Raw genomic sequence first — 57671 nt, 5'->3', positions numbered from 1 at the left:
CCTTGGGGCCGACATTCACTGGGGCGGTTTCATCACCGGCGACGAAGTCACCATCGAGTGGGATGAGCCCTGCACCTGCGGGCGCCCCAGCCGCTATGCGGTTGGTGCAATCCAGCGCTACAGCGAAAAAAACGGCGGCGACGACAAGATTACCTGTGCGGCCTCCGAACAATCCCATCGCGAAGCGATGGACTTCCTCAACACCCTGGAGGGCTGAGCCATGTCCCACCCCATTGCACCCATGATCATTCGTGGCCAATTAATCACCGATAACCTGATTGAGGTCGGTGGTCGCGGCGGCGATCTGAGCTTTCTTACGCCGGACGCGAACCAGTACATCGACCGGTTGCCGCTGGGCAATCCGGCCAAACTCGCCGACCTCTACACCCTGAACTTCGACGACATTCTCGATTATGCCGTCGAGCTCGGCGAGCGCCTGGCCCTGCACAAAACCAGTACTTGCAGGAAGCCTGCGAGCTGTCGTACCTGACCGCACCCACCACGCCGAGCATCGTCAAGGGCTCCTACATGGGCCTGCAGAACATGCTCTCGCGCGAATTCATCCGCGAGATGGCAGAAACCACGGTGGGGATCAAATACCTGGAAGGTTGGGTGTCGCAAAAACTGCTCGATGGCACCGAACTGGAAGTGCGTTGCTTCGGCGCGCGGACCCTGCACATTGTCGCCGGCAATGCGGTGTCCCTGTCGTTGTGGACCATCATCCGCAACATGGTGCTGCGTAGCGATGCGATCATCAAGGCACCATCCAACGACCCGTTCACCGCGCTGGCGATCGCTCGCACCATGGTCGATATGGCACCGGACCACCCGCTGACCAAGCACCTGAGTGTGGCCTACTGGAAGGGCGGCGATCAGGCGTTCGAGCAACGCCTGTATCAACCGCAGAACCTGGAAAAAATCGTCGCCTGGGGCGGTTTTGCCGCAATGAAGCATGTAACCAAGTACATCCAGCCTGGTCTTGAGCTGATTTCCCTGGACCCCAAACGCAGCGCCAGCATCATCGGTAAAGAGACGTTCGACAGCGAAGCGAACATGCGCGAAGCGGCGGTGCGGCTGGCGGCCGACATCGGTGCGATCAACCAGAAGGGCTGTGTCTGCGCGCGGGTGGTGTATGTGCAGAGCGGCACGGACGAACAAGGCCTGGAACGGCTCAATACCTTTGGCCAGTATGTCTATCAGGCGATGATCGGCCTGCCCAACACCCTCAGCACCACGCCCAAGCGTTATGACCAGGGCCTGAAAGCCCACGTCGACGCGCTGCGTCTGGATGACGAGTGGTACAGGGTCATCGGTGGCAAGGAGGGTGAAGGCGCAATCATCTGTTCGCAACTGCCTGAACCGGTGTCCTTTGCCGCCAGCCTCGACGACCGGACCGCCAACCTGGTGCCAGTCGATGACTTGAGCGAAATGATGGCGGCGGTCGATGCCTACACCCAGACCGTCGGTGTCTATCCCGAAAGCATCAAGGATCAGCTCAAGGATGTGCTGCCGCTGTATGGCGCCCAACGCATCGTATCGCTGGGGTATGCCGCGGCCATGAAGTTTGCGGCGCCCCAGGACTCCATCGAACCGATGCGGCGCATGGGCAAGTGGATTTCCAACCAGATCGCCGCGCCAGAAACCAGCGCCGCGCCTTGGCTGCGCCCGTCGATCTCGTAATACACCTGACCTTGTAGGAGCGAGGCTTGCCCGCGAATGCGTCCGATCAGCCAACATCCATGTTGGACATGCCGGCCTCTTCGCGGGCAAGCCTCGCTCCTACAGGTAAACCTAACCCGGAGAAACCCTTATGACCACCTGCATCGGCTACGGCGTCCATGAAGCCAACGCGCCTCTCGAACCCCTGAAATTCGAACGCCGCGAGTTGCGCGCCGACGACGTTGCCATCGACATCGACTACTGCGGCGTCTGCCACTCCGACATGCACTACGTTCACAATGACTGGAAGAGCACGCGCTTTCCCTGTGTACCGGGCCATGAAATTGTCGGTCGAGTGACTTCAGTGGGATCGGCCGTTAGCCGTTACCGCGTGGGCGATCTGGTGGCCGTCGGTTGCCTGGTCGACAGCTGCCAGCAATGCGAAGCCTGCGAGGTTCATCAGGAGCCGCACTGCACCCAAGGCATGACGCCGACTTATAACGGCCTGGACCGCATCAGCGGCGAGGTAACCCGGGGTGGCTACGCCCAACACATCGTGGTGCGTGAGCGCTTCGTACTGCGTGTGCCGCCAGCACTGGACCCGCGTTTCACCGGTCCCTTGCTGTGCGCCGGCATTACCGTCTGGAGCCCGATGCGCGAGCGGGGCGTAAAGGCGGGTACTCGCCTGGCGGTCATCGGTCTGGGCGGGCTTGGCCATATGGCGGTCAAGCTGGGCGTCGCGCTGGGTGCCCAGGTCACCGTGATCACCACTTCGCCAGGCAAGGCCGATGATGCCCTGGCGCTCGGGCGCATCACGTTCTGCTGTCCACCGACCCGCAGGCTATGAAAAGTGCGGCCAGCAGTTTCGACCTGGTACTCGATACCATCCCGCGCACCCACAACGTCAACCCTTACCTGATGCTGCTGGCCCGCAACGGCACGCTGGTGCTGGTCGGGGCTCTGGAACCGCTGGAGCCGATCCACGGCGCCTTGCTGGCGATCAACAATCGCTCGATTGCAGGTTCGTTGATCGGTGGTTTGGAACAGACCCAGGAACTGCTGGACTTCTGCGCCGAGCATCAGGTGCTGCCGAGCTGCGAAATGATCGACATTCAGGACATCAACCAAGCGTTCACGCGCATGCAAAACAACGACGTGAAGTATCGATTCGTGATCGACATGGCGTCCCTCAAGGATGTCCAGCTGTCCTGACCCAAGTCATACACGCCCGGTTCGGCCTACCCGCTTCGAGGGGGCAGGACGAGCCTGGGGCGTCTTAAGGTGGCGTAAAGGCGCCCGCCGTCCGAACAAATCCAACCAGAGGTCATTCAATGATTCCGCGCACTCTCTTTGATCATGAGCATGAAGCGTTCCGTAATACCGTCCGGCGCTTTCTGGCGGAGGAATGCACGCCATTCCACGAACAGTGGGAGGAAGACCATCTGGTTCCCCGTCAGATCTGGGCGCGTGCCGGCGAGCTGGGCATGCTTAACGCGACGACCCCGGAGGCCTATGGCGGCCTGGAACTGGATCGGCGCTTTTCGATGATCGCCGTTGAGGAAGTTGCGCGTGCCGGGCTCTCGGGTCTGAACGGCTTCAACGTGCACGACATCTGTGCCGGCTACCTGATCAACTTCGGCACCGAAGAGCAAAGCAGCAATGGCTGCCGAAAATGGCCAGTGGCGAAGTTATCTCCGCCGTGGCCATGACTGAACCGGATACCGGTTCCGACTTGCAGGCGGTCAAGACCCGCGCCGTGCTCGATGGCGATGACTACGTGATCAATGGTTCCAAGACGTTCATTTCCAATGGCACCAACAGCGACATCATCGTGGTGATTGCCAAGACCGGTAACACCGGCAAAGGCTCGCGGGACATTTCGCTGATCCTGGTGGAGGCCGATCGTGTCGGCGTCACAAAGTCCAAACCACTGCGCAAGGTCGGCCTGCATGCCCAGGACACCACCATGCTGTTCTTCCAGGATGTGCGGGTGCCGAAGGCCAACATTCTGGGTGGCGAACCCGGCCAGGGTTTCTACCAACTGATGAAGGAACTGGCCTGGGAGCGCCTGAGTATCGGCATTCTTGCCATTGCCGCGAGTCAGGCGGTACTGGAACAGACCGTCGCCTACACCCGCGAACGCAAGGCGTTCGGCAAACCGATCATCGAATTTCAGAACTCGCGTTTCAAGCTGGCGGACCTCAAGACCGAAATCGTCCTGGGCAGACCTACACCGATCGCTGCATGGAACTGATTTTGCAGCACGAATTAAGTCCGGAAGCCGCGGCGGCGGCCAAACTATGGTGTACAGAGCTGTATTCGAGGGTGGTCGATCAATGCGTCCAGCTGCATGGCGGCAATGGCTACATGCTGGAGTATCCGGTGGCCCGTCATTATCTGGACAGCCGCGTCAACCGAATCTATGGTGGCGCTAATGACATCATGCGTGAATTGGTGGCGCGTACCCTGTAGGAGCGAGCTCGCTCGCGAAGATCGTCTAGATAACGCGGGCATTCAGACGGCCCGCGTCATCGTTAACGTCCATCGTCGGAACGCCGCCCGGAGCAAGCTCGCTCCTACAAGTTAGCCCCCCCTCGATTGTGGGGGGTGGTTTGTCCCTGTTCCCCGTCACCATCTGCGCCAAGGCGGAATCCCAAAGTTGCGAGAAACCTGCTCGCAACAATGACATGTGCTGACTTTTAGCTGTGTCCGGGTAAAAATCCAACAATCGCCAGAATGTGGCCACACCTTGCCGATCCGGATCGTGCAGCGCCCGACTCGCTGTTTCACTGGATTGGACGGGATCGGAGACCAGGCAGGACATGCATACCGACAAGCTGCTCGTTTCGACGAAATTCGCGCCACCGCGTATCGGCACCCAGACCATCCTGCGCGAACGCCTGCTGGAGGATCTGCGCGGCATGAGCCAATGCCGCGTGGGCCTGATTACCGGCAGCCCCGGTTTCGGCAAGACCACGCTGCTGGCCCAATGGCGGCAAGTGATGATGCGCTCGGGGGCTGAGGTGGCCTGGTTGTCGCTGAGTGCCGATGACAAGCACGTGCCGATTTTTTTCGCCTATCTGCGCGGCGCGTTACAGCGCCTTGGCATTGTCCTGGACAGCGGCATCCCGCTGGAAGGCGCACGACCGGAGTTCATCGACGAGGTGGTGGCGACCATCGTCGAAGGGGCTGCCAGCATCAACAAAGAGCTGTTTCTGGTCATCGACGACTATCAGCACGTCACCGACCCGCGCTCCCATCAGCTCATGCAAAAGTTGCTGGATCACAGTCCCGAGAACCTGCATTTCGTCATCTCTTCGCGTGTAGGCCCACCGCTGAGCTTCAGCCGGCTGCGCCTGAGCGGGCAGTTGCTGGAGCTCGATTGCGCCGCCTTGCCATTCGATCTGGCGGAATCGCGCGCGTTCTCGAACAGGGCCTGGCTGCGTTAAAGCTCAGCCCGGAGGAACTGCATCAGATCCATGAGCTCACCAGTGGTTGGCCGGCCACCTTGCAACTGGTGATCATCCTGCTGCGCAGTGATCCTGATTCGCGCAGCGCCTTGCGCGAAATGGGCTGGCGTTCAGACGATCTGCAGAGCTACCTGGCCGAAGACGTGATGGCCCATCTGCCACCCGAATTGGCACAGTTCATGGAGAGCGTGAGTATTTGCCGGCGCTTCAATGCCTCCCTCGCACAGGCGATTACAGGCGATGAATCGGCGCAAGCCATGCTCAAGCGACTCGATGAAGAAACCTGCTGATCTTTCGCGTCGAAGCCGATGATCGCCAGCCGTGGTATCGCTTCCATGCGCTGTTCGGCGACTTTCTGGCCACGCGGCTCGGTCGTCGTGACAGCGCCGCGCAAACCGAACTGCATATCGGGCCGCACGCTGGTTCGCCGAGCGCAAACTGCTGGCCGAGGCGGTACGTCATGCCACCCTGGCTGGCGACCTGAATTACGCCGCCGAGTTGATCGAACGGGCAGCCCCGGCGACCTGGAGCCTGAGTCAACTGAGCCCGCTGCTTCGCCTGCTCGACCGTTTGCCACAGGAAATTCTGTTCTCCCGGCCTCGATTGTTCTTTCTCGGTTGCCTGGCCTATGCGCTCACGGCCCGCCCGGCCAAGGCCGAGGCGTGGCTGGAACAGTTCCAGCGCAGCGGCGCGGCGCAGCACGCCGACGTTGCCTATCGACTGCCGCTGGTGCAGGCGGCCATCGAGGTCCAGCGTGATCGCACTGAGCCAATCATCGGTTTGCTGAAGGATTTTCAGGCGTTGCCGGATGATTATTCGGTAACGCGTTTCGGCGCGCCGGCGCTGCTGGGCATTGCCTATCTGGCGGCAGGAAGGATCGAGGAGGCACTACAGTGCCTTGATGACAATCCCATCCCCGAAGCCGAGCGCAATGGTGAGATGGCGTTGGTGGCCGAAGGCACCCGGACCCTTTGTTACCTGCAAGCAGGGCAGATGCGCGAGGCTGAGCGGATCGGTTCGGCACAACTGGCCCGCGCCGTGGCGGTGCATGGGCACCGCGCCGCCAGTGCCTATCTGGGGCAGCCACGCTTGCCGAGGTCTACCGCGAACTGGACCGTACCGACGAAGCGAGGGAAATCCTCGCCAATCGCAATGGGCTGCTGCAATGGGCCATGCCCGACACCATGCTGCGCGCCACCATCTGCCGTGCGCGTCTGGACCTGCTGCAGGACAGCGCTGCGGTGGCGATGGCCTTTCTGGAACGACAGGAACGGCACTTTCGCACCATTAGCCAGGATCGGCCCTGGCGCATTGCCTGGCCGAGCAGGCCCACATTGCCTTGCTGGAGAACGACAAGGCATACGCCGCCGACAGGGTCGCCAAATTGCAAACGCTGGCAGAAAAACACCGAGAGTCCCAGGGCTTCCAGGCCGACGTCCCTGCGGTAGCGGCGCTGGCGCAAGCGCGGCTGTTGCTGGCCACCAACTACCCGGACAAAGCCCTCGAAGAACTGGAAATCCTCAGCACCTACGCCAGAAAATTCTGTCGTGGCCAGCTGCTGGTCACCGGCCATTTGCTCATGGCGTGCGCTAGGGCGGACCTGCTACAGCCGGAGCAGGCGCAAGTGCACTTGCTGGAAGCCTTGTCTCTGGGCCATCGACTGGGACTTGTGCGCACCTTTCTCGACGAAGGCGAAGTGCTGCGCAAGATGCTTGCTGCGCTGGCGAGCAAACCGCTGGGCAGCGAAGATGAAGCTTACCTGGGGCGATTGCTGGAACGCTTCGGTCCTGCAAACGCCGGTCGTTCCAGCGAATCGTCGACCAATGGCGCCTCATCGATGCTCACGCCAGGGAGTTGGCGATCCTGCAATTGATCAGCCAGGCGATGGCCAACAAACGCGTGGCCCTGACGCTGAGCATTTCGCTGGAAACGGTGAAGTGGAACCTGAAAAATATCTACGCCAAGCTGGGAGTTTCCAGTCGCTATGACGCAGTGTCCTGGGCTCGCAAGAACGGCTTGATCGAGTAAGCACGACGTAACCCCCCCTGTTGATCGTTCCCACGCTCTGCGTGGGAATGCAGCCCGTGACGCTCCGCGTCACTGGACGCGGAGCGTCCCTTGAGGCGTTCCCACGCAGAGCGTGGGAACGATCAGAGAGAGGCCGCTTCGCGCCCCAGCGGAGCAAGCTCCCTCGCCACAGTTTAATTTCGCCTTTGCTTTGTTTTTCGAATACACAAATCCCCCCTCCCCGAGGGGCGGATCTGCAACACCTCCTCCTATGATCGATTCAGAGCCCCTACAAAGGTGGCAGACCGACGACCGAAGGAGAGAACCACCCCATGATTGCGCGCAGCCTGTTTGATCAAGAGCACGAGGAGTTTCGCCGCAGCGTGCGGCGCTTCCTGGCAGAGGAATGTGCTCCCTGCCTCGAACAGTGGGAAGCCGATCATCGCGTCCCCCGGTCTATCTGGGAGAAGGCGGGCGCGCTGGGCATGCTCAATGCGACCACGCCGCAGACCTATGGCGGGCTGGGGCTGGATCGCCGTTTCTCGATGATTGCCACTGAGGAAATCTACCGTGCAGGCCAGGCATCCGGCCTGATCGGGTTCGGGGTGCATGACATCGTCGCCGGCTACCTGGTGAATTTCGGCAGTGAACTGCAAAAGCAGACCTGGCTGCCCAAGATGGCAGCAGGAGAGGCCATTGGCGCGGTGGCGATGACCGAGCCCGATACCGGCTCCGACCTGCAAGCGGTCAAGACCCGCGCCGTGCTTGAGGGTGATGAATACGTCATCAATGGCTCCAAGACCTTCATCTCCAACGGCACCAATTGCGATGTCGTGGTAGTGGTCGCCAAAACCGGTAACACGGGCAAGGGCGCCCAGGACATTTCGCTGATTCTGGTCGAAGCCGACCGTATTGGTTTCAGCAAGTCCCAACCATTGCGCAAAGTGGGCCTGCACGCGCAAGACACCACCATGCTGTTCTTCGATAACGTCCGGGTGCCGAAGGAAAACCTGATCGGTGGCGTGGCCGGGCAGGGCTTCATCCAGCTGATGAAGGAATTGGCCTGGGAGCGGTTGTCCATTGCGATCAGCAGCGTCGCCGGCGCCAAGGCGGTGCTCGAAAGCACGCTTGAGTACACCAAGGGCCGCACCGTATTCGGCAAGCCGATCTTCGCCTTCCAGAACACCCGCTTCAAATTGGCCGACCTGAAGATGCAATTGGCGGTATCGCAGAACTACGTCGACCGCTGCATGGAACAGTGCCTGGCCCGGACCCTCAGCCCCGAGGCGGCAGCCTCCGCCAAATTGTGGTGCTCGGACCTGTACACCAAGGTGGTGGACGAATGCGTCCAGCTGCACGGTGGCAACGGCTACATGCTCGAGTACCCGGTTGCCCGGCACTACCTCGATCACCGCGTCCTGCGCATCGCCGGCGGCGCCAACGACATCATGAAAGATCTGGTCGGGCGCACGCTCTGATCCCGGTTGCAGAGGACTACCCAATGGAATACCTGATCCCCCGTACATTGTTCAGCACCGAGCACGAAGAATTTCGTCGCGCCTGCAAGCGTTTTCTGGAAGAGGAAGTCGCGCCTTTTCACGCCCAGTGGGAGAAGGACAAATGCGTACCCCGTGAAGTGTGGCGCAAGGCTGGCGAGCTGGGCATGTTGCTGCCCTCCATGCCGGAGGAATATGGCGGACCTGGCGCCGACCGGCTGTTTGATATGGTTTTCTCCGAGGAATTCATGCGCATCGGTGCCACGGGCCTGATGGGCTTCGGCGTGCACGGCCTGGTGGCGTACTACATCCTCAACTACGGCACACAAGCACAAAAGCAGACCTGGCTGCCGAAGATGATCGCAGGCGAGGCGGTGGGCGCCATCGCCATGACCGAACCCAATACCGGTTCGGACCTGCAAGCGGTGCGCACCCGTGCCGCGCTGGATGGCGAGCACTTCGTCCTCAACGGTTCCAAGACGTTCATTTCCAACGGTACCTCCTGCGATTTTGCGATTGTCGTGTGCAAGACCGGCAACAGCGGCAGCGCCAAGGACATCTCGCTGATCATCGTCGAGAAAGAACGCGAGGGATTCGCCCGTTCGCAACCGCTGGAAAAGATCGGTTTGCACGCCCAGGACACCAGCATGCTGTTCTTCGACGATTGCCGCGTGCCCGTCGAGAACGTGCTGGGTGGGGTGCCAGGGCAGGGCTTCTTTCAGCTCATGCACGATCTGGCTTGGGAACGGATCATCGGCGCCGTGGGCTTTCAGACCCAGGCCGAGGCCGCACTGAATCACACCATCGAGTACACCCGTACGCGCATCGTCTTTGGCAAGCCGGTGCTGGACTTCCAGAACTCGCGTTTCACCCTGGCGCAGCTCAAGACCGAAATTCAGATCGGCCGTTCATGGGTCGACAGCTGCATGGAGTTGCTGCTGCGCGGTGAACTGACGGCCGAGGCGGCGGCGGTGGCCAAGTACTGGACCGCCGAACTCAGCAGCCGCGTGGTCGATGCCTGCCTGCAACTGCATGGCGGCAACGGCTACATGACCGAATACCCGATCGCTAGGTTGTACCTGGACACCCGTGGCAACCGGATTTGGGGCGGGACCAACGAAATCATGAAGGAAATCATCGCTCGCACGTTGTGAGCGCGACCATAGGAGAGCAAACGTGTCTCAAGAAATTCGCTTTGACGGCAAAGTCGCCATCGTCACCGGCGCCGGCAACGGCCTGGGACGCGCCCACGCCTTGCTGCTGGGTTCCCGAGGCGCCAAAGTCGTGGTCAACGACCTGGGCGTCAGCACCGAAGGCCTGGGTAGCTCAAGTTCCGCCGCCGATGCCGTGGTAGCGGAAATCATCGCCATGGGAGGCGAGGCAGTCGCTGACTACAACTCGGTAACCGAGGGCGAAAAAATTGTCGCCACCGCGCTGGAGGTCTTCGGCACGGTCGATATCCTCATCAACAATGCCGGCGTTTTGCGCGACAGTTCGTTCCACAAGATGACCGAAGAACAGTGGGACTTGATCCAGGACGTTCACGTCAAGGGCGCTTTCCGCCTGACCCACGCCGTGTGGCCGATCATGCGCGAAAAAGGCTACGGCCGCATCGTGATGACCGCGTCCGGCGCCGGCATCTTCGGCAATTTCGGCCAGTGCAACTATTCCACTGCCAAGTCGGGCCTGATCGGTTTCGCCAACTCGCTGGCCATCGAAGGCGCGAGCAAGAACATCCGCGTCAACACCATCGCACCGGTGGCGGCGTCGCGCATGGTTATTGCCAGCGGTCTGTTCCCCCAGGAGCTGCACGACAAAATCAAAGTCGAAGACTGTGCGCCGCTGGTGGGTTGGCTGTGCAGCGAAGAGTGTGCTGACACCGGTGGCCTGTTCGAAGTCGGTGGCGGGTTCCATGCCAAATACCGTTGGGAACGTTCCCAGGGCCGGATGCTGCACACCAATACTCTGAGCCCGGAGCTGGTACGCGACAACTGGGAGCGCATCACTGCATTTGACGATCACAGCGTGCATTACACCGACGGCGCCGATGGCCTGAAAGAAATCTTCGCCCGCATGGATTCGCCGGCCAAGGGCGGCAACGCGTTTATCGATATGGAAGTGGCGGGCAACGCCGTCTCCCACTTGGAAACCGAATACGACCAGAACGATGCCGCGCTCTATGCGTTGGCCGTCGGTGCCGCAAAAGACCCACTGGACCGCGATGAGCTGAAGTACGTCAACGAGTTCCTCGGCGACGATTTCCGCGTACTGCCAACCATGGCTGTATTGCCTGCGACCGAAGTCTTCCTGCGTGCCGCCAAATCCGGCGAGCCGCAGCTGGAAGGGCTCAATGTGCCATTCGCCAAAGGCCTGCACGGCGAACAATACACTGTGATGTATCGCCCGTTGCCGCCTAAAGCCAAGCTCAAGCACACCATGCGCTTGAAGTCGGCGATCGACAAAGGCAAGAGCACCGTGACCATCCTGGCCATCGAGACCACCGACGAGCACGGCACTCCGCTGTTCTACAACGAAGTGACGGGCTTCTACCCAGGCGTGCCGGGTGCGGGTCTGCAGCGAGTGCCGAGCGAAGAGATCAACGTAGCGCCGGATCGTCAGCCCGATGCGATTCTGGCTGACAAGACCGAAGTCAACCAGGCCCTGCTGTATCGCCTGTGCGGTGACTGGAATCCGATGCACGTCGATCCGGACTACGCCGCCAACGCTGGCTACGAGAAACCGTTCCTGCATGGTCTGTGCACCTTCGGCTACCTCGGCCGCCATGTGATCAAGGCGTTCTGCGGCAACGATTCGCGTTTGTTCAAGAGCGTGCGTGCACGTTTCGCGTCCATCGTGATGCCGGGCGATACCCTGGAAACCCGCATGTGGCGTGAGTCGCCGACCCGCATCATCGTCGAGATGCGTGCGGTCGAGCGTGACGTCGTTGTATTGAAAAATGGCGCGGTCGAATTGTTCGAGTCCGTGCCGGCCTGATTGCCTGGCCACCTGCCGCTTCCATGAACGGGAAGCGGCAGTTTTCAAATTCAGGAGTGCACGATGCAACGTTGCGTCAATGTGATTGGCGTAGGTATGTCGCCCTTGCGTACGACCGGACTGGGACCCGATCCGGTGGTTTCGGTCAGCGGTACGATACGCCAGGCGCTCACCGATGCCGGCTTGTCCGCGAGCAACATCGCAACGGTCTACGCCGTTTCGGCCATGATGGATGGCGCGACTTTGCAGCGTGCTTTGCAACGAGTGGGGTTGGCGCAAGCACCCCTCTACCTCTTCCGGAGGATGGCGTGGATGGCAGCGCTTTATTTGCTCGCGCCTGTCAGGCGATCATCCTGGGGCAAGCGGAAAGCATTCTGGTGCTGGGCGTTCAGGGTGGCGCTGCAATATCGGCGCCAGGCCAGGCGTTAGAGCGTCTCGGTACCTTGGCGCAAGACTACATGGCGCGTTACCAGACCCGACCAGAGACCTTCGCCATGATTGCCGTCAAGGCGCGCCAGCATGCCGCGCTCAATTCCCTGGCCGCGTTCAACCGCGCGTTGACGCTTGAGCAGGTACTGGAAGCCGAGATGATCGCCGAACCGCTCACCCATCCTCAGTTTGCCTGGGCCAGCTCGGGTGTCGCAGCGGTATTGCTGTGTTCCAGTGAATTTGCCTGGCGCCACGCCAGCAGTCAGATGGTGCGCATTGCCGCCCAGGCGTGTGTGTCACCGCAGCAGGTGAGCAATGCGAATCAGGGTTCGACCTTTGCAGGCATAGACTATGACGTCAACGTCGCCGCCGCCCGAGAGCTGTATGAGCAAGCGGGCAGGGGGCCGCAGGAGGTTGCCGTGTGCGAACTGCACGACATCAGCACCATCAGCGAGTTGCTACTCTACGAGGCGCTGGGTTTCTGTCCGGAAGGCAGTGGTGAGAAAATGGTTGAAGATGGCGACAACACCTACGGTGGTAATCTGGTCGTCAATCCATCCGGTGGCCTGCTGACCTTGGGCCAGGCGTCAACGGCGAGCAACTTGGCACAATGTATCGAACTGGTGCATCACCTGCGTGGCAGTGCCGGCCGACGTCAGGTCGTCGATGCGCAACTGGCGCTTCAGCATCAGACAGGCGCCGACGGCACGGTGACGACCACCCTTTATCAGCGCGATTGAGCCGCGAAGCGGGTCGGGAACAGAATAAATTCAATAGGTGGAACACCACCCTACAGCTGCAGGATCTGCCATGAACAACAACAATAAGCACGCCACACTGTTGCATCGCTTCCTTCACTGGGAGCACAGCACCCCCGATTCGATTTACCTGACTCAGCCCTTGCCCGATGGCAGCGTGCAAGACTACAGCTGGCGTGAAGTGGGTGACCAGGCGCGGCGCATGGCCGCTCACCTGTTGTCTCTCGACTTGCCGGCGAGATCGTCCATCGGCATCTTCGGCAAAACACAGCTCACTGGATCATCGCCGATCTCGCGATCTGGATGGCCGGGCATGTCAGCGTCCCGCTGTACACGACCGCCAACAGCGATACGGTGCGCTACGTGCTGCAGCATGCCGAGATACGGCTGCTTTTCGTCGGTCGTCTGGAGGGTGATGCTGCTGGCTGGAACGCCGTTTGTGCCGCGATTCCGCAAGGCCTGGCATTGATTGACTTGCCAATGTCCGGTTGCGGCAAGGGCGAGTCATGGGAACACATCATCGCCCGTACCGCGACGCTGCAAGCAGTGGTCGAACCAGCCCCGGAAGAACTCGCCACCATCATCTACACCTCGGGCAGCACCGGCGATCCAAGGGTGTGATGCACAGCTTCGGTGCCATGTACACAGCACCGGCGGTGACCGGCTGCATGTATAACAATGGCCGGGGCACCAGCAGCAGCGACCGTTTGCTTTCCTACCTGCCACTGGCGCATACCGCCGAGCGGGCGGTGGTGGAGGCGATGTCGCTGTTCAGTGGTTGCCGGGTGTTCTTCAATCTGGGGCTGGAAACTTTCAGCGCCGACCTGCGTCGTGCACGTCCGACCATCTTCCTGTCCATGCCGCGCCTGTGGGGCAAGTTCTATCAGGGCATCAACGAGCGGATCGATCCAGCCAAACAGGCGGCCGTCTTCGCCGATCCGGTGGAAGGCAAGCAGATGAAGGCGCAGATTCTCTCGGCCCTGGGGCTTGACCACGTGCATACCGGCCTGTCCGGTTCCGCGCCTTTGCCGGTCAAAGTGATGGAGTGGTATCGCGAGTTGGGTCTTGAACTGCTTGAAGGCTATGGCATGTCGGAGAACTTCGGCATTTCGAACTTCAGCCTGCCGGGTGCCGTCCGTGTCGGCTACGTTGGCGCGGCGATTCCGGGTGTTGAATGCCGTATCGGCGACAACAACGAAATTCTGGTGAAAAGTCCGGCGCAGATGCTGGGCTATTACAAGCGACCTGAATTGACTGCCGAGAGTTACACCGCCGACGGGATGTTCTGCACCGGTGACCGTGGGGAATTGGACGAGCAAGGGAGACTGCGTATTACCGGGCGGGTCAAGGAGTTGTTCAAGACTGCCAAGGGCAAGTACGTCGCGCCGGTGCCTATCGAGGCCAAGCTGGGCAATCATCCGTGGGTCGAGGCATCCTGTGTGACCGGTGTCGGTCTGGCGCAGCCGTTGGCGTTGATCAATGTGTCGCCTGATACTCGCGCGGCGCTGGCCACCGCCGAGGAGCGTGACAAGGTTGCCACGGAGCTTGAGGTGTTCCTGGCGCAGGTCAATGCGCAGTTTGAGTCCCACGAGCAACTGGGGTGTCTGGTGGTTGTCGCTGAGCCTTGGACTGTCGCTAATGCGCTGTTGACGCCGACGCTGAAGATTCGGCGCAATCTGATTGAGGACCGTTATCAGAACCAGATTGAAGCGTGGGATGAGATGGGCTGCAAGGTGGTTTTCGAGTAGGGTTTCAGGTTGCTGTGACTGAGCCGGTCCTTTGGGATCGGCTTTTTTATGTCCGACCAATATTCTGGATCTGGATTTGGATGGGGTACACATCCGTTTCTGCGGTAACGGCGGCTGGCGGTTTCGCCCTTACGGCGAGTCACTTGGAGAAGCCCCAAGTAACCAAGGGCTCTTGCCCCTTTCGTTCGGTGCCTCGCTGCGGCTCGGCATGCCCTCGCTCCGGTCCTGCTCCGTGGGCCCGCCGCGATCGGCCATCCATGGCCGTGCGCGGCTAACCCGGCATCCATGCCGGGTTGCCCACTGCGCAGAACCTGCGCTCGGCCTCTCGATGGGGCAAGAAATCAAAAGCCAGATCAAAAGCCAGATCAAAAGCGCGCGAGGCGGCCTGACAGCCGACCTGATCGGGAGCTTGGTTGAATTTCCCCTGTAGGAGCGAGCCGGCTCCGGGCGGCGTTCCGACGATGATCGCCAACGATAACGCGCCCTGTCTGATTGACCGCGTCGTTTATGCGTTTTTCGCGAGCAGGCTCGCTCCTACAATTGGATGTTTGTCGCCCCGGGATTGGTGGACGCCATATGACCCTGTAGGAGCGATGCTTGCTCGCGAAGAGGCCGTGTCAGTCAATATCAATGGCGCATGTCAGCCCGTATTCGCGAGCTAGTTTTGCTTCTGCAGGTATGCGTGTATCCACTTTTTTTGATAGGCGCCAATGCAAACGCCCCGCAATGCGGGGCGTTTTTTTAACCACTGTTCCTTGGGTCAGCGAATACCGGCGGCACGCAGTGCGCTCGGGATGAACTCGCTGATGGCAAACTTCTGGCCGTACTGAGTACCCTGTTTCGCTTCGTTGATCAGGCCCAATACCACGTAGCGCCCAGCGACCAGATCGTAGAGGGTCTGCGCGGCATAGTTGGCGATGCCATTCTGGTAATCGTTGACCAGATGGCCTCGGCAACGCGCCACAGTTGACCACGGCTGTCGTAGTGATCGACCTCGGCCAGTGCCCAGCTATCCTCGTCAAAGTACATATGGCGTTTGGCGTACAGGTGACGCTCAGTTGGCTTGAGCGTGCCTTCGACTTCCCACACCCGGTGCAGCTCATAGCGGGTCAGGTCCTGGTTGATGTGCCCGGCCTTGACGATGTCGGCATACTTCACAGAAGGCGACCACAGGCGGTAGTTGTTGTACGGGATGTACATTTCCTTCTTGCCCACCAACTTCCAGGTGTAGCGATCAGGCGAACCGTTGTAGAGGTCGGAGTTGTCGGTGGTACGCATGCCGTCGGCAGCGGTCCCCGGGCCGTCATAAGCGATCTCCGGCGCACGGCGCACGCGACGCTGGCCGGCGTTGTAGGTCCAGGCCTGGCGCGGTTCCTTGAGCTGGTCAATGGTCTCGTAGGCGAGGTTGACCGTACCGGTCAGGCGCGCTGGAGCAATCACTTCCTGCTTGAAGTAGTAAAGGATGTTTTCGGTTTTCGACGGGTCGTTGTCGGTAATGTTCTGCGGCGTGCCGAAGGTCTCATTGAAGCCGATTATTGTGTAGTCGCCGCTGGTCTGCGGGACGGCCTGGGCGGTGGTCCGGTAATAGTTTGTGCCACGGTAGCGGGTTTCGTGGTTCCAGATCAGCTCCACGCCAGTCTTCGGGATTGGAAAGGCGTAGTAGCGCGAACTGAAGTTCGCCAGGCTGGAACCGTCGTTGGTCAGCTGGGTTGTCGTGGCGCTCTTTTTAACGGCGTCATAGATGGTTTGCGGCGCGCTGTAGGTGCGGTGAGTCGCGTAGACCGGGATTTTGTAAGTGTTCGGATAGCGTTTAAACAGCGCCAGTTGCCCGGCCGACAACTTGTCTTTGTACTGCTCGGCATTGCTGGCGGTGATGACGAACAGCGGTTTTTCACTGGCGAACGGGTCACCGAGAAAACCGTTCTGCACAGTGCCGGCATTGGCTTTCAGCCCGCCTGTCCAGGCCGGAATGCTGCCGTCGGCGTTGCCTTCCTTCTGCGCGCCCATCGGGGTGAGGCTGGTGCCGAGCTGGTCGGCTTCCTGTTGCGTGACGGCGGCCATGACGCTGGAGGCCAGGAGGCTCAGCGTCAAAACGGCGGATTTCATCAAGGTAGAAGTATTCATGATTAGGTACCTATATCAAAAGTTCACGCCGAAGCTGAGCGACACGAAGTCACGATCGGTCGCGGTGTTGAAGTGACCGCCAAAGAAGTCGGTGTAGGCCAGGCTGGCGGTGTAGGTGCTCTGGTAGTCGGCATTCAGACCGAGGCTGACGGCCTTGACGCCTTCCTCGAAGGTCGGCCCGAACCCGCTGACGTCATGCGAAAAGGCACGTTAGGCGACAAGTTGACGCCGGCAATCGCGTTCGGGTAATCGAGTTGGCCCGCAAGCGATAGCCCCAAGAGTTGCTGCTGTAGAAGCCGTTGTTGTTGCACTCCTGCTGCGGGTTGCTCGCACCCGGGGTGCCGACGCCGGTGCCGATGCAATTGGCATTGGCCGCGCCCGGCAATTCGCCGCCGCCAAACACCGGGTTACGGCCAAAGCGCAAGTCGGTGCCGTCGGCGCTACCGATGCCGCCGATGTGGTCATAACCCACTTCACCGATCACCGTCAGACGGTCGGCGCCGAGCACCTGGTTGAACAACTTGGTCGCCGTGACCTGGGCCTGGGTGAATGGCATACGTTTGTAGCCGTTGATCACCGAACCTGGGTTGAGGGTGTCTTCGCCGCTGACAAATACCGGCGAAACGCGGCTGCCTGAAGCGGCCGATGTCAGGTCGGGGGTGTTGATCTGCATCGGCATGTTTGGCCGGTAGCTGACCTCACCGTTGAGCGATACGCCCGATACGTTAGTGGCGAAGCTCAAGCCATAGAGGCGGATGTCTTCCGGGTAGTCGAGGAAGTAATTCGCGCCGCGGATGGCCGCAAACTGCGCCTGTGCCGCGTTAACTGCCGCAGGCAGCCCCGCGATAGGTGTATAGCGCCCGGTGGTTTGGGTTTCGCTGATGAACGGGCTGCGGCTGTGATAGTTCATCGCGTAGGCGCCGACCTCGGTGTCATTCAACTCCGGAAGGAACCAGCGCAGTGCCAGGCCAAACTGACCACTGTCACGCGCGTCGCGGCTCTCGGCGCGAGGCAGGTAGACATCGTCGAGACCCGCAGCGACGGCTGCTGCGCCGCCGGTGTTCTTCGCCACGCCAGGCGGCAAGTCCTTGCCGGCAACCACGTTGCGATCATTGCAGCCGGTGGCGGCAGAGTCACTGCCGAAGAAGGTCCCGCAGTTGTCCAGGACGGTATGTTTCCACTGGAACTGGTAGAAGCCCTCGGCCGTCAGGTTCTCGGTGATCCCCTGCGACAGGTAAAGCATCGGCACCGGCACCAGGGCTTCTTTGACTTCAGCCCCCGGACTGCGCAGTGCGCTGACGTCGACCGGGTTGATCACGTTGATACCGTTGGGGATGAATGTACTTTCGCCCCAGCTCACCACCTGCTTACCCACGCGCACGTTACCCGGCAGGTCGGCGATGGCGTAGTTGTGATAGACGAAGGCATCGAGGAACTGAGCGCCACTGGCACTGGCGCCCTGGTCACGGCCTTTGTCAGAGATGTCATAGAAGTGCTGGTGACCGTCTTCCTGCTCGAAGTCGTACCAGTATTTGCCGCGCACAAAGGCGCCGCTGTCGCCGTATTTCAGTTCAAGGTCATGCACGCCCTTGAACACCGTGGAGAAGTTTTCGCCAGCGCGAAAGTTCTGCCGGCCATCATCGATGACGCGTGCCGAGCCTCTGCCGACCACGCCAGTACCGCTGTTGTTGGAAATGAAATCTTTGTCGGCGCCGGTAGTAGACCAGCTGCCGCCAATGGACAGCGACGAATCGAACTTGCCCTGAATTTCGCCAAGGTCGAAATCGACCGCGCCTGCTTGGGTGGCCACGCCGAGTGCGACGGCGGCGGCGAGCAGATGCGGCTGGAATACTCCGGGTTTTCTTATTGTCATTCGGTGCTCCATTTCGTGTTTCCTGGAAGTCCCGGCCGGTGCTATGACCGACCTTGTCGGGATTGGCAGATCAACCCAGGTGGCCGTGACGTGTGGGCAAGCCCCTGGTTTTTTTTTAGTGGGCCGGCAATGCGCCCATCCGGTGCCTGACCGGCAGATATACCTTCTCTCCGGTTGGGTGATTTCCCCCCCCTCGCGTGAGGGGGGGTAAGACGAAGTGCGCACCGGCAATCAGTTGTGCCACCCGCGCCGAGTCAGGATTTGATCCAGGGTTGTGCTGATCGCGGTGCAACTGCGCACCATCTCCATACGCTCCCAGGTGGCTTGCTCGCCTTCATGCACCAGTTGCCGCATCTGCGGCAGCGGTAACGGCGACAGCAGTTTGAGCGGGCTGTGCCAGCGCTTGCTGACAAAGATGTTGATGTCGGCGGTGTAGTCCTGGATCAACATGCTGTAGCCAAGATGTTGCCAGCGGGCCAGTGTCGGGTTGCGGATGCGCAGGTGATTTCTACTCAGGCGCAGCAGACGGGTGGCGACACTTTTGCCCAGGCGAATCGGTTGCTCCACTGCGATCTTGAACAGGCCGGGACGCGCATTGGGGTTGGGCGTGAACAGAAGCGCAGCGGGGTTCGCCATGCTGGAGATGAAGTGGTTGACGCCATATAGCCGCCCCAAGCGCTTGGCGGGCAGGTCATCGATGAACGAACCGTCGATCCAGCGTTGTTCCGGCAGATAAGGCACCTGCTGACCGGCAGCGTTCTTCGCCTGCAGCGTGACGGGCGGGAAGATACCCACCACAGCGCCTGAGGCCTGGATCGCAGAGCGAATCAGCACATTGGGTGCGGTGATGGCGTTCAGCAGACGGGGAGCCTGCTGTGGTTCCAGTCCGGTCACGGTGATGTTCAGGTGACGCCCGCTGACGTCGTAGGCTTCGGCAAAGGTCAGGTCGGGTATCAGGCGTTCTATGTAGCTGGCGATTTCCTCTGCTTGCAATACCGAATGCAGGCGTGAGCGTCGCTTTACGGCGGCGCTGTCGAAGGTCATGGTCAGCAGCTCGGGCTGCAGATGTTCGAGCAACTCATCGGGCCTGTGGGTACAGATGATGGCCGCTACCAATGAGCCGGCACTGGAGCCGGAAATGATCTTCGGCAACAGGTCCTGTTCGTAAAGGGCCTTGAGTACCCCCACGTGGAAGTAGCCGAGCATTGCACCACCGCTGAGCATCAGTGCCGAACGACCGAAGCATTGGCTGGCGCGAATGAAGAAGTCCTGGCGCTGCTCCAGCGAAATGATGTCGTCGTCAAGTGCATCGATCGCCTTCAGCGACAGGCAGACTTCGTCGATGTATTGGTGAATCAAATGTTTGGTGCCCATATGCGCATGACTGTAAAGCGCTGCTTTACCCATGCCGGCGAGGTTGCCGTGGATACCCTCGTTGAGGGTGAACATCAGATTGGAGTAGGCGCCGGCGTTGCGCATGTCGCGCAGGCGTTCCATGCGTTGGCGCACGGTGCGGTAGTCATAGTCGTCGCAGACTTCGTTGCGGCGCCAGTCGTCCATGCCACTTTGCTGATCCAGCGCACAGGCGTGCCTGGCCCATTCCTCGTAGCTGTGGGCGTGTTCCATTTTTGCCTGCAATTGAGCGGTTGGCGTCTTGGGCCTAAGCATCTTGATTCTCTCCATTGCTCCGGGACAGGAGGAGGTGTTGCGCGTGGCGCAGGTCAAGCCGAAGGCTCATCGGTGCTGACGGGCGCGGCTGCCACTCGTTTGCGCGGTGGCAGCGGGCGAGCTTGGGCCTCAGGCGATTGCGCCGGTTGGGTGATCAGGGCCAGGTATTGTTCGGTGGATTGCTGAAGGCACTCGATGTAGATGTCCATGTCTGGCAATACATGGCGATCGCTGACCACACCGAGAAGGAGCTCGCCGTAGAGGCTGGTGATGCCGTGGCACAGCGCCATGCCGTCTAAAACGGGCGGAATCGGATACAGCGCCAGCAGTTCGGCACCGGCAACGTATTTGCGTTGCATGCCACCGGTGGGGCCTGGGACGTTAGTAATCAACGTATTTGCCAGGTGGTACTTGCCGGTGTAACGCAGTTGAGTACTCATCCAGCTGCTGAGCATGCGCATCGGCGCAGGCACCAGATCACCCGCGCAGACGATCAGTTCGTGCACCACCTCCCGGGCCAGACCGGTGCCTGATTGCGTGCGTTCCAGAATGGCCTGCAGCCGTTCGACAGGGTCTGCGATATCAGTGCCTATGCCGATCAACATGCCCGATAGCAGGTTGCCGGTCTGGCGGGCCTGGTCGGGTGGAATCGCCACCGGGCACAGCGCGACGAGTGATTCGCTGTCCGGTAATGCCTCGCGGCGTTGCAGGTAGCGGCGCAGCCCGCCACCAATCACGGCGATGATCACGTCATTGAGCGTGGCGCCCTCGGCGCAGCGGCGTACCTGCTTGAGCTCGCTGATCTTCCACGACAGCCCGCCGAACGTTCGGTGCGCAGAAACCTGAGTGTTGAACAGCGTCGTGGGGATGCATTTCTGCGTGGGCTTGTCCTCGCCGCGCATCCTGTTGATCAACTGCAGGCTCGCTTTGCTCATTCCGACACCGGCGCGCAGGCTGCGCCAGGGTTGGGTCATCAGGCGCGGAACGGTTCTGGTCCACATCTGGGCGCGGCTCGGCAGGCGCCCGCCAGAGGGCTGACGGTAGGTGTTCTCGTCGAATTCGGGGTGATCACTCATCAACAGATTGTTGATCTCGATGCCCGCCTTGCCATCGATGTAGGAGTGATGGAAGCGCAGCAACAGGGCGAAGCTGCCGGGCGGCACGCCGTCGATGTTGTTCAGGCCCTCGATGATGGTCAGCTCCCAAGGGGCACGCTCCATATCCAGGGTCCGTGACATGGCGCGTGCGGTGAAAATGCACAACTGACGCCAGTCACCCGGTTGCGGCAGGCCGACGTGGCGGATGTGGTACTCGAGGTCAAAGTTCTTGTCCTCGACCCAGTACGGATCGTCCAGTCGCAAGGGCGCGTGTTGCAGGCGCCGGCGGAACAGTGAGGTGCTGCTCAGGCGGGCGCTGAAGTAGCGAATGATGTCTTTGTGTCGAACCAGACCATTTGGCGCGCTGCGCTGGTCACAGATCCACAGGCTACCGATCACCATGGGTTGGTGGGGGGCGTCGGAATAGAAAAACTGGGCGTCCAGCGGTGTCAGCTGTTTCATGACTGCTTGCTCCAATGGTGTGATGGCAACTAATTCTGCTGCTCAGAGGTACAGCTAATCCCCCTCGACACGAGGGGGGAATGCCGAGTCGAGTTGCAGGACCATCGATTCCAAGGCGCTACATGATTGACGTCGTTCTGGCGTCATTCCCCAAACCTTGTCCATCACCTTGGAGAAAAAGATGTCGCAGAAAGTCTACGTAGCCGGTGTCGGCATGATCCCGTTTGCCAAGCCTGGCCAGAGCGGTACCTATATCGAAATGGGCGCGCAAGCCATCCGCCAGGCGTTGCAGGATGCCGGCCTGGACTATCGCAAGGTGCAGCAGGCTTACGCCGGATACGTGTACGGCGACTCCACAAGCGGCCAGTCGGCGCTTTACGAAGTGGGTCTGACCGGCATTCCGGTGATCAACGTCAACAACAACTGCGGCAGCGGTTCCTCCGCCCTGTACCTGGCGCGCCAGGCTGTGGAAAGCGGCGCAGTGGATTGCGCCCTGGCTTTCGGCTTCGAACAGATGCAGCCCGGCGCCCTGAAAGCCCATTGGCTTGACCGTCCGATCACCTACGGCAAAGGTCATGAAGTGGCCGACGCGATCTTCCCTGAAGGCCGTGAAATGCCGGACGCGCTGAAATTTTTCGGCGGTGCGGGCAAAGAGCACATGGAGAAATACGGCACCAAAATGGAAACCTTCGCGGCCATTCGCGCCAAGGCCAGCCGTCATGGCGCCAACAACCCGTTGTCGGTGTTCAAGAAGGTGTTGACTACCGAAGACGTGATGGCCGACCAGGTGATTTTCCCGGGCGTAATGACCCGTCTGATGGCTTGCCCGCCCACTTGCGGCGGCGCTGCGACCATCCTGGTTTCCGAGCGTTTCGCCAAGCAGCACGGTCTGCGTACCGATGTCTGCATCCTGGCCCAGTCCCTGGTGACCGACCAGCCGGAAGCCTTCGATCCGCCATCGCTGATCAGCATCGTCGGTGTTGGCATGACCCGTCAGGCTTCTACTGAAGTTTATGAAAAAGCCGGCGTCGGACCAGAAGACATCCGCATCTGTGAACTGCATGACTGCTTCGCGCACAACGAACTGCTGACCTATGAAGGCCTGGGTTTCTGTCCGGAAGGCGGCGCCGAAAAATTTGTGATGGACGGCGACAACACCTACGGCGGGCAAGTGGTGATCAACCCGTCGGGTGGTTTGCTGTCCAAAGGTCATCCGTTGGGCGCTACCGGTCTTGCCCAGTGCTACGAGCTGACCCATCAGCTGCGTGGTACCGCTGACAAGCGCCAGGTGGAGAACATCCAGCACGCCCTGCAGCACAACCTGGGCCTGGGCGGCGCAGGCATCGTGACCCTCTTCGGTCGCGGTTGATGACATGGCGCGCCCTTTGTGGGCGCGCCTTTTTTCTGACTGACAGGAGCGCGAGACATGCCAGACAAGAGTCTGATCGGCCGCTCATTGGGCGTGACAAGCTGCGAAGTTGAAAAGGGCCGCCTGCGCTTTTTCGCCAAGGCCATCGGCGAAACCGACCCGGTGTACACCGATGGAAACGCCGCTCGGCAAGCCGGGCACCGGTCATTGCCGGTACCGCCCAGTTTTCTGATGTGCCTGGAAGCCGAAGGGCGCGACAGCGACCATATCGTTCAGGACATTTTCGGCTTCGATCTGGGGCGCATTCTGCATGCCGAACAGGGCTTCGACTATCACGCTCTGGCTTATGCCGGCGACGTGCTCACCTTCGATACGCGGGTGGTGGATGTGTACGAGAAAAAAGGCGGGGCGTTGACCTTCGTGGTGCAACAGACCCGCGTCACCAATCAGGATGGTCAGCACATCGCTGATATCCGCTCGTCACTCGTGCAGCGCTGAGGAGCCCGTCATGAAGTTATCCATCATGAACCCATCTCAGCTGCGTGATGTGCAGATCGGCTTTGAGCTGCCGCCGCTGATTTTACCCGCGATCAACCGCACTACGCTGGCGTTGTATGCCGGGGCCTCGGGTGATCACAACCAGGTGCACATCGATCTGGATTTTGCCCGCAAGGCCCGCCAGCCCGATGTATTTGCGCACGGCATGCTCTCGGTGGCCTACCTCGGTCGTCTGCTGACCGGCTGGGTACCGCAACAGCAGATCCGCAGCCTGGCGGTGCGATTTACCGGCATCACCCAACTCGGCCACATCCCCACGTGCCACGGCAAGGTTATCGACCTGTTCGAGGTCGACGGCGAGCGACGCGCGCGCATTGCGATCTGCTGCGTCAATCAATACGGCGACGAGAAACTGGTCGGCGAAGCCACCGTGGCGCTCATTTGAATACCTATCTGAACTGAACAAGAACAAGGAATATCTCCATGAAAAAACTCGAAGGCAAAGTGGCGCTGGTGACCGGTTCCGGTCGTGGCATCGGGCGCAGTGTCGCCCTGAAACTGGCGAGCGACGGCGCGCGCGTCGTAGTCAACGACCTGGACGCTGGTCCTGCCGAAGAAGTGGTTGCTGAAATCCGCGCCCTTGGCGGTGAAGCCGTCGCCTGTGTGGGCAGCGTGACCGCCGCCGATTTCGCCGAGCGCTTCGTCAAGACCGCGGTCGACAACTACGGCGCGATCGACATCATCGTCAACAACGCCGGCTACACCTGGGACAACGTGATCCAGAAGATGAGCGATGAGCAGTGGTACGCGATCATCGACTGCCACATCACCGCGCCGTTCCGCATTCTGCGTGCCGCCCAGCCGATCATCAGCGCCATGGCCAAAAAGGAAGCCGCCGAAGGTCGCGTGGTTAACCGCAAGGTGGTCAACATCGCGTCGACCTCCGCTGGCGGCAACCCGGGGCAGGTCAACTACTCCACGGCCAAAGCCGGCGTGCTGGGCATGACCAAATGCCTGGCCAAGGAATGGGGACGCATGAAGGTCAACGTCAACGCCGTTGCTTTCGGCCATATCGAGACCCGTCAGACGCAACCGGTGGAGGGCGATCCGCGCTTCATCAACATCGAAGGTCGCGAGATCAAGGTGGGCATCAGTCCTGCTATTGTCGAGCAGTCCAAAAGTATGATTCCGCTGGGTCGTCCGGGTAACACCGAGGAAGCAGCCGGCGCCGTGTACCTGTTCTGCATCCCGGAATCGGATTACGTCAGCGGCCAGGTACTGGTCTGCGGCGGCGGTCTGGGCAACGTCTGAAAACCGGGCGGGGCGCTTCGGCGCTCCGCCATCCTGGAGTTCATGGCGATGACCGTGCCAATTTCCGATAACCCCAAACGACGCCTGCTGCACACCCGCAAGGTGGTCTGCACCGGCTATGAGCGCGATGACGGCCTGTTCGATATCGAAGGATGCTTGCTCGATACCAAGGGCGTTGACACCGAATTCGCTTACGGGACGATTCCCGCCAATGGTGTGCTGCACTACATGCGCATCGTCATGACCATCGACCAGAAGATGCAGATCGTCCAGCTCAAAGCCATTTCCGAGCAGGCGCCTACACCCGTGTGCAGCCATGTCAATCGAGCCTACGCGACACTTGTGGGTCTGCGCATCGGCGCCGGCTTCAAGAAGCGGGTCGCTGAGCGCGTCGGGGGATTGAAGGGCTGCACTCATCTCACCGAAATGCTGGGACCGATGGCAACTACTGCCATCCAGACCATGGCACCGGTGATGCAGAAACGACTGCGCGAGCGTGCCGCCGCGGACCCTGATTTCAAGATGCCGAACCATTGGGTGATCGGCACCTGCCACGCCTACCACCCCGAAGGCGATGCTGCGCGTCGCGTCAGTGAGTGGCGCCCCATCAAAGATCCTTCATAGACCTGCAAGGGTTTGTGTTTGCCCAGTTACTCGCCCCTTGTAGGAGCGAGCCTGCTCGCGAAAAACGTCCGGCAAACGCGTTCATTCAGACAGGGCGCGTTATCGTTCACGTCCATCGCGAGCAGGCTCGCTCCTACAGTTGATCGACGAACGCCGGCCCATTGTGATCGTTCCCACGCTCTGCGTGGGAATGCATCCTGTGACGCTCCGCGTCACCATTGCGCAGGACTCAAGCCGTGCGTCGTCAGCGGGACGCGGAGCGTCCCCGGCGGCATTCCCACGCAGAGCGTGGGAACGATCAGGTCAAGAGCTCGCTAGAGCGCCTGGTCCTTGTCGACCGTCGGCGAAGCTGACTTTCGGGCAACGCGTCTGGCTTTTGGGGTCTTGGGCGTTTCGGTTTGGGCGGCCTGGGTAGCCACTGCCTTCATTTCCTCGTAGGAATCTTTCAGGCATTGCGCAAGGAAGTCCGGGTCGGGAACGACGTTCGGTGAGCTGGTCAACGAGATGAACATTTTTTCGCAGTAGCTGGTGGGGTTCCAGATCAATGACAGGCCATCGACCAACGGGCCAACACCGCACCAGTACACCAGCTTGGCGCCGAGCATGTAGAGCGGCACATTGGGGCCCGGGACGTTGGTCACCATGCAATTGTGCAACACCACCGGGCCCTTGCCGCCCATGCCCATCAGCGTCGCAAGGCGGCCGGCGAGGCCCAGGGTCGCCGGGGGCGCGAATTTCTGCAGATTGGTCAGGTCGCTTGCACCGACCGCATTCTGGATCGCCTTGGATTGCGAAGTGGCGGCCTGTAACGCTTGCAGCCGGGCGACCGGGTCCTCGATGTCCGTGCGCAAGGGGAAGGTGAGCATTGACACGGTGTTGCCGGCGGCGACGGATTCATTGCCCTGGCGGGTGTTGACCGGTGCCAGGGTCATCAGTGATTTCTCCGGCAGTTCATCCTTCGCAATCAGGTAACGACGCATCGCCCCGCCGACCATCGCCAGGACCGCATCGTTGACGGTCGCGCCGGGCACCAGGCTTTTGATCTGTTTCACAACAGCCAGATCGAGGGTGACCGAATCCCAGACCCGACCGGATACGACATTGCTGTTGAAGCGTGTGCGCGGTGCGCCACCTTCGGAGCCAAGTACCGAGCATGCCACTTTGCGCAAGCTGGCGACGGTAAGTTTGGGCAACACGCGGGCCAGCGGCAGCGCCATGCGGGCGGAGGCCGAGATGTTGTCTGTAAACATGCGACTGACCGTATCCAGCATGCCCCATCGCGGCGGGGAGCTGGCTGCAGGCTTGTTATCAACCACCGCGACGGGTTTGCCCTGTGCGCCGGCCAGATCGTGCAAGGCCCAGGTCAGCTCCGCTGCCGCAGCGCCGTCCATCGCGGCGTGGTGCGTCTTGGTGAGGATGGCGAAACTGCCCTTGGGAATGCCTTCGATATTGTCGAGGCCCTCGATCACATACATTTCCCAGGGTGCCCGGGCAAGGTCCATCGAACGGGCATGGATGCGAGACACCTGAATGCAGAACTGGCGCCAGTCACCCGGTTTGGGCAGGGCGAAATGCCGAACGTGGAAGTCGATGTCGAACAGATCATCTTCCACCCAGTAGGGATAACCGAGGCTAAAGGGCACCTGGATGATCTTGCGCTTGAACACCGGCGAGACGTCGAGGCGATCCGAAATATGGCGCACGATCTCCCGAAAGCCGAGGCGTTGCCCCTCTACCGTGGACTGATCGTAGATGTAGATCATGGTGCAGTGTGACGCGGCATGGGGGCGATCGACATTCAGGAACAGGGCGTCTTGCCCGCTGAGTTTGCTCATCGTTGAGGCTCTCGCAAGGTGGTGGAGGTTGTCTGGCTGACACTTGAAATGAAGGACACTTGAACTGACGAATACGCACTGCGTGGCTCATCAATACGACTAAGGTCGTGTGGCAGATTCGTCGATCTGCACTTGACCCGTCCCCCTGCAAATGGGGGGGAAGTGCGGCTGGCGCCGTCTTTATTCTGGAGGCTATCGAAGGGTCCTGTGCGCGTCGCCTCGGTGCGCAAGTTGACCCTCGCCAGGGGAGGGATTTTGCGTGTTGAGTGAAGAGCAGTGCGTGAATGACGCAGGAGCAGGTAATTCACGCAGTCCGTGGTGGGAGCGTTTGCCCGAGGACTTCTGGCGGCAGCCCGATGGTACTGAGCTGGATGCAAGGCACCCTTTGAAGATCCATGGCACCGCCGCCATCGAGCGGGTGATGCGCACCTCCCTGTCGGCTACGGTGGCGGCGTCCGCTCTGATGACGCTAGCCAAACCTGGCCGCTTGCAGCGCGAGTTCGAGGCACTGCGCTTCTACGAACCGCTGGCGCGCGCGGCAGACGCCTCGCGCGTATTCCTGCCACCGCCGAAGGACATCGTCATTTCAGAGTGCGCGTTGCCCGGCGAGGACATTCACCGGCTCCAGTTGCGTTTCGCCAGTCCGTTCAAACCGCTCAACCCTTTCGCCCGGCCGCAGTTCGAGGCTATGCAACGCAATGCGTTCGCCCATGCCCAGCACTGGTGCCATGGCGACCGGCCGCGACCGACGCTGATCGTCATCCACGGGTTCGCCGCCGACCCGCACTGGCTGAACGCCCATGCTCTGTCGTTGAACGCTTTCTATCGCCGGGGCTACGACATCCTGCTGTTCACTTATCCGCACCATGGCCAGCGTGCCGAACACGGCGACTGGTTCAGCGGTCAGGGACTGTTTGGCAGTGGGCTGGTGGCCTTTAACGAGGCGCCGCTTCATGCGATCCACGACCTGCGGGTGTTCATCAATTATCTACAGGGGCGAGGTGTCGAGCATATTGGTGTGACGGGCATTTCACTCGGCGGATATACCGCGGCGCTGCTGGCGGCCGTTGATGAGCGCCTGGCCTGGTGCATACCGATTGTGCCGGCGGTCAGCCCGGTCGACGTGTTCCTTGAGTGGCAACCCACGGGACTGTTGCTCTCCCGGCTGATGCGCAACCAGGGCATTGGCGTGGCCGAAATGCGCGGATTGCTGGCCGTGCACAACCCGCTGACCTACGCCCCATGCCTGGACGGCGAGCGCATGCTGATCATCGGCGGCGCCGGAGACCGGGTCACCATGCCACGCCACCTGCGCCTGTTGCACCAGCACTGGCCCGGCAGTGCGTTGCACTGGTTTGCGGGCAATCACATCATCCATTTTGGCCGGCGCGAGTATCTGACGTGCATGGGCGCATTGATGGATCGATACTCCGGTCTGTAGGAGCGAGCTCGCTCGCGATGGTCGTTAACGAAAACGCGTGTTCCCTGGGTGAGCGCGGTGTTCTTCAGTCCATCGCGAGCAAGCTCGCTCCTACAGCTAAGTCATGAGCCGGAACCTCGACGATCCTTCAGGCAATGGGCGGGAATCCCGATCAACAGGAGCACCGCGCCGAGCACCATCACGGCGGCCATTACATCGAACGCCAGGTACAGACTGCCGGTAGCAGATTTTATCGCCCCGACGGCGGCCTGGCTGAGCACGCCGGCGAGGTTGCCCACACTGCTGATGATTGCGATGCCACCCGCCGCACCCGCCGAATTCAACAGTGCGGGCGGGATCGTCCAGAACAGGGGGATGGCTGACAGCGCGGCGGCGGAGCCCAGGCTCATGAGAAAAATCGATAGAGAGACATTGCCATGCACCAGGCCGAGCAGGGCGAAGCTACCCGCACCCACCAGCATGGTCAGGCTCAGATGCCAGCGCCGCTCCATATGTCGGTCGGAACTGCGACCCAGCAGATACATGGCACACAGGGCGACGAGAAATGGCAGGGCAGCCAGCATGCCGATCAGTTTCAGGTCTTCCAGGCCGAAGCCCCGGATCAGCGTCGGGATCCAGTAGGTCACGGTGTTTGAGCCGCTGTAGATGCAGAAGTACACCACGCCGGCGATATACAAGCGAGGGTCGCGCAGCACGCCGCCAAAGTGACCGCCGACGGCGTTCTGTTCACTGGAAATGGCTTGGGCGATCTGGCGCTTCTCGTCGTCGCTCAGCCAGTTGGCCTGCTCGGGACGGTCGGTCAGCCAGAACCAGCCGAAGATGCCAAGCACAATGGTCGGTGCACCGGTCAAAATGAACAAAACCTGCCAGTCCTTGAAGCCCAGCCAGCCATCCAGGTGCGCCATGATCACGCCGGACAACGGCCCGCAGATGATTCCGGCAACCATTCCCGACATCAGCAAACCGGCCGTGACCCGTCCGCGCAGAGACGCGGGTAGCCAGTAGGTCATGTACAGGATCATCCCGGGAAAGAAGCCTGCCTCCGCCACACCGAGCAGAAAGCGTGCGGCGATCAGTTGGTTTGCCGTGGTGACGAAGGCCGTCGCCACGGTCACCATGCCCCACAACAGCATGATGCGGGTCAGTGTGCGGCGAGCGCCGACCCGTTGCATGTAGAGATTGCTGGGGATCTCGAAGAGGATATAGCCGAGATAAAAGATCCCTGCGCCGATACCGTAGGCGGCGTCGCTCAACAAGATGTCCTCGGCCATGCGCAGCTTGGCGAAAGACAGGTTTATCCGGTCGATGGCATTGACTACGAAGGCCAGCATCAGAAACGGCATCAACCGCCATAGCACCTTGGCGTATACGCGCCTTGTAACCGGGGGCGCGACGGCGGCGCCCAAATGTTGCTCAACGGTGTCGTTCATGTGTTGCTCCAGCGCGGGTGGTCCGCTTGTTGTTCTTGGGAAGGGTGTGGAGTCGGGTAAGCATCGGGGGACGGTCGGCCTTCAGACCACGAGTTCGATCAGGAACGGCCCCGGGCGGTGGTTGGCCATGGCGAAAAGCTCATTAAAGCGCTCCATGGTTTCGGCCTTCGCGGCTTCTACACCCATGCCGGTAGCGATCTGCACCCAATCCAGATCCGGATTACCGATGTCGAGCATGCTCATGGCGGTCGCGCCGGCCGTGGCGCCGACGCTGGCGAGTTCGTGCTGGAGAATGGCGTACTTGCGGTTGGCGAGGATCACCACGGTGACGTCGAGACGCTCGCGGGCCATGGACCACAGTGCCTGCGGCGTGTACATGGCGGAACCGTCGGCCTGCAGGGCAATCACCCGTCGCCCGGGAGCGGCGACGGCCGCTCCGAGGGCCATTGGCAGGCCGTGACCGATGGCACCACCGGTGTTCTGCAGCCAGTCATGGGGTGCTGCATGGCGGGTTCCCGGATAGAACGCATGGCCGAAGGTCGCGGCCTCGTCGACGACGATGGCCTGCTCCGGTAGCAGGGCGCTAAGAGACTGGGCGACGGCAGCGGATGTCAGCGGGCCGGTACCGAGCTCGGCTACTGGAGCGATCTCTGGAGGTGCCAGTGGCGGCGCAGCCAGCTCCTCGGCCAGGCGCCGCAGGGCGTCGGCCAAGTCCTCTTCGGGGCGCGCCAGCACGTGGATGGTGGCATCGTCCGGGCAGGGTCGGGACGGCTTGCCCGGATAAGCGAAGAAGTTCGCGGGTGCCGGCGCGCCGACCAGAATGATATCGGCGATGCCGGCAAGTCGTGCCCGCGCCGCGTCACCGAAGTAGGGCATCCGTTCGATCTCGAAGCGACCACGGCCACGGGGTATTCGCGCGTTCTGCACGGGGCAGAGCAGTTGTGCGCCGGTCGCCGCCGCGATCCGGTGGGCATCGGCCAGGGCATCTTGCGCGAGGGCACGACCGGCCAGCAGCAATAGGCTGGGCCGTCCGCTTCGCAGGGTGCGGGCGACCTTGTGCACGACGTCCGGGGAAACGCGTGGGGCGGGTATCGCCGGCAGCGCCGCGGCAACCTGGCCGCCGGTGTTCCAGCTGGCATCGGAGGGCAGGACCAAGCTGGCCACCCCACCCGGTGCGGCACAGGCTGCCTGGATTGCCGCAGCTGCGGCGGCACCGACTGCGCCGGCCTCGGTGGCGGTGCGCGTCCATACTGACACGGGACGAGCCCAGCCTTCGACGTCGGTGGTCAGCGGCGTGTCGTACTGACGGTGCCAGGTCGCGTGGTCACCGATGATGTTGATGACTGGCGAGTTCGCTCGTCGCGCGTTATGCAGATTGGCCAGGCCGTTCGCCAGTCCGGGCCCGCAGTGCAGCAGGGTGGCCGCTGGCCTGTCGGCAATGCGCGCATAGCCATCCGCGGCGCCGGTTACCACTCCTTCGAACAAGCCCAGCACGCAGCGCATGCCAGGGACTCGATCGAGCGCGGCGACAAAATGCATTTCGCTGGTGCCTGGATTGGCGAAGCAGGTGTCCACGCCACTTTCCAGCAGCGTGCGTACCAGGCTTTCGGCGCCGTTCATTGGCGCGGTGCTGTTGCTCATATGTTTTTTCCTCAGGCTCGGCGGTATGGGGGAGGGAGGTTCTGCGCCGAGTATAAGGAACGGCAACGCGCGCCCGTTCCGGATTCAATCTGTTGACGAAAGACCGGTAACTTGCTGAAAAAACACGTTTATTTATCGCTCGCCAAAAACTGGTCGGCGACGCTTCCGGATAACATGTCGCCCACTCGGAAGGAGGGGGCGGGGCGCAGAAGTGATCCAATAGGGTGTCGGGCCGTAGCTTCCCGCCAGACAGGCGCGCAGGCAATCCAACCCCCTGTACGAGGTCCTTTTCGATGCTATCGATGGCATTCAATACCACCCGTTCGATCATCATTGAGCGTGGTGCCGCCACCCGTCTTGCCACGCAGGTACTCAACCTGGGAGCCCGTTCCGTACTGCTGGTGACCGATGCGGGTGTCATTGCGGCCGGGCTGCTTGATCCAGTGCTGCGCGGTTTTGCCATGGCGGGCATCCCGGTCCGGGTATTTGGCGAAGTACAGGCCGACCCGCCGGAGTCGGTGATCCTCGCTGCGGTGGAGGCGGGTAGGGACTGTAACGCGGACTGCGTGGTGGGCTTTGGCGGCGGCAGTTCGCTGGATGCCGCCAAGCTGACTGCGCTGCTGGTGCGCGGCGGCGAAGTACTGGCGCAGATCTACGGCATCAACCAGAGCAAGGAGGCACGCCTGCCACTGATCCTGGTACCGACCACCGCCGGTACCGGGTCCGAGGTGACCGCGGTCTCGGTGGTCACCACCGGTGCCGGTGAGAAGAACGTGGTGATCTCGCCCACGCTGCTACCTGATTTTGCGGTGCTGGACGCCGAACTGACGCTGGGCTTGCCCGCTCACATCACTGCGGCGACCGGAATCGATTCCATGGTCCATGCGGTGGAGGCGTTTACCAGCCGCAACCTGAAAAATCCTGTCTCCGACTGCCTGGCGCGTGAGGCGCTGCGCCTGCTCTGCGGCAACCTCCATCAGGCCTGTCACGACGGCGCCAATCTGGTCGCTCGAGAAAACATGCTGTTGGGTGCCTGCCTGGCCGGCATGGCTTTCGCCAACTCGCCGGTGGCGGCGGTGCACGCACTGGCCTATCCCATCGGCGCGCGTTTCCATGTACCGCACGGAGTGTCCAACGCGTTGGTGCTCGGTCCGGTGATGCGCTTCAATCTGGAGCAGGCGGCACCGCTCTACGCGCAGTTGGCCGAGATCGTGCTGCCGAAGGTGACTGGGAGCGAACACGAGAGGGCACGCGCCCTGGCCGATCATCTGGGCGCACTGGCCGGTGAGCTGAAGTTGCCGACCCGTTTGCGCGACGTGGGTATCGGTGAAGCCGATATCGAAACACTGGCCGAGGATGCGATGAAGCAGCAGCGCCTGCTCGGTAACAACCCGCGCGTGATGAGACTGGACGATGTACGGGCTATTTATCGGGAGGTGCTATGAGCAACAAGACCTACCGTCCGCGCCGCGAAGACTTTCCGCGCTTTTATACCCTGGGTACGCGCTGGGGTGACCATGATTCCTATGGCCATGTGCAGAACATCGTCTACTACTCGTTCTTCGATTCGGCGATCAGTCATTTTCTGGTGGAGCAGGGCACGCTGGACATCGAAAGCAGCCCGGTCATCGGCCTGATCGTCGAGTCGAGCTGCACCTTCGTCTCGCCCATTACCTTTCCCGACCGGGTGACGGTGGGCTTGCGCATCGCCCATCTGGGCAACAGCAGTGCGCGATACGAGCTGGGCATTTTCCGCAATGACCAGTCCGAGGCGTCTGCGCTGGGCTATGTCGTCTATGTGTATGTGGATCGCGCCAGCAACATTCCTGTCGCCATTCCGCAGGCAGTGCGCGAGCAGTTGCGCACCCTGACCGACTGAATGCAACACGCCTGGCGGGCCGATCCCCCTCGACTGGAGGGGGTGAGCCTTTGTCGATGTGGATGACCATCGTGTCCTCTTGCGACAAGGAGTTTCCCGTGAACAAGAACAATCTGAAACGCATCGTCCTGGTTGCACTGTTGGCGATGCTGTCCCATGCCCAACTGTCCATTGCCGATGTGCTGACCCCGTCCGAGGCTCGCGTCATCGCCAGGCAAGCCTATATTTATGGCTTTCCCCTGGTGGACAACTATCGCGTCCAGTACACCTACTTCCAGGACAGGCAGCATCCGGAATTCAAGGCACCCTGGAACACCCTGCACAACACTGCCCGCATCTACACCCCTGACGACAAAGCCTATCCGACGCCCAACGCCGACACGCCGTACTCACAGTTGGGTGCAGACCTGCGCAACGAGCCATTGGTACTGACGCTGCCGAAAGTGGCGGCGGGGCGTTACTACTCGGCGCAGTTTGTCGATGCTTATACATTCAACTTTGGCTACGTCGGCAGCCGAGCGACTGGTAATGGCGGGGGCACTTTCCTGCTCGCCGGGCCCGATTGGAAAGGCACAGTCCCGCCGGGCATCGACCGTGTGTTCCGCTCCGAAACCCGCTTCGCCTTCGTCTTTTATCGCACTCAGCTTCAGGGCCCTGACGACCTCGAAAACGTCAAACGAATACAGGCCGGCTACAAGGTCCAACCGCTTTCCGTATTCCTTGGGCAACCGGCACCCGACTCGGCGCCACCAGTGGATTTCCCGGTGCCACTCAGCGCGCAAGCAGAGCGCAGCAGTCTGGCGTTCTTCAACCAGTTGAATTTCGTCCTCGGTTTCTGCCCGATACATCCGTCTGAAAACGAGCTGATGAAGGAGTTTGCAAAACTGGGCATCGGTGCCGGACAGACCTTCGATGAGCACCAATGGCCAGATGAAATTCGCGAGGCGATCAAGGCCGGAATCGCCGACGCCTGGAAGGATTTCGACGCACTCGGACAACAGGTCGCCCGAGGGGAAATCTCTACCTCGCGCTTCCTCGGCAGCCGCGAATATCTGAACAACAACTACCTGTACCGCATGCGCGCCACCGTCACGGGCCTCTACGGTAACGATCGGGAAGAGACCCTTTATCCGCCGTTCTATCTCGATGCCGGCGGACAGAAACTGGACGCTTCGCTTCATCGCTATACCTTGCGCTTCGCACCGGGGCAGTTGCCTCCGGTCAACGCGTTCTGGTCGTTGACCCTGTACGACGCCCAGCGCTTGCTGGTGGCCAATCCGTTGAACCGATACCTGATCAATTCGCCGATGCTGGCCAACCTCAAGCGCGATGCCGATGGTGGCATCACGTTGTATATCCAGCATCAACAGCCGGGCAGGGAACAACAAGCCAACTGGCTGCCTGCGCCCGACGGTCCGTTCTACATCGCTGGCCGCCTCTACTGGCCGAAACCCGAAGCCCTTGACGGTCGCTGGCAAGCGCCGAAGGTACAGCGCATCGATTGACTGCTTCCTCGCGAATACCACGACAGGATCTAGACCATGCACATGTTAAAAGCACCATTACTGGCACTCATCCTCATCGCGCCGCTGTGCTTGGCAACCGCGGCTCAGAAAATGCCCACGCTGGTGACGGCGGACAATTTCGTCCGCGCCGAATCCGACAAATTCTTCACCAGGGTCGTTGCGCGGGGTGGCTTCGGCAAGTTCGTGCACAACCGCGAACTGGTACCCGTCGACAGCCAGGTGGTCATCCGTCCGAACCGTGACACGCTGTATTCATCGGCAGTATTTGACTTGGACGCGGGACCAGTTACCGTCACGCTTCCCGATGCCGGCCAGCGATATTTCTCGCTGATTGCCATCAGCGAAGATCAATACGCCCAGCCATTGATGTACAAGCCCGGCCAATACCACTTCACCCGCGAGTCGATCGGAACACGCTATGTCCTGTTGGGTGTACGCACGCTGGTAGACCCGGCTTCGGCCGACGATATGCAGCGCGCTCAAGCACTTCAGGACCAGATCAAAGTGGATCAGACAAATGGCCCAGGGCGTTTCGATACTCCGCAATGGGACCAGGCAAGCCTTGATGCGATACGCAGTTCATTGCTGTCACTGGCTGCAACGGTACCGGATTCGCGGGGGATGTTCGGCAAACCCGCCGACGTCGACCCCGTACGCCATTTCATCGGCAGTGCGTCTGCCTGGGGCGGAAACCCCGCTCAGGATGCTTATTACCTCAATGTGACGCCGACACGAAATGATGGCTCCACCCGTTACGGCTTGACAGTTAAAGACGTGCCGGTCGACGGATTCTGGTCCATCAGCGTGTACAACGCGGCCGGCTACTTCGAGCGCAATCCGCAGAATATCTACACCCTTAATAATCTGACCGCAAAACGCGAAAGCGATGGCAGCATTGCCATACAGTTCGGTGGTTGCGATGAAGGAGTCGCCAACTGCTTGCCGGTTGCTGCGGGGTGGAACTACATGGTGCGACTGTATAAACCGCATGCGAATGTGCTGGATGGCAGCTGGCATTTTCCTGAGGCGACGCCTGCCGATTGACGCGTGTTTCGGACCAATCATCCCAAGCCTGTCGGGTATCAATAAGCACAGATCTGCTGACGCTGTTTTTATGCGATACCTGATCACCGGTTCGCACTACAGCGATCGACCCCTGCGTTCAGGAGAAGTGCGTGAGTAGGGGAGAGCGTTCATGCGATGACCTGCGCAGCTTCGTTGCGGCTAACGCCGGTGCGCGCAAACAGGCAACTCAACCCTTGCCACCAACCCGCCACCCCTGCGATTACGCAAGGTCAGCTCTCCACCCTGTTCGCGAATGATTGCGCGGGCGGCCGAGAGACCGAGGCCGACCCCGCCGGTGTCACGGTTGCGTGATGTCTCGAGACGCAAGAATGGATCGAATACCCGTTGCAGGGCTTCTTCAGGAATACCCGGTCCCTCGTCACTGACTTCGATGCAGATCGAATGGTCGTCGCGGCTCAGCGCGGTGCATGGGCGCTGCCCGTATTTCACCGCGTTTTCCAGTAGGTTGACGATCACCCGCTTGATGCCCAGCGGTCGGCCGTCGTACACAAGGTGCGCCGGGCCGGTGAAATCGATAGCGATATTCTGGTCGCGGTAGTCATCGATGATGGTTTGCAGCAATTCCGACAGATCGAACGCAGTGGACTGCTCCAGGTGCGTGTCTTCACGGAAAAACGCCAGGGCGGCGTTGATCATCGATTGCATTTCTTCGATGTCGCGAATCAGCTTGCGCTGATGATCCAGGTCTTCCATGAACTCGCTGCGCAGGCGCATCCGGGTCAGGGGCGCGCGCAAGTCATGGGAGATGGAGGCGAGCATGTGCGTGCGCTCACCGATGAAATGCTGGATCTGTGCCTGCATAGTATTGAAAGCGATGATTGCCTGACGGATTTCGTGGGGCCTTCGATGTCGATGGGCGGGGCGCTCAGATCGCCGCCAAAGCGCCTGGCGGCATTGGCAAAGCGCTGCAACGGATTGGCCAGTTGACGCGTGGCCAGCCAGGCGACCAGCAAGGTGGCGACCAGGCCCAGGGCAATAATCACGGCAATCCGAACGTTAAGGTTCAGGCCCCAGCTGCGTTCCGGCGGCGTGAACGACAACCAGCTGTCATCGGCCAGACGCACAAGAGCGACATAGTGGGCATCAGGGTTGCCCTGCGCCCAGTCATCGGGGTTGAACACTTCGATCTGTCGGTCATCGCCGAGCAATTGCCGCAGCGCCGGTACCTTTGCGGCCTCAAAACGTGCGCCTAAGCCTGGCAGATTGAAGTCGATTCGATGCGCTTTCCACGATACATCGAGGGTCGGGCTGCTGGCCGCACTTGTCAACTGCGGGCGCAAGGTAGCGGGGGCCGCCTCGATCACTCGCGTAGTGGCGGCGATTTGCTCCAGCAGGCCGGTACGCTCGATCGGCGGACGGGCCCAGATGCCCGCCACCTGGACGAACAGGGCATTGAGCATCAGCGAGGCGAGCATGGCCGCGACGATCGTCAAGGCAATCCGGCGCCTGAGGGTGTCGCGACGCAAGATCCGGCAAATCATGAACGGCTGACCTTGGCGGTGAACATATAGCCTCCGTTACGTACGGTGCGGATCAGGTCCGGGCGCTTGCTGTCCGGTTCGATCTTGCGGCGCAGTCGACTGACCTGCACATCGATGCTGCGATCATAGGCGTCGTGCCCCTGGCCGTGGGTCAGATCGATCAGTTGTTCACGCGTGAGGATGCGCTGGGGGTGCTCGAGCAAGACCAGCAACAAGTCGAACTCGCCACCGGACATCGGGATCATCACGCCTTCGGGCGAGCGTAGTTCGCGGCAGGTGATATCCAGGTGCCAACCGGCGAAGGCGATGATCGGCCGTGAGGGCTCGCCGCCGCGAGAGGGCACTTCACCGGTCCGACGTTGCAAGGCGCGCACGCGGGCCAGCAGCTCCTGAGGGGCGAAGGGCTTGGTCAGGTAGTCGTCCGCACCCAGCTCCAGACCGACAATTCGATCACTCAATTCGGCCATGGCCGTGAGCATGATGATCGGGATATTCATCTGCGCCCGTACCTTCTGGCACAGGCTCAGGCCGCCTTCACCGGGGAGCATCAGGTCGAGGATGATCGTATCCGGTCGCGCCTGCGCGATGGCCGCCCACATGGCCTCGCCATGGGCGGCCACCTCGACCTCGTAGGCATGCTGAACGAAGAACTTCTTCAGCAGGGACAGAATTTCCACGTCGTCATCGACGATCAGCAGTCTGCTCACGATTGCAGGATCCATGAACCTAAAAGAAGGCATCTAAAACCATTTCGAAGTCCGGGTCATTTATTTCAATCCTGCAACATTCCTTCTGTGCGGACATCAGCCTGACATCGTCGGGCAAAAACCTCGGGCACTCTGCGCTCATTCAATCCAAGGGGGCTCACATGAAGGACATGAACAGCGGATTTACCACCGAGAGGCATGGCGCCGTGCGCCCACTGATCCTGACCCAGCGCACTGCAAATCCGGGCCCGGATACGCCGATCCTGTTCCAGGAAACCTGCCTGGGGCTGGCAGACGATCAGAGCCAGCTGGTATTGCGCCGCTACTTCGAGCGTTTCAGCCCGGCCGAAGCGCATTGGGTGGAATACATTCACTCGATTCCCACCGCCGAACTCGTCCACTGGATCATGACCCATGGCCAGTTACGCATCGAGTGTTCCAACAACACCCCGCACAGCCACGTCTACGCCTGAAAACGGATCGCGCCATCGCGCAGAAAAAGGAAACACATTGATGAATAGCAATCGCTCACTGGCGCTGTTGTTTGCAGCCACCTTAAGCCTGTCGGCATGCAGCAGTAAAAAACCTGCCGAGCTGCATACGGGGTTTCTGTCCGATTACAGCGTGCTTAAGGAAGGGCAGACGCCGTCGGGTCAGAAGGTGTTGAGTTGGGTCAGCCCGGCGTTGGCGAGTGGCCGTTACACAACAGTTTACCTGGCGCCGAGCCAGTTTTATCCGAGGCCTCAGCCTACGCAAAGGATTCCACAAAGTACCCTGTCGGGCGTGACCCGATACTACGATGCAGCTCTCCGACAGGAGCTGGGCAAAGTGGTGTCGCTGGTGCCCAAACCCGGCCCGAACACGCTGATTGTCAGGCCAGCTATCACTCAGGTCGCGGCCAGTACCCAGGGCCTGCGATTTTATGAATGGCTGCCCGTCACGTTGGTCGCGGCTGGCGTGAGCACTGCCACCGGCATTCGCGATCGGGACAGTGAAATCGCCACTGAAGTGTCGTTCCAGGACGGCGCGACCGGGGCTGTCGTTGCGGAGGTTGTGCGCAAGGGCACGGGAGTGCCGCTGGAAAACGACAAGCAAGTAATGACGCCCGAGGACGTCAAGGGTGTGCTCGATGGATGGGCCACGGACTTTAGTCAATCGTATGTTGCTGTTCGCAAAGCCGCGTTGCGCTAGTGGATAGCGCGAGCCAGACGCTGGAACTGTGATGAACGGCGGCCGCCAGGATTCAGAACAGTGGTCTGGCATTAAAAGGCGGATCTTCGAACCGAAGTTGCGGCAGGGACGTCAGCAACTCCATAGCTTTGGCGCACGCCAAGTGTTTCCGGGTTCTGTACGTATAATCCCGAAAATTACTTTAAGAGTTCAGTTTAAATTGCGTTGCAAAGCTGGTTAGGTTTTTTGTTCTGATAAACCATATTTTTACTCGTTTTCCGAAATCGTCGGGTGCCGCAACATCATGGTCTTGTCTCATAACAATCATGGAGTAGAGCGTGCACGACTTTAGCTACTGGCAGCAGCGGGCTGCTAAACAGAATTTTGCCGACAAGGCCTGGATTGACGGTCGCTGGGTCGCAGCTCAATCCGGGGCGAGCTTCAATTCTATAAACCCCGCGACGAATAAGCTTCTTGCGCAGATAACTGCTTGCGGTGATGTAGAGGTTGACTTGGCTGTCAGGGCAGCGCGCCGTTCTTTCAACCAAGGGCCATGGGTTCGTATGGCTCCAGCTGAACGCAAAAAAGTCCTGATGCGATTGGCCGACTTGTTGCTGGCCCATCGCGAGGAGCTCGCGCTGCTCGAATCACTCAACATGGGCAAGCCGGTTATGGACGCATACAACATTGACGTGCCTGGCGCGGCAAACGTATTCGCATGGTACGGTGAGGCGGTAGACAAGATATATGACCAAGTCGCGCCAACCGCGCGGTCTGCCTTGGCTACCGTAACCAGGGAAGCACTCGGAGTGGTCGCTGCTGTCGTCCCATGGAACTTCCCTCTGGACATGGCTGCCTGGAAGCTGGCGCCTGCTTTGGCGGCGGGGAACAGTGTGGTTCTCAAGCCTGCCGAGCAATCGCCGGCTACCGCCCTGAAGTTGGCTGAGTTGGCTCAAGAAGCGGGCATTCCTGACGGCGTCTTCAACGTAGTTCCAGGCTTGGGGGAGGGCGCTGGTCGGGCATTGGGTCTGCACCCGGACGTGGACTGTCTGGTGTTTACCGGCTCCACTCAGGTTGGCAAATATTTCATGCAATATTCAGCGCAGTCGAACCTCAAGCAGGTGTGGCTAGAGTGTGGTGGAAAAAGCCCAAGCCTGGTATTTGAGGATTGCCAAGACCTTGACCTGGCCGCCGAAAAGGCTGCCTTCGGCATCTTCTTCAATCAGGGTGAGGTCTGCTCTGCGAACTCCCGCCTCTACGTACAACGCTCGATTCAAGACGAGTTCATGGAGCTGCTGATCGCCAAGGCAAGCCAGTGGATGCCAGGAGATCCCTAAATCCGGCAAGTCGTGCCGGAGCCATTGTAGATACTCAGCAAGCGGATCGAATCACCTCGGCAATCGAGCAGGCATCAGTAGATGGGGCCCGGCTTGTGTGTGGGGGCAATCGGCTCACCTTCAATGGTTCAAACAATTTCATCGAGCCAACCATTTTTGCTGATGTTCAACAAGGCATGGCGCTGAGTAGAGACGAGGTCTTCGGGCCGGTATTGGCTGTCACGGCATTTGACACTGAGGAGCAGGCTCTTTCGATGGCAAATGACAGCATCTATGGGCTGGCCGCGTCTGTCTGGAGTGATGATCTCAATCGAGCTCACCGTGTAGCTCGTGCTCTTAACGTGGGTACTGTGTCAGTAAACACAGTAGATGCGCTTGACGTCAGCGTGCCTTTTGGTGGCGGTAACAGTCGGGTTTTGGTCGGGACTTGTCTCTTCACTCTTTCGACAAATATACCCAGCTAAAAACAACCTGGTTCCAGCTGCGTTGATCCGTAAGCGTCTGACGATCACTGCATTCCACCAACAGGGCGCAGATCGTACCCTGTTGTGGACCGCCACCCTATGGCGCGAGAAGGGCTATAGGCTGCCTTCGACATCTTCCAGACTGAAGGTCTCGGTATGGTCGTCATAGGAGAAAATTTCAGCGTATCGTCCCCAAGTGATCACGCTCTCCAATGTTTTCTCCACAAACGCCTCAGTGAGCGAATCTTCCAGTTCTTGTTCAAAGCGCACCCGTGGCGCCCGGTGCCCGTTCGCTCCTGCAATACCTGCCGAATGCGTGCGGCCAGTGGCACGTGCTTGACCAGGTGCTCGGCAAAGATGGCTTTGCGCTCCTGGGTGCCGTACTCGGCGAATAACTTGCCGGCCTCAGTCAGGGTGATGTCGGCGCCCTTGAGTTCAGCGAACCCCAGGTATTCCAACATCTCTGCTATCGGGAACAGGTCGTCCACTTCCAATAAGCGCCGTTCTGCAACGTCTGGCAGGCCCGCATACCCGTTATAGGGTTCGGCAGCGAGGGTTTCGATCAGGCCGGCCAAGAGGTTGGTGGAGACTTCCGGCAGCGGACTGCCCATCTTCAGCTCGGCTTTGCCGGCGCTGGCGTCAGCACTGCGCCGATCGGTCATCAACGCATAAATGTCATCGACCATTTGGCGAAAGGTCGGGTCCAGCCGGTTGCGTGGATGGGCGAATGGCACCTTGATTTGCGCTACGACTCGCCCGGGGTTTGACGACAAAACCAGAATGCGGTCGCACATCAAAACAGCTTCTTCGATGTTGTGCGTCACGATCAGGATGGATTTGATTGGCAGCTGCTCGCCGCTCCACAAATCCAGCAAGTCGGTTCGCAGGGTTTCAGCGGTTAATACATCCAGAGCCGAGAAGGGCTCGTCCATCAGCAACAACGTAGGGTTAACCACCAAGGCGCGGGCAAAGCCCACGCGTTGACGCATCCCGCCCGACAGCTCACGGGGATAGGCGTTTTCGAATCCATCGAGGCCGATCAGGTCAATCGCGGCCAGCGCGCGCTTGCGTGCTGCTTTGCGTTCTACCTGTAACGCCTGAAGGCCCGCTTCTACGTTTTCGAGTACGGTCAGCCAAGGGAACAGCGCAAAGGTCTGAAAGACCATGGCCACGCCTTCGGCCGGCCCCGTCAGCATTGCGCCGTTGTATTTGACCTCGCCCGACGAAGGTTGTATCAGGCCGGCAATGATGCGCAGCAACGTTGATTTTCCCGATCCGGAGCGACCCAGCATGCCCACAATCTCGCCTTCGCATAGCGTCAGGTCAACATCGCTGAGCACCTGCAACTCATCCTTGCCCTTGCCAAACGCCCGGCTCACGTTATTGAGCGAGTAGATTTCGGGTGATGCATTTGTGTGTTCGGTATAGGTATTCATGAAATCGAATCCCGTTAATTCAGACGGAGTTTGTTTTCAGCAATGGCGTACATCGGCCGCCATACCGAGCGATTGAAGGCCACGACAAAGAGCGACATCACCACCACACCCAGCGTGATTTTCGGGAAGTCACCCGCCGCCGTGTTCTGGGCGATATAGGCCCCAAACCGTGAGCGACGACCTTGTCTTGTCCCCATGAAACAAATTCGGAAACGATGCTGGCATTCCACGCTCCGCCAGAGGCTGTGATCGCCCCTGTCACGTAATACGGGAAGATGCCGGGCAGCATGATCTTGCGCCACCAAAGCCAGCCGCGAATGCGGAAGTTGGCGGCAGCTTCCCTGAAATCGTTCGGGAACGCGCTGGCGCCGGCAATCACGTTGAACAGGATGTACCACTGAGTACCGAGCACGATCAGTGGCTCAGCCAGACATCCGGGTTCAGCTGGTAACGCAGAATTACGATAACAAACACCGGAAACAGCAAGTTCGCAGGAAAGGCAGCCAGGAACTGGGCCAGCGGCTGGATTTTTTCCGCCAGGTGCGGCCGCAAACCGATCAACACGCCAAGCGGCACCCAAATTAGCGAGGCAACCACGATCAAGACCACTACCCGTGTCAGGGTAATCAACCCCAAGCCAAGCACATGCCCGACTTCAGCGAGCGTCACCTCGCTGCCCACGTAGCGGGCGATGTGGTACAGCGCGTACAGGGTCAGCGCTGCAATCACCGTTCCCCACACCCAGTCAATCACCCGTGAAGTGGCGGGGTTCGATTGCATGGCCGTGAGTTTTGAGCGTGGCAGGCTGAAGCGTCTGTTGCCGATTCGGCCGATGGTTCGGGTAATGGGCCGTAGGATGCGCTGGATCATCCGTGTGCGCTGGATCAGCTTCAGCAACCATGACTCCGGTGCGCCTGCCTGAGAAGCGGTGTTTTCCATTCGGAACTTGTCGGCCCAGGCCACCAGTGGCCGGAACAGGAATTGGTCATAAATCAGGATGACCGCGATCATCGCCAGTATCACGTATCCCACCGCATGCAGGTCTTGCTGCTGGATGGCTATTGCCAGGTAAGAACCTACACCAGGCAGCATGACGGTCTTGTCACCGACCGTGATGGCTTCGGAAGCCACCACGAAGAACCAGCCGCCCGACATGCTCATCATCATGTTCCAGACCAGTCCCGGAATGGCGAACGGTACGTCCAGCTTCCAGAACTTTTGCCAGCCGGACAGCTGAAGGTTGCTGGACACTTCTTCCAGGTCGCGAGGCAGCATGCGCAGTGACTGGTAGAAACTGAACGTCATGTTCCAGGCCTGACTGGTGAAGATGGCAAAAATGGCCGCGAATTCTGCGCCGAGCACTCGCCCTGGAAACAGCAGCAGGAAGAACGTCACGGTGAACGAGATATAGCCCAGCACGGGCACCGATTGCAGGATGTCCAGCACTGGCACCAGCAGTTTCTCTGCCCGTCGGCTTTTGGCCGCCAGCGTTCCGTAAAGCAGGGTGAATACCAGGGACGCCGCCATCGCCGCAAGCATGCGCAGGGTGGTGCGCATCGCATATTCGGGCAGATTGGCCGGGTCGAGCGAGATGACTTCACTCTGCAAGGTGGACATAGGCGCCCAGGTTTCCCGTGCGCCTATCGAGAAAAACAGCAAAAAGCCGATCACCAGTGGCAGGGCGATCAAGTCCCAGCGGTTAGGCAGCAACCGCAGCGTCGTGGCCGGGATGTAATGACGGAATACCTTGTTCATGTTCAGTGATTCCTACAGCGTTCTGAGTGGGACTCATGACCACAGGCCAACGCCTTCTTGAGCGACAGCACCCAAGCGGCACGGCAGGCAGTCAAATCAACCTCTTGAGGGTCGGTAAAACGACGGAGTGAGGTCACACAAACGAATGCTAAAGGCAGAAGCAGAAGTGCCCCGTTTACTCAGTAAGGCAGATCACTGAGTAAAAACCATGCACCGGCTACATTACGTTTGGCTTTTCTATGCATGACCCACCGAGAATAGGCAGGATCCACGGCAGGACTCTCCTTTGGCGGGTTGAAATTGGCAGTTGGGCTGGCAGCCTTGACACGCCATCAGGCCATCAACATGTGTGTTGAGGTCGCTATCGAGTCAGGTGCCAATGCACAGCTTTTCCGGGGCGGATTATACGTATCAAAATGTTACAGAATGATAAAATTAATGTAATTTTTGAGGATTAAAAGTAATCGTACGACTAACCCACCTTGCGTGATTACGCTGGTTGCCAACGGTGTGGCAGCAGCTACGCAATCTCACTCGCTCGCTGCGTCGGCAGCCGCGCCAGCACATCCTTCAGATAGGCGTATGGATCATGTCCATTGAACCACGCGGACTGGATCAAGCTCATGATCGCCTCCGCACCACTTAAAATTAAGTGGACACCTTCGCCCTAAGCGTTGCGATCAGGAAGGTGTGTTGGCCGGATGGTTACGTTGATCCTGCAAGGACTGATAACAATCGGCTGTCAGGGTGCGCTAATTCCCACTATAGGGTGATATCGGTTACGTATTGCTCGTGGGATAATTTCAACAAACAAGCGATACATTTGAGCGTCTGGGGAAAGGATTCTCGAGGCGTCTCCAGGCACAGGTGGCGTGTGGTGGAAAGTGAGCAACTTGCATCAGTGCAATGGTATCAACAGATGGCAAAAGTGGTTCAGGCTGTTGGTCAACCTGACTTTGTGAGTACGCTGGTTAGAGCCTTGAGCATGCTTGCGCCACTCCAGGCTACTACTGTCTACCTCTACCCGCACGACGGCCTGCCTAAGGCCTTGTTTGAGCGCGACGAGGAGGGGCCTTGGTTACCGGAAGGAAACGTAAAGCAATATCTGTCGGGCTTTTACTTGCTTGATCCATTCTACGGTGTTTCTGTCGAGAGTGTCGGTTCAGGCTGTTATCACTTGGCGGAGGTCGCTCCTGACCACTTTGAGCGAAGTGAGTACTATGTGGCCTTTTATCAGCATGCCCATATCGAGGATGAACTTAATTACATTCTTCAAATTTCGCCTGGCTATACAATTGCGGTATCGCTAGCCAGTGCCAGCAAATTAAACGAGAAACAGTTGCAACAGTTCAAGGTAATAAGTCCTTGGGTGCTGGCTGTGCTCAGTAGACATTGGGAAGGGCTGGGTACAGATACGCTGAATGGGATTTTTGAAAATCCATTTGCCCGAAAAATACACACGGCGTTAAACAACTTCGGCAGTTCGGTTTTGTCTCAGCGCGAATGTAAAATTGCTCAGCTCATATTGAAGGGGCATTCAACCCGTTCCCTTGCCGAGCGTTTAGCCATATCTGAGGACACTGTTAAAACTCATCGTAAACATGCGTATAGCAAGCTAAATATTGGCTCGCAATCAGAATTATTTTCCTTGTTTATCCATTCTCTCGCGCAAGCTCAGGATGTTTTTTTCAAGGATCCCTTAGAAACCTATAGGGGTACGGACAACAAGCCATCCCCGCAATCAATCCAAGAACAAGAAGGTGATTGAAATGAATTTACCATTCAAGCCTGGTCGGGCGACTGAAGATTACCAGGCCTCAGACGCGGCACATCACATTCATGCTTTCCTTGATCAAAAAGCGTTGAATGTTGAAGGCCCACGAGTGATTGTGCGAGGTGAGGGCCTCTACCTCTGGGACAATGACGGTAATCGCTATCTTGATGGAATGTCCGGCCTATGGTGCACCCAACTTGGTTACGGTCGTACCGACCTCACTGCGGCAGCAAGTGCGCAGATGAACCAACTGGCTTACTACAATATGTTTTTCCATACTACGCATCCGGCGGTTATCGAACTGTCCGAACTGCTATTCAGCCTGCTGCCTAAACACTACAGTCACGCGATCTATACTAACTCCGGCTCAGAAGCTAACGAGGTGTTGATCCGCACCGTGCGCCGATACTGGCAGGTTGTCGGTAAGCCTGAGAAGAAGATCATGATTGGTCGCTGGAACGGTTACCACGGTTCAACCCTGGCGGCCACGGCACTCGGCGGCATGAAGTTCATGCATGAAATGGGCGGCATGATCCCGGACATCGCTCATATTGACGAGCCGTACTGGTATGCGCATGGCGGTGACCTTACACCGGCTGAATTTGGTCAAAAATGCGCGCTTCAACTTGAAGAAAAAATCCTGGAACTTGGCGCCGAGAATGTCGCTGGATTTATCGCTGAGCCGTTCCAGGGCGCAGGCGGCATGATCTTCCCGCCTGAAAGCTATTGGCCAGAAATCCAGCGTATCTGCCGTAAATACGACGTCCTGCTTTGCGCGGACGAAGTGATCGGTGGGTTCGGACGAACTGGCGAGTGGTTTGCTCACGAGCACTTCGGGTTTGAACCCGACACGCTGTCGATCGCCAAAGGCCTCACCAGTGGCTATGTTCCAATGGGTGGACTTGTACTATCGAAGCGCATTGCAGAAGCTTTAGTAGAGCAGGGCGGGGTGTTTGCTCACGGCCTGACCTATTCCGGCCACCCAGTTGCGGCGGCGGTTGCAGTGGCCAACCTGAAGGCACTGCGAGATGAAGGCATTGTCACGCGGGTTAAGAATGATTCAGGGCCATATTTGCAAAAATGCCTACGTGAAGTCTTTGGCGATCATCCTCTGATCGGCGATATTCAAGGAACCGGTCTGGTTGCTGCCTTGCAGTTTGCTGATGATAAAAATACTCGCAAACGCTTTGAAAATGAGAATGATCTTGCCTGGCAGTGCCGTACTTTCGGATTCGAGGAGGGAGTTATTATCCGCTCGACATTTGGCCGTATGATTATGGCCCCTGCGTTGGTAGCAGGGCATGCTGAAATTGACGAGTTGGTTGATAAAACCCGTAAGGCTGTAGATCGTACCGCGAAAATTATCGGTCGACTTTAAAAAGATCCAAGCCTCGCAGCGTCGACGAATATTTCTTCGGCGCTCTCGTTCAAGTTCTTCCATTGCCTTTGGCTAGCGTCGCTCGTGACTATGTTGGATGCGTGTGCTTTACCAGCTGTTTACTCAGAAAATAAATCTACAAAGTAGAGCGGGGATAAGCACTTTATTCCAATAGGGTGAAATACCTCGCTTTAAATAAACTTTGATATATTCAGTCGCCGGAAATGATCGGCGATTTGTTTTTTTACGGCCTGAATAACAGGCACCAAAGCAGTTTCATGATTAAGGAGTTCGCAATGACTACAAAAATAAGCGTACCCGACTCTTCTGGCCATGCTACCCGGCAAACAGAATATACTAGCTCTTCTGCAACCTTCAGAAAGTCCATGGGCATACCTTCGCTGGTGCTTTTCGGACTGGCTTACATGGTTCCTCTTGCTGTATTTACAACCTATGGCCTTGTCACGCAAATGACTAAGGGCAACATGCCCACGGCATACTTATTTACTTTGGCTGCTATGCTGTTGACCGCTTATAGTTACGGTAAAATGGTTCAAGCTCATCCGTACTCAGGTTCAGTTTACACTTACACTCGAAAGGCATTTGGCGCGCATTTTGGGTTTATCGCAGGCTGGACATTATTGTTGGATTATATTTTTCTCCCTTTGCTAAGCTATCTGCTCATCGGAATATACATGTCAGAGTATTTTCCAGCGATCCCGGCTGCGGTGTGGGCTCTGTGCTCTATTGTGTTGGTCACTGGTCTTAATCTTGTCGGAATAGAATCTGTGACTCGTGTAAACCTCGTCCTTATTGTTGCGCAGTTGGTGTTTATCGTTGTTTTCGTAGCGCTTTCTGTGAGCAAGCTTAGTGGTCAGGCGAGTGAGGTGTCTTTGATGCTCCCGTTCCACAACTCTGAGTTTAGCTTTCCGCTTGTCCTTTCTGGCGCGGCTGTTCTATGTCTTTCTTTTCTTGGTTTTGACGCTGTATCAACAATGGCTGAAGAAACCCGAAACCCTCGCTTCCGTATCCCTGTAGCCATCATGGCAGTAACATTGATAGGTGGTGTGTTGTTCCTGGTCGTATCGTATTTTGCACATCTCATTTTCCCTGAGTGGAAAACATTTGTAGATGCAGACTCAGCCTCGGTCGATGTAATGCGTCGTGCAGGCGGTGAAATGCTGGTGACAGCATTTACTGCTACCTATGTCGCGGGCTGTTTTGCCTCCGCCATGGTTTCTCAAGCTAGCGTTTCTCGGGTGCTTTTCGCAATGGGTAGGGATGGAGCGCTGCCTCGAGTCTTTGGCGTACTACATACAAAAAAACGAGTTCCGGTGGCAGCGATAATAGTTGTCAGCGTTCTATCGCTGATAGCGTTGTTCATCACACTGGATGCCGTTGCAAATATGATTAGCTTCGGTGCCCTGTTTGCGTTTTCTGCGGTAAATCTAGCAGTGATAAAGCACTATTTGATCGATGAAAAGAAGGTAGGAGCTACAAACTATCTACTCTACGGAGTTATCCCGGCGCTAGGATTTCTCTCCACTATATGGCTTTGGACAAGTCTGTCGCATATGTCATTCTTGATCGGCTTGAGCTGGATGGCTGTTGGGATCGTATGCCTGATGAGCCTGACCAGAATGTTCAAGGTAAAGCTTCCAGAGTTGCAAATGGCTGAATGATATTTTTAGTGGTGAGAGGTGTTACTTCAGCCTCTCACCACATGACGCATTGTGACAGCTGCTACAGCCCTGAAGGTCGAAAGTACGACTTCAGCTCAACCGATAAAGAACGACGTGATATCCGCATCCAATATCCAGTTCACCTTCTCGCCTTTCAGCGCGACCGTCAACGCATCCAGCGCATCGTGCTGGCTGCGCCCCGGCCGAAAACCATACGAGAAGCCTAGAAAGTCCTCTTCATAGATCGCATTCAGAACGGTAACAACCGCCCGCTGTACGATCTTGTCCTCCAAAGAGGCAATGCCCAACGGGCGCTGCCTGCCATCGGCTTTGGGATGTACACCCGCCGCGATGGCGTTGCCCGATAGGCTCCACTATGGAGCATTGCTCGATCCAGCGCTTCATATCGAGCGCTGAAACCTTGCCAGCCATGACCAGATCTGGCTGGCCATGACGCATCAAGATGATTTCCTTGTCCACTGCGATTAAGTCCTTGTTTTGCTCTTCCGTGAATTTACAGGATGCGGCTGGAAGAGCTGTTCAGCTTCTGCAGCTCAATTTGCCTGGCAGCACTGAGTTCAAGGTTTATGCGCTCTTCATCCAGATACCGATAAATGCTCTGCAGGCTGGCGATTTTCTGTTTGATCTCTGCCATCTTCTTTTCAATGAGCTTTGCGCCGTCAGCACAATCGATCACCTTGTTTCGTTGCGCATCGAGAATCTCGCCAATTTCCCCCAGGGAAAATCCCATGCTTTGCGCCCGCTGTATGAAGTCCAGATCCTGCAGGGTTTGCGCGGTGTAGACACGATAGTTGTTAGTTCGCCTCTGTGGCGAGATCAGGCCGATTTGTTCGTAGTACCGCAACGTATGGCGGCTGGCGCCACTGCGGGCCTCGAGTTCGCCGATTCTCATGAAAACACCGCTTGACTGTAGAGTTGGATCGATAGTTTACGCTTGACTTCTCACCTTACCAAGGAGCAGGAAAATGAGCGTGGAGTGCTTTATCACGGGGGGTACCGGCTTTATCGGCCAGCATTTGGTGGCGCACCTGAGTGCACAAGGTCACACAATCCGGGTGTTGATGCGTCGCCCTGAGCGACTGCCTGCATTGCGCGAGCAAGTCCGGAGCTTGGGAGGGAACGCAACCCAGGTATTTGCTGTAGCTGGCGATCTGGAGAGGGACAACCTCGGTATGAGCCTTGCTGACCGAGAACTGCTAAGACAAGCCAGAATCGTATTCCATCTGGGCGTCCAATTCGCTTGGGGGCTTTCGCTGGAGCAGTCACGGGCAGTGAATGTCGAAGGGGCAAAGCGGGTGGCGCTGTTGGCGTCTGAGCAAAAAAGCCGGTTAGTGATGATCGGCGGCTACATGCTGAAGAATCATGAACACCTGCAGCGCATTGGCATTGATCCCCGTTGTCCGCAGTTGACGAATTGGCCAGCGGTCTACCGGCGTGTCGGTGGTTATGAAGGGAGCAAGCTGGAAGCGCATTTTGCGGCACTGGATGTTGTGTCAATCCAGGGTGGGGAAGTGACCGTTGTCCACCCTGCGACGGTTTGCGGCCATAGCCGCACGGGTCATATTCTCAACGGCCAACCGCTGACTGAACTTATACGCAACCTTGTGCAGGGGAAACTATCCGCAGTCCCCGGTACCACCGAGCACTGGCTGCCGCTGGTCACTGTGGATTACTTGGTTGAGCTGGTGGCGGTTTGTGCTTTTGATCCGGCCATGGTGGGCCATGAACTGCTGGCGCTTGACGAGCAAACGCCCAACTTGAGAGAACTCTTGGCACAGGTGGCACAACCGCTTGGCCTGAAGACTCCCAAACACCACATTTCGCTGCGACTCCTGAAGGCGCTACTGAGCATTCCTCCCGTCGCGCGGCTGTTGAATGCAAACGCCGAGTCCTTGGACTTTATCCAGACCACGCGTTTTGATACAGCGGCGCTCAAGCAATTTGCCAACAGACATGGAATAGCCAAGCCGGATATCCGTCAGGCTTTGCAGCACACTGCAACGTTCGTCAATTCATATTGCATTGGCGAGGGTAGGGCAGGCTGACTTACTCCCGGGGAGGGAGCGATCAAGCTCTTCGACCCGGCTAAATGGTTGCGGGAGACCTGGACACGTCATGTTGACAGTGCACAGGGCAAGATTTCTTAAGTTCAGGCTGGTGTAGCACTTCAGACAGTGCACAGCGCGGCCCTCCCATTTGGCAATCACAACGGAGCCAAGGCATTGCCAAGTACGTTCAGCGCGGTCGTCGGCATTTCCATTAATCGGTACACCCCTGCGATAAATGCAATGCCCTCCAGTGGCAGCCCAGCACTGGCCGCTTTTCAAAGACTCTACGATGAGCGCCTTTCGACGCTGCCCAACGTTCAACGCTTGACCTCAACGCTTGTGATGAAACAGATCGTGCAGGGGGTAGGCCTCTGCCTCTACAGCATTGCTACCACCCTGTATCGGCAGGCAACCCCTCTAGACCGACGCTTACGTCAAGTGTTGTCGTAAAACTGAAATATATCAGTCATAGAATTGACACGACTCCTTACATATTCCTTCAGTCGGCCTTCGGCCTTTTTCATGGATGAGCAAGTCCCATGCGTCGTGTTGTGTTCAATCAGAAAGGAGGTGTTGGAAAATCCAGCATTGCCTGCAACCTTGCCGCAGCGAGTGCTGCCGAAGGCTATCGAACGCTGCTGGTTGATCTCGATCCCCAGGCAAATTCGACTCACTATCTCTTGGGCCTGACCAACGAGAGCATTCCAACGGGCATCGCCGATTTTTTCAGACAAACTTTGTCCGGCGGCTTCGAAGGCAGAAGGAATCGCGTGGTCATAACCGAGACCTCTTACGACAACCTTCACTTGGTGACTGCCAGCTCCGACCTGTCAGATCTCCAGTCAAAACTTGAGTCCAAATACAAAATCAATAAGCTACGCAAGCTACTGGTTGAGCTGTCCGAGGACTATGAGCGCATCTATATCGATACACCTCCGTCACTGAATTTCTACACATTCAGCGCCTTGGTGGCTGCGGACAGTTTGCTAATCCCATTCGATTGCGACAGCTTTTCTCGCCAGGCGCTGTATCGCGTCCTCGCGCAGGTAGAGGAACTACGACTTGATCACAATGAATCACTGATTGTGGAAGGGGTGGTGGTTAACCAGTTCACTGGGCTAACCGGCTTTCACCAAAATCTGGTTGATGAGTTGTTGGCCGAGGGTTTACCGGTGCTACCGGTTTACCTGAGTAGCTCCGTCAAGATGCGCGAATCTCACGAAGCTTCAGTCCCCATCATCCATTTGGCCCTCGGCACAAGCTTTCGCTGGAGTTTTTTGGATTGCTGGATGCCCTGGAGCGGGCCGCTTGACGCTGATCGGTGTGTCTGTGTGTCTGTGTGGCTGCGTGGCTGCGGACACTCAGTGCTCATGGGCATGTGAATGGATCGTCAGGGCACCCGGTACCTTGGTGCGTTCAAGCCCTCCATGGTCCAGCCACCTGAGGGTCTGCTCATAAGCGCGCTGCAACAAAGACTCGGTCTGGGCAAAGTTAAACACCGAGACATCCACGGGACACAAAGGTGGGACGATGTGCAGGCTGGTGAGGGTGCGGAAGTGTTCGATGTCGCTCACCAACTGTCGCATGCTCATCAGGTTGACGGTATGCAGGGCTAAGGCGATCAAACCTTGGGGCGGTTGTGACAGGGCGCAACTCATTCCAGTAGGGACCACCACGACGTTGGTGGCTCCCAGGGCTACGGCAGTTGAAATAGGTGTATTGCTTGCCACACCACCGTCAATCAGGAACTGATCGGCAATTTGTACGCAAGGGAACACCAACGGGATGGCTGCGCTGGCCAGTAACGCCTGCCCGAGTTCACCACTGGACAGAACGGTCTCGGCACCGCTGAGCAGGTCGGTGGTGACGATATGCAGGGGCAACACCGCATCCTCAATGCGCTGAATGGGCAGTGCTTGACCCAGCAGTCGGTTCAAGGCCGCCGGCTGCAACAGAAAGCCCCGCCGTTTGATCAGTCCTCTACAGGTATCGAGCCAGGACAGCGGAAAGATGTCCGTTTTACGCAGGTCGCGCCAGAAACCGGCGAGCGCCTCGACGCCTTCGGCATCGGGTCTTGCGGCAAAGTAGGCACCGTTGATGGCGCCCACCGAAGCACCCACCACCAGGTCGAATCGAACATTGGCCTCGACCAAGGCCCGCAACATGCCCACCTGAACAGCACCCAAGCTGCCACCGCCAGCGAATACGATTGCAGTTTTGGTAGCCATGCCCGAAATCTCTGTGCAGCCGTGCGTCGGTTCAGTGTAGCTGACGGTTAAGCGCTATTTTCGGGGAGTTCCCCAGGCGTGCGTCAGCCACCGGAACGGGTGGCAGCTGGAAATCCGGAGTATCAGCAGCTCCTGAGGGGCGAAGGGCTTGGTCAGGTAGTCGTCCGCACCCAGCTCCAAGCCGACAATTCGATCGCTCAATTCGGCCATGGCCGTGAGCATGATGATCGGGATATTCATCTGCGCCCGTAGCTTAAGCCTGTCGGCAGCGCACTCGAACGGCTTCAATCACTGCCCAGGGTGCGCGGCGGCATTGCTCAAGCCGCACGATTTCTGGCCTTCGACATCTCAACTGGCGCGAAGTGTTGTGCGTACTCCTTGGGGCTCACCCTCATGCGCCGTACGAAGGCTTTCCTCAACACGTCGACACCGTGATAGGCAAACACCTCTGCCGGGCCGGTCACATCCAGCGAGTCCACGGGCGGCAACCCCAAAATCACCACTCGCTTTTGCACCTCACCGATATAGGGATGGCTTGGATTTTGTCGTTTGCCACACAGCGATTTCCCGCGTTGACCAGGGACGCATGTTGGCATTAATCATCGGAAAATAGTCAATTTCGACGTCCGCATCTATTTAGACTGAAGCTGTATCACCCCGTGTGAGCCCGTTCAAACCGGCTCACGTACCCTTAAAAATTATCATCACATTTTGATCTATGCGCTGTGACACAGCGCGAGAGGACTCCTCATGAAAGTTGAAGGTGCTGTCGTTTTTATCACCGGTGCAAATCGCGGTCTGGGTCTGCAGTTCGCCAAGCAAGCCTTGGCACGCGGCGCAAAAAAGGTCTACGCCGCTGCACGTGATCCCTCCACGATCACGCTGGCTGGTGTCATTCCTGTGAAGCTCGACGTGACCAACGCTGCTGACGTCGCCGCCGCGGCCAAACAATGCACCGACGTAACACTGCTTATCAATAATGCGGGCATTGCCCGTGTCGCCGGCCTTGCACAGGCGGACGCTGAACCCGTCTTGCGTGAACAATTCGAAACCAACGTCTTCGGGATGCTTGATATGAGTCAGGCGTTTGCGGGTACCCTCGGCAGCAATGGCGGTGGCGCTATGCTCAACATTCTGTCGATCTTCAGCTGGGTGAATACTCCGATCATCGGCGGCTACGGCGTGTCGAAGGCCGCTGCATGGGCGCTGACAAACGGCCTGCGCAACGAGCTACGCGCCCAGGGTACACAGGTCGTTGGCTTTCACGCCGGGTTCATTGATACCGATCTAACGCGCGGTCTCGACGTTCCCAAGGCCACGCCCGAAGATGTCGTGAGTCAGGCTTTTGACGCCGTCGAAGCCGGTCAGGAAGAAGTGATGGTCGACGAATCAACCCGACAGGTGAAACAGGGACTTTCACACGGCGTTTATCTAAACGCCGTCTAATAAACAGTGCGCATTTCGCTTTTTACTCTCGAACAGTCGTTAGTGACGGAGTAGGGATCAAGGAAATCCTGAACAAGGCTTCCCGATTCGAGTGAAATACGTCGAGCCGGTTTTTCACCATTTAAGACTGGTGCAATGGAAAACCTTTTAAACAAGGGTTTTCCATTTTTTTGGCCTGTCTGTTCATTAGGTCCATCGCGTGTGACATGCAGTACCCTGCGTACTCGGCTTGCGGCTGCCTCTCCTACTCATGACTTCCTCGGAGTTGGTTAGGCACTTTCACGCTAGATTTCAACAGTTTCGCTCACTGCCACACGGTGCGCGGCGACACTGCTCAAGCCGCACGATTTCTGGCCTTCGACATCGCTCAGGAGAAATGCAATGGCTGATTCTGACGCACGGGCGCTCAGCTTTCGCTCGGGATTGTGCTCTCAACTGGCGCGAAGTGTTGTGCGTACTCCTTGGGACTCACCCCATGCGTCGCACGAAGGCTTTCCTCAAGACGTCGACACTTCGATAACCGCATCGACGCGCAACCTCTTCCATCGACCGCCTCCCTAACTCAATTTCCCGGCAGGCCGCTTCGACTCGGACGTTTTCGACATACTTCGCTGGCGTTGTCTTAAATTCCCGCTGGAACATGCGTATCAACGTCCTCACACTTGTGCATAGTCTGTCCGCCAGTATCTCGACCGTCAGCTCCGAATGCAGGTGTTCAATGATCCAGGCGCACAACTCATCCAGGCTCGATCCGGTCGCATGCTGCGACTGGAGAGCGACGCTGAACTGTGCTTGACCGCCAGGACGTCGCAGAAACAGGACCAGGTTCTTTGCGATCTCCAAGGCGATGTCGTCTCCCAGGTCTTCGCTGACCAATGCGAGCGCAAGATCAATCCCCGCCGATATGCCAGCCGATGTGTACAGGTTACCGTCCTTGATCCAAATCGGATCTGGGTCGACCTGCACAGTGGGATAGCGCTCAGCCAGGCTACGGGCCATCTGCCAGTGGGTCGTTGCCTTGCGACCATCCAATAGCCCTGTTTCGGCCAAGGCGAACGCACCGACACAGATCGAGCACACCCGCCTGACGCTCTTGGCTCGCGTCCGGATCCACTCGATGGCGGTCTGATCCAACTGATCCATGGCGTTCCAGCCCGACGTTACGATCAACGTATCAATGGGGTTGTTTTCAAGACGCTCCTGTTCAAGCGTCTTGTGCGCCATGAGCGGGATGCCGGTGCTGCTCTCCAGGTGTTCATTGGCACCTGCGCAAACGAGCTGAAGTACGTAGGGAGCAGAGTTGCCTCGGTGCAGTTTGTTTGCATAGGCAAACACCTCTGCTGGGCCGATCACATCCAGCGAGTCCACAGGTGGCAATCCCAAAATCACCACTCGCTTTTGGGCCTCACCGATAAAGGGATGGCTTGATTTTGTCGTTTTCCACACAGCGATCTCCCGCGTTGGCCAGGCACACATATTGGCTCAAATCATCTGAAAATAGTCAATTTCGCCGTCCGCATTTATTTAGACTCAATGCCGATCCCGTTTCATTTCCAGGAAGCAAACAAACATGAGCACACCTGTCAGCATTGGCGGCTTCATGGGGTTACGGCTAGAGGAGATCACGCCATCGCTGGTTGAAGATGCTCTCGCCCTTTACCTCCGCATCGGAATGAAAGACGCCCTTACCCAAGCGGTCGCTGAAACAGTCAATAAGGCACCTCACAAGGCCATTGGTACCGGGTTCCTGATGTCGGTCGGCGCCACGTGCATGGGGTCGATTGCCCGAAGGTGTGCGATCTGATTGATCACGCTCCTTTCGAAAGCCAAAAGCCGCTTTGGTCAATGTGGTAGTGAAGCTGGATAAATCAATCCGGCTTTCGTAAAGGATGGTGACTGAGGCAATACGCAACAGCGGTCAGTTTACATATTGAACTCAGACCCGCCGGTATTTTCATCCGAGGAACTGCTGTCGCCTTCGAAGTTCGACATTAAGTAAGGAGTGGAGCGTGGACATCAACAAGACGCCAGATCGTTTGACCGGCGCCGGCCATGGGTAGCGCCTGTGCCTGGCGCCGCGCAGTTTGAAGGCAATCCGCCAATCTGATTTTTATTATCAAAGACTTCAAGACCGCAAGTCAGGAATATATATTCGAGACTCAAGCGTGCTTCATTGAGACCGAGTTCCAGAAAAGCCAGTTGCAGGATTGGATGAAGTCTACCGAAATGCCAGTACCTAAGGCGCTGGCGCAGTCCGGCCATAAGGGCTTCATCTACCGTGATCCGTATGGCGTCACCCTGGTAATCGCGCCATTTAAT

General features: G+C 58.7%; 37 protein-coding genes and 18 pseudogenes (2 of these 55 cut by a window edge). 35 read left to right on the top strand and 20 right to left on the bottom strand.

Annotation, left to right across the window (positions count from 1 at the left end; translation table 11 throughout):
• The 13 genes and pseudogenes from CES87_RS18800 to CES87_RS18755 form a co-directional block, all read left to right on the top strand.
• On the top strand, window positions 1-217 hold the 3' portion of the coding sequence (locus CES87_RS18800; RefSeq protein ID WP_128607288.1) for a hypothetical protein. Its footprint begins 1214 nt before the window's first position; only the last 217 of its 1431 coding nucleotides appear in the window; its start codon lies off the left edge, out of view; the stop codon is at window positions 215-217.
• A 3-nt stretch (window positions 218-220) separates the two neighbouring features.
• Window positions 221-1680 (top strand): annotated as a pseudogene (locus tag CES87_RS18795) (acyl-CoA reductase).
• A 130-nt stretch (window positions 1681-1810) separates the two neighbouring features.
• Window positions 1811-2871, top strand: a pseudogene (locus CES87_RS18790) (NAD(P)-dependent alcohol dehydrogenase).
• 119 nt (window positions 2872-2990) lie between these two features.
• A pseudogene (locus CES87_RS18785) lies at window positions 2991-4131 on the top strand (acyl-CoA dehydrogenase family protein).
• Between the two features lie 350 nt (window positions 4132-4481).
• A complete protein-coding gene (locus tag CES87_RS33310) occupies window positions 4482-5108 on the top strand; it encodes an AAA family ATPase (protein WP_256590972.1) in 627 nt (208 codons plus the stop codon).
• Window positions 5042-5419, top strand: coding sequence for a hypothetical protein (locus CES87_RS33305; RefSeq protein WP_256590971.1), 378 nt, complete (start codon window positions 5042-5044; stop codon window positions 5417-5419). The genes CES87_RS33310 and CES87_RS33305 overlap by 67 nt, the downstream gene beginning before the upstream one ends.
• Before the next feature lie 1049 nt (window positions 5420-6468).
• Window positions 6469-7002 carry a hypothetical protein gene (locus CES87_RS33300; RefSeq protein ID WP_256590970.1) on the top strand — a complete coding sequence of 178 codons (534 nt, stop codon included), beginning with the start codon at window positions 6469-6471 and terminating at the stop codon, window positions 7000-7002.
• Entirely contained in the window at window positions 6984-7157 is a 174-nt protein-coding gene (locus CES87_RS33295) for a helix-turn-helix transcriptional regulator (protein ID WP_256590969.1), read from the top strand. The genes CES87_RS33300 and CES87_RS33295 overlap by 19 nt, the downstream gene beginning before the upstream one ends.
• Before the next feature lie 311 nt (window positions 7158-7468).
• Window positions 7469-8614 carry an acyl-CoA dehydrogenase family protein gene (locus CES87_RS18775; RefSeq protein WP_128607287.1) on the top strand — a complete coding sequence of 382 codons (1146 nt, stop codon included), beginning with the start codon at window positions 7469-7471 and terminating at the stop codon, window positions 8612-8614.
• 32 nt (window positions 8615-8646) lie between these two features.
• Window positions 8647-9786: an acyl-CoA dehydrogenase family protein gene (locus CES87_RS18770; RefSeq protein ID WP_256590988.1), complete on the top strand. Its 1140-nt coding sequence runs from the start codon at window positions 8647-8649 to the stop codon at window positions 9784-9786.
• A 22-nt stretch (window positions 9787-9808) separates the two neighbouring features.
• Window positions 9809-11626, top strand: a complete 1818-nt coding sequence (locus CES87_RS18765; RefSeq protein ID WP_128607285.1) for an SDR family oxidoreductase — start codon at window positions 9809-9811, stop codon at window positions 11624-11626.
• A gap of 308 nt (window positions 11627-11934) precedes the next feature.
• Window positions 11935-12795 (top strand): lipid-transfer protein, encoded by an 861-nt coding sequence (locus CES87_RS18760; protein WP_178081448.1) that lies wholly within the window; start codon window positions 11935-11937, stop codon window positions 12793-12795.
• 70 nt (window positions 12796-12865) lie between these two features.
• Window positions 12866-14561, top strand: a pseudogene (locus tag CES87_RS18755) (AMP-binding protein).
• A gap of 271 nt (window positions 14562-14832) precedes the next feature.
• Here CES87_RS18755 and CES87_RS32390 read toward each other — a convergent pair.
• The 5 genes and pseudogenes from CES87_RS32390 to CES87_RS18730 form a co-directional block, all read right to left on the bottom strand.
• Complete coding sequence (locus CES87_RS32390) at window positions 14833-15033, bottom strand: hypothetical protein (RefSeq protein WP_178081447.1); 201 nt, start codon at window positions 15031-15033, stop codon at window positions 14833-14835.
• Between the two features lie 288 nt (window positions 15034-15321).
• A pseudogene (locus CES87_RS18745) lies at window positions 15322-16685 on the bottom strand (DUF1329 domain-containing protein).
• 15 nt (window positions 16686-16700) lie between these two features.
• Window positions 16701-18558, bottom strand: a pseudogene (locus CES87_RS18740) (DUF1302 domain-containing protein).
• A 231-nt stretch (window positions 18559-18789) separates the two neighbouring features.
• Window positions 18790-20226 carry a DUF3336 domain-containing protein gene (locus CES87_RS18735; RefSeq protein ID WP_178081446.1) on the bottom strand — a complete coding sequence of 479 codons (1437 nt, stop codon included), beginning with the start codon at window positions 20224-20226 and terminating at the stop codon, window positions 18790-18792.
• Window positions 20227-20279: 53 nt separating this feature from the next.
• Entirely contained in the window at window positions 20280-21785 is a 1506-nt protein-coding gene (locus tag CES87_RS18730) for a wax ester/triacylglycerol synthase family O-acyltransferase (protein ID WP_128607282.1), read from the bottom strand.
• A 181-nt stretch (window positions 21786-21966) separates the two neighbouring features.
• On the opposite strand from CES87_RS18730, the gene CES87_RS18725 reads away from it, so the two are divergent.
• The 5 genes from CES87_RS18725 to CES87_RS18705 are packed head-to-tail and all read left to right on the top strand — an operon-like array spanning window position 21967 to window position 25587.
• Entirely contained in the window at window positions 21967-23154 is a 1188-nt protein-coding gene (locus CES87_RS18725; RefSeq protein ID WP_128607281.1) for a lipid-transfer protein, read from the top strand.
• A 57-nt stretch (window positions 23155-23211) separates the two neighbouring features.
• On the top strand, window positions 23212-23652 hold the full coding sequence (locus CES87_RS18720; RefSeq protein WP_128607280.1) for a MaoC family dehydratase N-terminal domain-containing protein: 441 nt from the start codon (window positions 23212-23214) through the stop codon (window positions 23650-23652).
• A 25-nt stretch (window positions 23653-23677) separates the two neighbouring features.
• Complete coding sequence (locus CES87_RS18715) at window positions 23678-24097, top strand: MaoC/PaaZ C-terminal domain-containing protein (protein ID WP_128607354.1); 420 nt, start codon at window positions 23678-23680, stop codon at window positions 24095-24097.
• Window positions 24098-24135: 38 nt separating this feature from the next.
• On the top strand, window positions 24136-24963 hold the full coding sequence (locus CES87_RS18710) for an SDR family NAD(P)-dependent oxidoreductase (RefSeq protein ID WP_128607279.1): 828 nt from the start codon (window positions 24136-24138) through the stop codon (window positions 24961-24963).
• Between the two features lie 48 nt (window positions 24964-25011).
• The gene (locus CES87_RS18705) at window positions 25012-25587 is read left to right on the top strand and encodes a DUF2889 domain-containing protein (protein ID WP_128607278.1); all 576 of its coding nucleotides are present in this window, start codon (window positions 25012-25014) and stop codon (window positions 25585-25587) included.
• A gap of 314 nt (window positions 25588-25901) precedes the next feature.
• Here the strand turns inward: CES87_RS18705 and CES87_RS18700 are convergent, their stop codons facing one another.
• On the bottom strand, window positions 25902-27422 hold the full coding sequence (locus CES87_RS18700) for a wax ester/triacylglycerol synthase family O-acyltransferase (protein ID WP_128607277.1): 1521 nt from the start codon (window positions 27420-27422) through the stop codon (window positions 25902-25904).
• 280 nt (window positions 27423-27702) lie between these two features.
• On the opposite strand from CES87_RS18700, the gene CES87_RS18695 reads away from it, so the two are divergent.
• Complete coding sequence (locus CES87_RS18695; protein ID WP_128607276.1) at window positions 27703-28863, top strand: S9 family peptidase; 1161 nt, start codon at window positions 27703-27705, stop codon at window positions 28861-28863.
• A gap of 101 nt (window positions 28864-28964) precedes the next feature.
• Here the strand turns inward: CES87_RS18695 and CES87_RS18690 are convergent, their stop codons facing one another.
• Window positions 28965-30293, bottom strand: coding sequence for an MFS transporter (locus CES87_RS18690; RefSeq protein WP_128607275.1), 1329 nt, complete (start codon window positions 30291-30293; stop codon window positions 28965-28967).
• 81 nt (window positions 30294-30374) lie between these two features.
• The gene (locus CES87_RS18685) at window positions 30375-31934 is read right to left on the bottom strand and encodes an acetolactate synthase large subunit (protein WP_218196331.1); all 1560 of its coding nucleotides are present in this window, start codon (window positions 31932-31934) and stop codon (window positions 30375-30377) included.
• Window positions 31935-32227: 293 nt separating this feature from the next.
• Between CES87_RS18685 and CES87_RS18680 the strand changes: the two genes are divergently transcribed.
• From CES87_RS18680 to CES87_RS18665, 4 genes are all read left to right on the top strand, one after another.
• Window positions 32228-33379, top strand: coding sequence for an iron-containing alcohol dehydrogenase (locus CES87_RS18680; protein WP_128607274.1), 1152 nt, complete (start codon window positions 32228-32230; stop codon window positions 33377-33379).
• Window positions 33376-33813: a thioesterase family protein gene (locus CES87_RS18675; protein WP_128607273.1), complete on the top strand. Its 438-nt coding sequence runs from the start codon at window positions 33376-33378 to the stop codon at window positions 33811-33813. Before CES87_RS18680 ends, CES87_RS18675 begins: the two co-directional genes overlap by 4 nt.
• Window positions 33814-33911: 98 nt before the next feature.
• Entirely contained in the window at window positions 33912-35318 is a 1407-nt protein-coding gene (locus CES87_RS18670) for a DUF1254 domain-containing protein (RefSeq protein WP_128607272.1), read from the top strand.
• Between the two features lie 36 nt (window positions 35319-35354).
• Window positions 35355-36383 (top strand): DUF1254 domain-containing protein, encoded by a 1029-nt coding sequence (locus CES87_RS18665; protein WP_128607271.1) that lies wholly within the window; start codon window positions 35355-35357, stop codon window positions 36381-36383.
• A gap of 180 nt (window positions 36384-36563) precedes the next feature.
• Here CES87_RS18665 and CES87_RS18660 read toward each other — a convergent pair.
• Window positions 36564-37906, bottom strand: a pseudogene (locus tag CES87_RS18660) (ATP-binding protein).
• Window positions 37903-38628, bottom strand: coding sequence for a response regulator (locus tag CES87_RS18655; protein ID WP_128607270.1), 726 nt, complete (start codon window positions 38626-38628; stop codon window positions 37903-37905). Before CES87_RS18655 ends, CES87_RS18660 begins: the two are co-directional and overlap by 4 nt.
• Before the next feature lie 146 nt (window positions 38629-38774).
• Between CES87_RS18655 and CES87_RS18650 the strand changes: the two genes are divergently transcribed.
• The 3 genes and pseudogenes from CES87_RS18650 (at window position 38775) to CES87_RS18640 (ending at window position 41610) form a co-directional block, all read left to right on the top strand.
• Entirely contained in the window at window positions 38775-39086 is a 312-nt protein-coding gene (locus CES87_RS18650; protein ID WP_128607269.1) for a hypothetical protein, read from the top strand.
• A 40-nt stretch (window positions 39087-39126) separates the two neighbouring features.
• On the top strand, window positions 39127-39804 hold the full coding sequence (locus tag CES87_RS18645) for a DUF3313 domain-containing protein (RefSeq protein ID WP_128607268.1): 678 nt from the start codon (window positions 39127-39129) through the stop codon (window positions 39802-39804).
• Between the two features lie 317 nt (window positions 39805-40121).
• Window positions 40122-41610 (top strand): annotated as a pseudogene (locus CES87_RS18640) (aldehyde dehydrogenase).
• A gap of 88 nt (window positions 41611-41698) precedes the next feature.
• On the opposite strand, the pseudogene CES87_RS18635 reads toward CES87_RS18640, so the two are convergent.
• The 3 pseudogenes from CES87_RS18635 to CES87_RS18625 all read right to left on the bottom strand — a co-directional run.
• Window positions 41699-43020: pseudogene (locus tag CES87_RS18635) on the bottom strand (AAA-associated domain-containing protein).
• Window positions 43021-43034: 14 nt separating this feature from the next.
• Window positions 43035-44775, bottom strand: a pseudogene (locus CES87_RS18630) (ABC transporter permease).
• 520 nt (window positions 44776-45295) lie between these two features.
• A pseudogene (locus CES87_RS18625) lies at window positions 45296-45412 on the bottom strand (transposase domain-containing protein); the annotation flags it as partial.
• A gap of 282 nt (window positions 45413-45694) precedes the next feature.
• On the opposite strand from CES87_RS18625, the gene CES87_RS18620 reads away from it, so the two are divergent.
• The 3 genes from CES87_RS18620 (at window position 45695) to CES87_RS18610 (ending at window position 49609) form a co-directional block, all read left to right on the top strand.
• A complete protein-coding gene (locus CES87_RS18620; protein ID WP_128607352.1) occupies window positions 45695-46543 on the top strand; it encodes a helix-turn-helix transcriptional regulator in 849 nt (282 codons plus the stop codon).
• A 1-nt stretch (window position 46544) separates the two neighbouring features.
• Entirely contained in the window at window positions 46545-47927 is a 1383-nt protein-coding gene (locus tag CES87_RS18615) for an aspartate aminotransferase family protein (RefSeq protein ID WP_128607267.1), read from the top strand.
• Between the two features lie 296 nt (window positions 47928-48223).
• The gene (locus CES87_RS18610; protein ID WP_128607266.1) at window positions 48224-49609 is read left to right on the top strand and encodes an APC family permease; all 1386 of its coding nucleotides are present in this window, start codon (window positions 48224-48226) and stop codon (window positions 49607-49609) included.
• Window positions 49610-49713: 104 nt separating this feature from the next.
• Here the strand turns inward: CES87_RS18610 and CES87_RS18605 are convergent.
• The 3 genes and pseudogenes from CES87_RS18605 to CES87_RS18595 form a co-directional block, all read right to left on the bottom strand.
• Window positions 49714-49991, bottom strand: a pseudogene (locus CES87_RS18605) (reverse transcriptase domain-containing protein); the annotation flags it as partial.
• Window positions 49979-50089 (bottom strand): annotated as a pseudogene (locus tag CES87_RS34400) (histidine phosphatase family protein); the annotation flags it as partial. The pseudogenes CES87_RS18605 and CES87_RS34400, both read right to left, overlap by 13 nt.
• Before the next feature lie 34 nt (window positions 50090-50123).
• Complete coding sequence (locus CES87_RS18595) at window positions 50124-50522, bottom strand: MerR family transcriptional regulator (protein ID WP_128607265.1); 399 nt, start codon at window positions 50520-50522, stop codon at window positions 50124-50126.
• 73 nt (window positions 50523-50595) lie between these two features.
• Between CES87_RS18595 and CES87_RS18590 the strand changes: the two genes are divergently transcribed.
• Window positions 50596-51675 carry an SDR family oxidoreductase gene (locus tag CES87_RS18590; RefSeq protein WP_128607264.1) on the top strand — a complete coding sequence of 360 codons (1080 nt, stop codon included), beginning with the start codon at window positions 50596-50598 and terminating at the stop codon, window positions 51673-51675.
• On the opposite strand, the pseudogene CES87_RS34395 reads toward CES87_RS18590, so the two are convergent.
• Window positions 51643-51944 (bottom strand): annotated as a pseudogene (locus tag CES87_RS34395) (cation:dicarboxylate symporter family transporter); the annotation flags it as partial. The gene CES87_RS18590 and the pseudogene CES87_RS34395 overlap by 33 nt on opposite strands.
• Here CES87_RS34395 and CES87_RS18580 point away from each other — a divergent pair.
• Both CES87_RS18580 and CES87_RS18575 read left to right on the top strand, forming a co-directional pair.
• A pseudogene (locus tag CES87_RS18580) lies at window positions 51943-52058 on the top strand (AsnC family transcriptional regulator); the annotation flags it as partial. The pseudogenes CES87_RS34395 and CES87_RS18580 sit on opposite strands and share 2 nt — an antisense overlap.
• 159 nt (window positions 52059-52217) lie before the next feature.
• Window positions 52218-52990, top strand: a pseudogene (locus CES87_RS18575) (ParA family protein).
• 49 nt (window positions 52991-53039) lie between these two features.
• Here the strand turns inward: CES87_RS18575 and CES87_RS18570 are convergent.
• Together CES87_RS18570 and CES87_RS18565 are read right to left on the bottom strand one after the other, a co-directional pair.
• The gene (locus CES87_RS18570; RefSeq protein WP_128607263.1) at window positions 53040-53906 is read right to left on the bottom strand and encodes a patatin-like phospholipase family protein; all 867 of its coding nucleotides are present in this window, start codon (window positions 53904-53906) and stop codon (window positions 53040-53042) included.
• Between the two features lie 123 nt (window positions 53907-54029).
• A pseudogene (locus tag CES87_RS18565) lies at window positions 54030-54161 on the bottom strand (response regulator); the annotation flags it as partial.
• A gap of 495 nt (window positions 54162-54656) precedes the next feature.
• Here CES87_RS18565 and CES87_RS18555 point away from each other — a divergent pair.
• Window positions 54657-55352: an SDR family oxidoreductase gene (locus CES87_RS18555; RefSeq protein ID WP_128607262.1), complete on the top strand. Its 696-nt coding sequence runs from the start codon at window positions 54657-54659 to the stop codon at window positions 55350-55352.
• A 406-nt stretch (window positions 55353-55758) separates the two neighbouring features.
• Here CES87_RS18555 and CES87_RS18550 read toward each other — a convergent pair.
• A pseudogene (locus CES87_RS18550) lies at window positions 55759-56828 on the bottom strand (GlxA family transcriptional regulator).
• Window positions 56829-56922: 94 nt separating this feature from the next.
• Here CES87_RS18550 and CES87_RS18545 point away from each other — a divergent pair.
• Together CES87_RS18545 and CES87_RS18540 are read left to right on the top strand one after the other, a co-directional pair.
• Window positions 56923-57156, top strand: a complete 234-nt coding sequence (locus CES87_RS18545) for a hypothetical protein (RefSeq protein ID WP_256590967.1) — start codon at window positions 56923-56925, stop codon at window positions 57154-57156.
• 407 nt (window positions 57157-57563) lie between these two features.
• A protein-coding gene (locus CES87_RS18540; protein ID WP_128607261.1) for an aldehyde dehydrogenase family protein crosses the window boundary here: on the top strand, window positions 57564-57671 show its beginning. It continues 471 nt past the right edge of the window; only the first 108 of its 579 coding nucleotides appear in the window; its start codon is at window positions 57564-57566; the stop codon falls past the right edge of the window.

The sequence above is a fragment of the Pseudomonas sp. ERMR1:02 genome (assembly GCF_002277815.1).
Classification (GTDB): domain Bacteria; phylum Pseudomonadota; class Gammaproteobacteria; order Pseudomonadales; family Pseudomonadaceae; genus Aquipseudomonas.
The sequence above is the reverse complement of the archived record's forward strand: the minus strand, read 5'-3'. Positions and strand labels throughout refer to the sequence as shown.

Bases quoted from the DNA above. Each gene is read 5' to 3' on its own strand.
- CES87_RS33310 (WP_256590972.1), top strand. From the start codon at position 4,482: ATGCATACCGACAAGCTGCTCGTTTCGACGAAATTCGCGCCACCGCGT.
- CES87_RS18775 (WP_128607287.1), top strand. From the start codon at position 7,469: ATGATTGCGCGCAGCCTGTTTGATCAAGAGCACGAGGAGTTTCGCCGC.
- CES87_RS18735 (WP_178081446.1), bottom strand. From the start codon at position 20,226: ATGCTTAGGCCCAAGACGCCAACCGCTCAATTGCAGGCAAAAATGGAA.
- CES87_RS18730 (WP_128607282.1), bottom strand. From the start codon at position 21,785: ATGAAACAGCTGACACCGCTGGACGCCCAGTTTTTCTATTCCGACGCC.
- CES87_RS18725 (WP_128607281.1), top strand. From the start codon at position 21,967: ATGTCGCAGAAAGTCTACGTAGCCGGTGTCGGCATGATCCCGTTTGCC.
- CES87_RS18720 (WP_128607280.1), top strand. From the start codon at position 23,212: ATGCCAGACAAGAGTCTGATCGGCCGCTCATTGGGCGTGACAAGCTGC.
- CES87_RS18715 (WP_128607354.1), top strand. From the start codon at position 23,678: ATGAACCCATCTCAGCTGCGTGATGTGCAGATCGGCTTTGAGCTGCCG.
- CES87_RS18710 (WP_128607279.1), top strand. From the start codon at position 24,136: ATGAAAAAACTCGAAGGCAAAGTGGCGCTGGTGACCGGTTCCGGTCGT.
- CES87_RS18705 (WP_128607278.1), top strand. From the start codon at position 25,012: ATGACCGTGCCAATTTCCGATAACCCCAAACGACGCCTGCTGCACACC.
- CES87_RS18700 (WP_128607277.1), bottom strand. From the start codon at position 27,422: ATGAGCAAACTCAGCGGGCAAGACGCCCTGTTCCTGAATGTCGATCGC.
- CES87_RS18690 (WP_128607275.1), bottom strand. From the start codon at position 30,293: ATGAACGACACCGTTGAGCAACATTTGGGCGCCGCCGTCGCGCCCCCG.
- CES87_RS18685 (WP_218196331.1), bottom strand. From the start codon at position 31,934: ATGAGCAACAGCACCGCGCCAATGAACGGCGCCGAAAGCCTGGTACGC.
- CES87_RS18680 (WP_128607274.1), top strand. From the start codon at position 32,228: ATGCTATCGATGGCATTCAATACCACCCGTTCGATCATCATTGAGCGT.
- CES87_RS18675 (WP_128607273.1), top strand. From the start codon at position 33,376: ATGAGCAACAAGACCTACCGTCCGCGCCGCGAAGACTTTCCGCGCTTT.
- CES87_RS18665 (WP_128607271.1), top strand. From the start codon at position 35,355: ATGCACATGTTAAAAGCACCATTACTGGCACTCATCCTCATCGCGCCG.
- CES87_RS18655 (WP_128607270.1), bottom strand. From the start codon at position 38,628: ATGGATCCTGCAATCGTGAGCAGACTGCTGATCGTCGATGACGACGTG.
- CES87_RS18650 (WP_128607269.1), top strand. From the start codon at position 38,775: ATGAAGGACATGAACAGCGGATTTACCACCGAGAGGCATGGCGCCGTG.
- CES87_RS18645 (WP_128607268.1), top strand. From the start codon at position 39,127: ATGAATAGCAATCGCTCACTGGCGCTGTTGTTTGCAGCCACCTTAAGC.
- CES87_RS18620 (WP_128607352.1), top strand. From the start codon at position 45,695: ATGGCAAAAGTGGTTCAGGCTGTTGGTCAACCTGACTTTGTGAGTACG.
- CES87_RS18615 (WP_128607267.1), top strand. From the start codon at position 46,545: ATGAATTTACCATTCAAGCCTGGTCGGGCGACTGAAGATTACCAGGCC.
- CES87_RS18610 (WP_128607266.1), top strand. From the start codon at position 48,224: ATGACTACAAAAATAAGCGTACCCGACTCTTCTGGCCATGCTACCCGG.
- CES87_RS18595 (WP_128607265.1), bottom strand. From the start codon at position 50,522: ATGAGAATCGGCGAACTCGAGGCCCGCAGTGGCGCCAGCCGCCATACG.
- CES87_RS18590 (WP_128607264.1), top strand. From the start codon at position 50,596: ATGAGCGTGGAGTGCTTTATCACGGGGGGTACCGGCTTTATCGGCCAG.
- CES87_RS18570 (WP_128607263.1), bottom strand. From the start codon at position 53,906: ATGGCTACCAAAACTGCAATCGTATTCGCTGGCGGTGGCAGCTTGGGT.
- CES87_RS18555 (WP_128607262.1), top strand. From the start codon at position 54,657: ATGAAAGTTGAAGGTGCTGTCGTTTTTATCACCGGTGCAAATCGCGGT.
- CES87_RS18545 (WP_256590967.1), top strand. From the start codon at position 56,923: ATGAGCACACCTGTCAGCATTGGCGGCTTCATGGGGTTACGGCTAGAG.